Origin of the sequence: Bacillus pumilus (assembly GCF_009937765.1) — a bacterium.
Lineage (GTDB): Bacteria > Bacillota > Bacilli > Bacillales > Bacillaceae > Bacillus > Bacillus pumilus_O.
Window position 1 is genome coordinate 287,663 of sequence record NZ_CP047089.1, and the last position, 57,671, is coordinate 345,333.

The 57,671-nt window shown below is 42.4% G+C and carries 62 protein-coding genes (2 of these 62 running past the window's edge); 45 read left to right on the top strand and 17 right to left on the bottom strand.

Going from position 1 to position 57,671, the window contains the following annotated elements; genetic code table 11:
• Nucleotides 1-284, bottom strand: partial view of a YIP1 family protein gene (locus GPS65_RS01360; RefSeq protein WP_012011645.1) — the 5' portion only. 391 nt of this gene lie to the left of the window's left edge; the window shows 284 of its 675 coding nt (coding positions 1-284); it begins with the start codon at nt 282-284; its stop codon lies beyond the left edge, outside the window.
• Nucleotides 285-459: 175 nt separating this feature from the next.
• Between GPS65_RS01360 and GPS65_RS01365 the strand changes: the two genes are divergently transcribed.
• From GPS65_RS01365 to GPS65_RS01420, 12 genes are all read left to right on the top strand, one after another.
• Nucleotides 460-1,230, top strand: a complete 771-nt coding sequence (locus GPS65_RS01365; RefSeq protein ID WP_162900863.1) for a glycosyltransferase family 2 protein — start codon at nt 460-462, stop codon at nt 1,228-1,230.
• A 6-nt stretch (nt 1,231-1,236) separates the two neighbouring features.
• Nucleotides 1,237-2,649: a capsular polysaccharide export protein, LipB/KpsS family gene (locus GPS65_RS01370; RefSeq protein ID WP_119125536.1), complete on the top strand. Its 1,413-nt coding sequence runs from the start codon at nt 1,237-1,239 to the stop codon at nt 2,647-2,649.
• Nucleotides 2,650-2,670: 21 nt separating this feature from the next.
• Nucleotides 2,671-3,849 (top strand): DegT/DnrJ/EryC1/StrS family aminotransferase, encoded by a 1,179-nt coding sequence (locus GPS65_RS01375; RefSeq protein WP_119125535.1) that lies wholly within the window; start codon nt 2,671-2,673, stop codon nt 3,847-3,849.
• Nucleotides 3,846-4,721, top strand: coding sequence for a GNAT family N-acetyltransferase (locus tag GPS65_RS01380; protein ID WP_012011641.1), 876 nt, complete (start codon nt 3,846-3,848; stop codon nt 4,719-4,721). The genes GPS65_RS01375 and GPS65_RS01380 overlap by 4 nt, the downstream gene beginning before the upstream one ends.
• Before the next feature lies 1 nt (nt 4,722).
• Complete coding sequence (locus GPS65_RS01385) at nt 4,723-5,847, top strand: N-acetylneuraminate synthase family protein (RefSeq protein WP_119125534.1); 1,125 nt, start codon at nt 4,723-4,725, stop codon at nt 5,845-5,847.
• Complete coding sequence (locus tag GPS65_RS01390; protein ID WP_144458875.1) at nt 5,837-6,577, top strand: cytidylyltransferase domain-containing protein; 741 nt, start codon at nt 5,837-5,839, stop codon at nt 6,575-6,577. Before GPS65_RS01385 ends, GPS65_RS01390 begins: the two co-directional genes overlap by 11 nt.
• Nucleotides 6,574-7,602, top strand: a complete 1,029-nt coding sequence (locus GPS65_RS01395) for a PseG/SpsG family protein (RefSeq protein ID WP_161985300.1) — start codon at nt 6,574-6,576, stop codon at nt 7,600-7,602. Before GPS65_RS01390 ends, GPS65_RS01395 begins: the two co-directional genes overlap by 4 nt.
• A 2-nt stretch (nt 7,603-7,604) precedes the next feature.
• Entirely contained in the window at nt 7,605-8,345 is a 741-nt protein-coding gene (locus GPS65_RS01400; protein WP_161985301.1) for a sugar phosphate nucleotidyltransferase, read from the top strand.
• A complete protein-coding gene (gene rfbB / locus GPS65_RS01405) occupies nt 8,342-9,307 on the top strand; it encodes a dTDP-glucose 4,6-dehydratase (protein WP_119125530.1) in 966 nt (321 codons plus the stop codon). Before GPS65_RS01400 ends, rfbB begins: the two co-directional genes overlap by 4 nt.
• Before the next feature lie 3 nt (nt 9,308-9,310).
• The gene (gene rfbD, locus GPS65_RS01410) at nt 9,311-10,165 is read left to right on the top strand and encodes a dTDP-4-dehydrorhamnose reductase (RefSeq protein WP_119125529.1); all 855 of its coding nucleotides are present in this window, start codon (nt 9,311-9,313) and stop codon (nt 10,163-10,165) included.
• Entirely contained in the window at nt 10,158-10,613 is a 456-nt protein-coding gene (locus GPS65_RS01415) for a dTDP-4-dehydrorhamnose 3,5-epimerase family protein (RefSeq protein ID WP_088002438.1), read from the top strand. The genes rfbD and GPS65_RS01415 overlap by 8 nt, the downstream gene beginning before the upstream one ends.
• Before the next feature lie 96 nt (nt 10,614-10,709).
• Nucleotides 10,710-11,507, top strand: a complete 798-nt coding sequence (locus GPS65_RS01420; protein ID WP_119125728.1) for an SDR family oxidoreductase — start codon at nt 10,710-10,712, stop codon at nt 11,505-11,507.
• Between the two features lie 14 nt (nt 11,508-11,521).
• Here GPS65_RS01420 and GPS65_RS01425 read toward each other — a convergent pair whose 3' ends face one another.
• The 6 genes from GPS65_RS01425 to GPS65_RS01450 form a co-directional block, all read right to left on the bottom strand.
• Nucleotides 11,522-12,715 carry a pyridoxal phosphate-dependent aminotransferase gene (locus GPS65_RS01425; RefSeq protein WP_041816384.1) on the bottom strand — a complete coding sequence of 398 codons (1,194 nt, stop codon included), beginning with the start codon at nt 12,713-12,715 and terminating at the stop codon, nt 11,522-11,524.
• An 18-nt stretch (nt 12,716-12,733) separates the two neighbouring features.
• The gene (locus tag GPS65_RS01430; RefSeq protein WP_119125528.1) at nt 12,734-14,155 is read right to left on the bottom strand and encodes an alanine--anticapsin ligase; all 1,422 of its coding nucleotides are present in this window, start codon (nt 14,153-14,155) and stop codon (nt 12,734-12,736) included.
• 15 nt (nt 14,156-14,170) lie between these two features.
• A complete protein-coding gene (locus tag GPS65_RS01435; protein WP_119125527.1) occupies nt 14,171-14,932 on the bottom strand; it encodes an SDR family NAD(P)-dependent oxidoreductase in 762 nt (253 codons plus the stop codon).
• Nucleotides 14,929-15,636, bottom strand: coding sequence for a 3-((4R)-4-hydroxycyclohexa-1,5-dien-1-yl)-2-oxopropanoate isomerase (bacB, locus tag GPS65_RS01440; protein WP_012011629.1), 708 nt, complete (start codon nt 15,634-15,636; stop codon nt 14,929-14,931). The genes GPS65_RS01435 and bacB overlap by 4 nt, the downstream gene beginning before the upstream one ends.
• A 1-nt stretch (nt 15,637) precedes the next feature.
• Nucleotides 15,638-16,240: a bacilysin biosynthesis protein BacA gene (locus GPS65_RS01445; protein WP_012011628.1), complete on the bottom strand. Its 603-nt coding sequence runs from the start codon at nt 16,238-16,240 to the stop codon at nt 15,638-15,640.
• A gap of 149 nt (nt 16,241-16,389) precedes the next feature.
• On the bottom strand, nt 16,390-17,622 hold the full coding sequence (locus tag GPS65_RS01450; RefSeq protein WP_012011627.1) for an MFS transporter: 1,233 nt from the start codon (nt 17,620-17,622) through the stop codon (nt 16,390-16,392).
• Between the two features lie 145 nt (nt 17,623-17,767).
• Here GPS65_RS01450 and GPS65_RS01455 point away from each other — a divergent pair, with 145 nt between their 5' ends.
• A complete protein-coding gene (locus tag GPS65_RS01455) occupies nt 17,768-18,247 on the top strand; it encodes an Lrp/AsnC family transcriptional regulator (RefSeq protein ID WP_119125526.1) in 480 nt (159 codons plus the stop codon).
• Nucleotides 18,248-18,260: 13 nt separating this feature from the next.
• Here the strand turns inward: GPS65_RS01455 and GPS65_RS01460 are convergent, their stop codons facing one another.
• Nucleotides 18,261-19,421 carry an MFS transporter gene (locus tag GPS65_RS01460; RefSeq protein ID WP_012011625.1) on the bottom strand — a complete coding sequence of 387 codons (1,161 nt, stop codon included), beginning with the start codon at nt 19,419-19,421 and terminating at the stop codon, nt 18,261-18,263.
• 67 nt (nt 19,422-19,488) lie between these two features.
• Nucleotides 19,489-20,259 carry a hydrogen peroxide-dependent heme synthase gene (gene hemQ, locus GPS65_RS01465; RefSeq protein ID WP_012011624.1) on the bottom strand — a complete coding sequence of 257 codons (771 nt, stop codon included), beginning with the start codon at nt 20,257-20,259 and terminating at the stop codon, nt 19,489-19,491.
• 240 nt (nt 20,260-20,499) lie between these two features.
• Between hemQ and pta the strand changes: the two genes are divergently transcribed.
• The 16 genes from pta to GPS65_RS01545 all read left to right on the top strand — a co-directional run bounded on the left by pta (nt 20,500) and on the right by GPS65_RS01545 (nt 33,792).
• Nucleotides 20,500-21,471: a phosphate acetyltransferase gene (gene pta / locus GPS65_RS01470; protein WP_012011623.1), complete on the top strand. Its 972-nt coding sequence runs from the start codon at nt 20,500-20,502 to the stop codon at nt 21,469-21,471.
• A gap of 115 nt (nt 21,472-21,586) precedes the next feature.
• Nucleotides 21,587-22,438, top strand: coding sequence for a MurR/RpiR family transcriptional regulator (locus GPS65_RS01475; RefSeq protein ID WP_119125525.1), 852 nt, complete (start codon nt 21,587-21,589; stop codon nt 22,436-22,438).
• A 143-nt stretch (nt 22,439-22,581) separates the two neighbouring features.
• On the top strand, nt 22,582-23,253 hold the full coding sequence (locus GPS65_RS01480) for an RraA family protein (RefSeq protein WP_088002996.1): 672 nt from the start codon (nt 22,582-22,584) through the stop codon (nt 23,251-23,253).
• Between the two features lie 12 nt (nt 23,254-23,265).
• Nucleotides 23,266-24,141: a prephenate dehydrogenase/arogenate dehydrogenase family protein gene (locus GPS65_RS01485; RefSeq protein WP_119125524.1), complete on the top strand. Its 876-nt coding sequence runs from the start codon at nt 23,266-23,268 to the stop codon at nt 24,139-24,141.
• 45 nt (nt 24,142-24,186) lie between these two features.
• On the top strand, nt 24,187-25,521 hold the full coding sequence (locus GPS65_RS01490; protein WP_119125523.1) for a TRAP transporter large permease subunit: 1,335 nt from the start codon (nt 24,187-24,189) through the stop codon (nt 25,519-25,521).
• A gap of 13 nt (nt 25,522-25,534) precedes the next feature.
• Nucleotides 25,535-25,801, top strand: a complete 267-nt coding sequence (locus tag GPS65_RS01495) for a hypothetical protein (RefSeq protein ID WP_161985302.1) — start codon at nt 25,535-25,537, stop codon at nt 25,799-25,801.
• Between the two features lie 174 nt (nt 25,802-25,975).
• The gene (locus GPS65_RS01500; RefSeq protein WP_144481787.1) at nt 25,976-26,374 is read left to right on the top strand and encodes a YwqH-like family protein; all 399 of its coding nucleotides are present in this window, start codon (nt 25,976-25,978) and stop codon (nt 26,372-26,374) included.
• Between the two features lie 4 nt (nt 26,375-26,378).
• Entirely contained in the window at nt 26,379-26,657 is a 279-nt protein-coding gene (locus GPS65_RS01505; protein WP_012011617.1) for a YwqI/YxiC family protein, read from the top strand.
• Nucleotides 26,658-26,668: 11 nt separating this feature from the next.
• The gene (locus GPS65_RS01510; RefSeq protein WP_144481786.1) at nt 26,669-28,204 is read left to right on the top strand and encodes a T7SS effector LXG polymorphic toxin; all 1,536 of its coding nucleotides are present in this window, start codon (nt 26,669-26,671) and stop codon (nt 28,202-28,204) included.
• Between the two features lie 11 nt (nt 28,205-28,215).
• Complete coding sequence (locus tag GPS65_RS01515) at nt 28,216-28,611, top strand: CDI toxin immunity protein (protein WP_144481785.1); 396 nt, start codon at nt 28,216-28,218, stop codon at nt 28,609-28,611.
• Nucleotides 28,612-28,855: 244 nt separating this feature from the next.
• A complete protein-coding gene (locus GPS65_RS01520) occupies nt 28,856-29,218 on the top strand; it encodes a hypothetical protein (protein ID WP_119125518.1) in 363 nt (120 codons plus the stop codon).
• Between the two features lie 40 nt (nt 29,219-29,258).
• Complete coding sequence (locus GPS65_RS01525; RefSeq protein ID WP_119125517.1) at nt 29,259-29,651, top strand: SMI1/KNR4 family protein; 393 nt, start codon at nt 29,259-29,261, stop codon at nt 29,649-29,651.
• Nucleotides 29,652-29,807: 156 nt separating this feature from the next.
• Nucleotides 29,808-30,653 (top strand): octanoyl-[GcvH]:protein N-octanoyltransferase, encoded by an 846-nt coding sequence (gene lipL, locus GPS65_RS01530; protein ID WP_144455316.1) that lies wholly within the window; start codon nt 29,808-29,810, stop codon nt 30,651-30,653.
• 28 nt (nt 30,654-30,681) lie between these two features.
• Nucleotides 30,682-31,167, top strand: a complete 486-nt coding sequence (locus tag GPS65_RS01535; RefSeq protein WP_144455318.1) for a tetratricopeptide repeat protein — start codon at nt 30,682-30,684, stop codon at nt 31,165-31,167.
• A 118-nt stretch (nt 31,168-31,285) separates the two neighbouring features.
• Nucleotides 31,286-33,562, top strand: a complete 2,277-nt coding sequence (locus GPS65_RS01540) for a glycosyltransferase (RefSeq protein ID WP_144455320.1) — start codon at nt 31,286-31,288, stop codon at nt 33,560-33,562.
• Nucleotides 33,559-33,792 (top strand): DUF5970 family protein, encoded by a 234-nt coding sequence (locus GPS65_RS01545; RefSeq protein ID WP_119125513.1) that lies wholly within the window; start codon nt 33,559-33,561, stop codon nt 33,790-33,792. The genes GPS65_RS01540 and GPS65_RS01545 overlap by 4 nt, the downstream gene beginning before the upstream one ends.
• Nucleotides 33,793-33,826: 34 nt before the next feature.
• On the opposite strand, the gene GPS65_RS01550 is transcribed toward GPS65_RS01545, so the two are convergent.
• Complete coding sequence (locus GPS65_RS01550) at nt 33,827-34,627, bottom strand: RsfA family transcriptional regulator (RefSeq protein ID WP_088003038.1); 801 nt, start codon at nt 34,625-34,627, stop codon at nt 33,827-33,829.
• A 238-nt stretch (nt 34,628-34,865) separates the two neighbouring features.
• Here GPS65_RS01550 and GPS65_RS01555 point away from each other — a divergent pair, with 238 nt between their 5' ends.
• The 4 genes from GPS65_RS01555 to GPS65_RS01570 all read left to right on the top strand — a co-directional run bounded on the left by GPS65_RS01555 (nt 34,866) and on the right by GPS65_RS01570 (nt 38,128).
• On the top strand, nt 34,866-35,087 hold the full coding sequence (locus GPS65_RS01555; protein WP_119125512.1) for a YuzB family protein: 222 nt from the start codon (nt 34,866-34,868) through the stop codon (nt 35,085-35,087).
• 170 nt (nt 35,088-35,257) lie between these two features.
• Nucleotides 35,258-36,559 (top strand): HD domain-containing protein, encoded by a 1,302-nt coding sequence (locus tag GPS65_RS01560; protein WP_007497716.1) that lies wholly within the window; start codon nt 35,258-35,260, stop codon nt 36,557-36,559.
• A gap of 30 nt (nt 36,560-36,589) precedes the next feature.
• Complete coding sequence (locus GPS65_RS01565; RefSeq protein ID WP_119125510.1) at nt 36,590-37,090, top strand: YwgA family protein; 501 nt, start codon at nt 36,590-36,592, stop codon at nt 37,088-37,090.
• 225 nt (nt 37,091-37,315) lie between these two features.
• Nucleotides 37,316-38,128: a zinc-dependent metalloprotease gene (locus GPS65_RS01570; RefSeq protein ID WP_161985303.1), complete on the top strand. Its 813-nt coding sequence runs from the start codon at nt 37,316-37,318 to the stop codon at nt 38,126-38,128.
• Nucleotides 38,129-38,177: 49 nt separating this feature from the next.
• Here the strand turns inward: GPS65_RS01570 and GPS65_RS01575 are convergent, their stop codons facing one another.
• A complete protein-coding gene (locus GPS65_RS01575; protein ID WP_012011601.1) occupies nt 38,178-38,363 on the bottom strand; it encodes a 2-hydroxymuconate tautomerase in 186 nt (61 codons plus the stop codon).
• Between the two features lie 107 nt (nt 38,364-38,470).
• Between GPS65_RS01575 and GPS65_RS01580 the strand changes: the two genes are divergently transcribed.
• Nucleotides 38,471-39,133, top strand: coding sequence for a site-2 protease family protein (locus tag GPS65_RS01580; protein WP_012011600.1), 663 nt, complete (start codon nt 38,471-38,473; stop codon nt 39,131-39,133).
• Between the two features lie 12 nt (nt 39,134-39,145).
• On the top strand, nt 39,146-39,664 hold the full coding sequence (locus GPS65_RS01585; RefSeq protein WP_012011599.1) for a YwhD family protein: 519 nt from the start codon (nt 39,146-39,148) through the stop codon (nt 39,662-39,664).
• A gap of 133 nt (nt 39,665-39,797) precedes the next feature.
• On the opposite strand, the gene GPS65_RS01590 is transcribed toward GPS65_RS01585, so the two are convergent.
• A complete protein-coding gene (locus tag GPS65_RS01590; protein ID WP_144455335.1) occupies nt 39,798-41,867 on the bottom strand; it encodes a transglycosylase domain-containing protein in 2,070 nt (689 codons plus the stop codon).
• A 224-nt stretch (nt 41,868-42,091) separates the two neighbouring features.
• Here GPS65_RS01590 and speE point away from each other — a divergent pair, with 224 nt between their 5' ends.
• The 5 genes from speE to argS all read left to right on the top strand — a co-directional run bounded on the left by speE (nt 42,092) and on the right by argS (nt 46,507).
• Entirely contained in the window at nt 42,092-42,922 is an 831-nt protein-coding gene (gene speE, locus GPS65_RS01595) for a spermidine synthase (RefSeq protein WP_012011597.1), read from the top strand.
• A 69-nt stretch (nt 42,923-42,991) separates the two neighbouring features.
• Complete coding sequence (gene speB, locus GPS65_RS01600; RefSeq protein WP_088003052.1) at nt 42,992-43,864, top strand: agmatinase; 873 nt, start codon at nt 42,992-42,994, stop codon at nt 43,862-43,864.
• A gap of 78 nt (nt 43,865-43,942) precedes the next feature.
• Nucleotides 43,943-44,290 carry a hypothetical protein gene (locus GPS65_RS01605; RefSeq protein ID WP_144455338.1) on the top strand — a complete coding sequence of 116 codons (348 nt, stop codon included), beginning with the start codon at nt 43,943-43,945 and terminating at the stop codon, nt 44,288-44,290.
• Nucleotides 44,291-44,414: 124 nt separating this feature from the next.
• Nucleotides 44,415-44,837 carry a YwiB family protein gene (locus GPS65_RS01610; protein ID WP_012011594.1) on the top strand — a complete coding sequence of 141 codons (423 nt, stop codon included), beginning with the start codon at nt 44,415-44,417 and terminating at the stop codon, nt 44,835-44,837.
• On the top strand, nt 44,834-46,507 hold the full coding sequence (gene argS / locus GPS65_RS01615) for an arginine--tRNA ligase (RefSeq protein WP_144455340.1): 1,674 nt from the start codon (nt 44,834-44,836) through the stop codon (nt 46,505-46,507). Before GPS65_RS01610 ends, argS begins: the two co-directional genes overlap by 4 nt.
• A 50-nt stretch (nt 46,508-46,557) precedes the next feature.
• Here argS and GPS65_RS01620 read toward each other — a convergent pair whose 3' ends face one another.
• Together GPS65_RS01620 and GPS65_RS01625 are read right to left on the bottom strand one after the other, a co-directional pair.
• Complete coding sequence (locus GPS65_RS01620; RefSeq protein ID WP_012011592.1) at nt 46,558-46,836, bottom strand: YolC/YozM family protein; 279 nt, start codon at nt 46,834-46,836, stop codon at nt 46,558-46,560.
• Between the two features lie 390 nt (nt 46,837-47,226).
• Nucleotides 47,227-48,198, bottom strand: a complete 972-nt coding sequence (locus tag GPS65_RS01625; RefSeq protein ID WP_012011591.1) for a S66 family peptidase — start codon at nt 48,196-48,198, stop codon at nt 47,227-47,229.
• A 156-nt stretch (nt 48,199-48,354) separates the two neighbouring features.
• Between GPS65_RS01625 and cls (GPS65_RS01630) the strand changes: the two genes are divergently transcribed.
• The 3 genes from cls (GPS65_RS01630) (at nt 48,355) to GPS65_RS01640 (ending at nt 52,749) form a co-directional block, all read left to right on the top strand.
• On the top strand, nt 48,355-49,857 hold the full coding sequence (cls, locus tag GPS65_RS01630; RefSeq protein WP_238389130.1) for a cardiolipin synthase: 1,503 nt from the start codon (nt 48,355-48,357) through the stop codon (nt 49,855-49,857).
• A 105-nt stretch (nt 49,858-49,962) separates the two neighbouring features.
• A complete protein-coding gene (locus GPS65_RS01635) occupies nt 49,963-51,678 on the top strand; it encodes an ABC transporter ATP-binding protein (protein ID WP_144473434.1) in 1,716 nt (571 codons plus the stop codon).
• Nucleotides 51,679-51,750: 72 nt separating this feature from the next.
• The gene (locus GPS65_RS01640) at nt 51,751-52,749 is read left to right on the top strand and encodes a S66 family peptidase (protein WP_144473432.1); all 999 of its coding nucleotides are present in this window, start codon (nt 51,751-51,753) and stop codon (nt 52,747-52,749) included.
• A 26-nt stretch (nt 52,750-52,775) separates the two neighbouring features.
• Here GPS65_RS01640 and GPS65_RS01645 read toward each other — a convergent pair whose 3' ends face one another.
• The 3 genes from GPS65_RS01645 to cls (GPS65_RS01655) form a co-directional block, all read right to left on the bottom strand.
• Nucleotides 52,776-53,030, bottom strand: coding sequence for a general stress protein (locus GPS65_RS01645; RefSeq protein ID WP_088003321.1), 255 nt, complete (start codon nt 53,028-53,030; stop codon nt 52,776-52,778).
• 73 nt (nt 53,031-53,103) lie between these two features.
• Nucleotides 53,104-54,066: a UV DNA damage repair endonuclease UvsE gene (uvsE, locus tag GPS65_RS01650; protein WP_144473431.1), complete on the bottom strand. Its 963-nt coding sequence runs from the start codon at nt 54,064-54,066 to the stop codon at nt 53,104-53,106.
• A 12-nt stretch (nt 54,067-54,078) separates the two neighbouring features.
• Entirely contained in the window at nt 54,079-55,275 is a 1,197-nt protein-coding gene (gene cls / locus GPS65_RS01655; RefSeq protein WP_144455344.1) for a cardiolipin synthase, read from the bottom strand.
• A gap of 143 nt (nt 55,276-55,418) precedes the next feature.
• Here cls (GPS65_RS01655) and GPS65_RS01660 point away from each other — a divergent pair, with 143 nt between their 5' ends.
• Nucleotides 55,419-57,530 carry a (Fe-S)-binding protein gene (locus GPS65_RS01660; protein WP_144473429.1) on the top strand — a complete coding sequence of 704 codons (2,112 nt, stop codon included), beginning with the start codon at nt 55,419-55,421 and terminating at the stop codon, nt 57,528-57,530.
• 102 nt (nt 57,531-57,632) lie between these two features.
• Nucleotides 57,633-57,671 carry the start of an acetyl-CoA C-acetyltransferase gene (locus GPS65_RS01665; RefSeq protein WP_144455348.1) on the top strand. Its footprint extends 1,137 nt past the window's final position, so 39 of the gene's 1,176 nt are visible here — the first part of the coding sequence; it begins with the start codon at nt 57,633-57,635; its stop codon lies beyond the right edge, outside the window.

The window sequence follows — 57,671 nt, forward strand, 5'->3', positions numbered from 1 at the left end:
AGTACACCGAAAAAAAGACCGAGATTGCCTGCTAGAATACCATATCCCGCACCTTGTAACAGAATAAAAGGGAATGGAATATGATTGCCCATATAATCGCTAAAATACCCTTCGTAGACCCAGCCTGTACCAGCGATACTTGCAAGGAGCATCATCAGCCAAATGGGAATAGAGGAATGTTGATATGAGCGAATAATCGTTTTTGTTGCGACGAAAATTTTGAAAAATCGAAAAAAACCTTTTGCTTCCTCTTCTTGGGAGTGATCATTCTTCATAGATTCCAATGTTCTTTACTCCTTTAATACACACAAATGATTACTTATATTACCAAAAAGTTCGCGTTTTTCAAAGGTAGATCAATAAAAAAATACAATTTTATAAAAAATAGGTCACTCTACAGTCTCTTTAAGAGGAGACACATATGATAACCATAGTTTGAAAGAGACCGAGGTGAAAACTTTGACAAAAGTAACTGTCATTATGACGAGCTACAACAAGGCGGCTTACGTCGGCAGATCGATTGAAGCGATTTTGCAGCAGACGCTGTCAGACTTTGAACTATTTATCATGGACGATGGTTCAAACGAAAAAACCCTTGCTGTAATTGAGCCCTTTCGCAAAGATCCCCGTGTTCATTTTATCCAAAGCGGTGTCAAATCGCTGGAGGAGAGAACAGCGAAAACCCGATACGCTGTCCTCATTAATCAAGCTTTAGAACTAGCAAAGGGGGAGTATATTTCCTATGCCACAGATGACAATGTCTATGCCCCGGACCGTTTAGAGAAACTCACACATTATTTAGATGCTCATCCAGGTGAAGATATTGTCTATTCTGCTTCAAAAGTAATCTATTTAAATAGCAAAAAAGAGCCAGTTAAGGAAACGATTCGACCTGCGCAAGCGGTGCAATGGAATGCACCTTGTGCCATAGATCATTGCTCAGTCGTTCATCGTGCTTCTATTTTAACAAAAATCCATGCTGAATTTGGGTCTTACTGGGACGAGAGTCCGCATTTTTATCGAATAGGGGATGCTCGGTTCTTTTTTCGATTAAATCATTTTTATCCGTTCTATCCCTATGATGAAGTGTTAGATACAAATTACATCACAGAGCAGTCGATTCACTATCAGTTGGCGGAAGAAGAGAAAAGTGCTTTTATTCAAGCACTTCCTGAGCAGTCTACCTGCTGGGAACTCCGCCACATATTAAAACAAAAACATGGGAGGTGACCTTAAGTGTCGCACTATATTCATCATTATTGGCAGGTGTACTTTGAGTTTGTAAATCTCATGAAGGATTTGTCCTATCGACAAATTCCCCTTGGATTGATCAGCAATTTCTATCAATATATCAGTCCTGAGGTAAGGGAACGTATGGAGGATGAAGCATTCGGTCAAGAATTGACAACCGATTGTCCGTTGCCGGGAGAGATTCAACCATTTTTTGATCAACATAAGCAGCAGATCAAGCGTATTGCGTATCATCCGGCGAATGGAAAGGTCTTGCTTCATTTTGAACATCTGCGTTTTACTGAACAAAATTACACTCGGTTCCATCCAAATCAAACCGTGGTGCTTGCTCGCTGGAAGAAGGCAGACTATTTCGGTTTACCTGTCATCAGCAAGCCGGAATTAGCGGGAGAGGTTAATAAAGAAGCCCATGCTGAATATATTGAGAAAGCAAATGCTCTCCTTAAACCTTACGCAAAGCACCCCGTCTTTGGCGATGTCTTTTTTAGAGAAAAGCTTCGGAAGGACATTGTGCAATTTATTGATGTCATTGACCAGACAGAAGTGCTATTTCAGATGGAGCCAATTGCAGCCATTATTGTGGGGACAACGGAGGATGCATACAGCCGCGTACTTGCATTGCAAACTGTGAAACGCCAGCTCACGAGTATCTGTCTTCAGCACGGCGCGCTTATGGGAGACGAAGCCTTTTTACCGATTTTTACGACGTGCCACGGGGTGTTTGGAAAGTATGAAAAAGACTGGTATGTAGACAAAGGCTGTCAACCGGAACAGGTGGAGGTCACAGGTCATCCAAGGTTTGATTTGGTGAAGGATCGAACGCCGCTTCAGCAGGAACTCATCTTTCGTAAATTAAACTTCAATCCTGCCAAAAAGACCGTACTTGTGGCGACGCAGCCGTTTTCAGAAGCCTTCTATGGTGATGTGCTTAAAACAATTGCAAAACGGAAAGACATTCAGTTGATCATGAAGCCGCATCCGTGGGAAATTGCCCGAAACCGATTAAATGAGTATGTGTCCATTGAACGCGCAGGAAATCATGTGAGACTGATTAAAAAAGAAATCGACTTGTATGACCTGCTGCCATATATGGATATGGTCATTACGCTTACATCAACCGTCGGTCTTGAAGCAATGCTTTTTGAAAAGAGTGTGCTGATCGGGAAAATGACAGAAGGCAGAAGATACCCTTATTACGAGTCGCTTGGCAGCTATCATATGGAAAACCCTGTTGAACTGGCTGAGAAAGCCATTCGTATTTTATCGGATGATCAAGAGATGAAGCTGGCAAAGCAGCAAGGAGCTAAGTTCATTAAACAGCATTATCCGCATGCGCGATCGACCGATGTGCTGCTTTCTCTGCTTAAAACAAAAACAGGTGTAGATTTTCAGAGATGAAGATAGGGGTGTTCAAGCGATATGGAAAAAAAGAGAGAACAATTTCTTCCTTATGCCCTGCCGTTGATTGAGCAGGAAGAAATTGAGGAAGTCATTGGAACATTAAAATCAGGCTGGCTGTCAACCGGACCAAAAGTCAGACAGTTTGAAGAAGAGTTTCGGAAGCTGACTGGTGCAAAACATGCGATTGCTGTCAATTCATGTACAGCTGCTTTATTTTTAGCCTTAAAAGCTAGAGGGATTGGGAATGGGGATGAGGTGATTACAACGCCTCTGACATTTTGTGCAACAGCCAATACGATCATTCATACAGGGGCAGCTCCTGTATTTGTCGATATTGACCCAGCGACACTCAACCTCGATGCAGAGAAACTAGAAGAGGCGATTACACCATATACAAAAGCCATTGTCCCTGTTCATTTTGCTGGCCAATCGTGCGATATGGACCGGATTCTAGCCATTGCTAAAAAGTACGATCTATTTGTGCTCGAGGACGCCGCTCACGCCCTGCATACGACGTATCACGGGCAGCCGATTGGAGCGATTGGAGATGCGACTGCCTTTAGTTTTTATGCAACGAAAAACATAGCGACCGGGGAAGGCGGCATGCTGACGACAAATGATGATGCACTAGCCGATCGAATTAGAAAACTAGCACTCCATGGGATGAGCAAGGGAGCATGGAATCGTTATGGAGAAAAAGGAACGTGGTACTACGAGGTCGAGGAACCTGGCTATAAGATGAATATGTTTGATGTGCAGGCATCGTTAGGACTTGTCCAGCTAAACCGTCTAGATGATATGCAAGCACGGAGAGAACTAATTGCGAAAGCATACAATCAGGCATTTCAAAAAGAAACAGGGCTGATCCTACCGCCTGTCCATCAAAAGGGCAGACATGCATGGCATTTATATGTACTGCAAGTGGACCCGAAAGAAGCATTCATCACACGTGATGAGCTGATTGATCGGTTGCAAAAAGACTATAAGATCGGCACGAGTGTTCACTTTATCCCTGTTCATTTGCATCCATACTATCAACAAACCTATCATTATTCACCAGAGGATTTCCCTGAGTCACTCGCATACTACAAGCGGACCCTCTCACTGCCTCTTTACCCAAGTATGACAGATGAAGATGTGCAGGATGTCATCGCTGCGGTGCTGTCTATTTTAAAAGAACAGAAGGCATCTTTATGAAGGTCGTTCATGCAATAGACGATCAGGTGTTATCCGTTTGGCTTGAGAAATACGGTCAACAAATTGAACAAATGAAAGGCTTCAAACAGTTTGGCCTTGTTAGTGGCGCCCAGCTCAAAGCGGTGCTGTTATACGACTGGTCAAAATGGGAAAGCGGCATATTTGATCAGCATATTTTTCATGTGAAGTTTGCGGCAGCTGAGTCAGCATCTGCTTTTCAGGAATTGATGGAACGCTTCATCAATTGGATGAGATCAGAAAAATGCGATTTTTTCTTTTTACGTCTTGAAGCGGCAGATGTTGAAAAAAACCGCATCGCCCAAAGGCTGTCACATGTGTACTATGTGGGCGGTCTCACTCGTCTTGAAGCACCGCCTGTTCACATGGAAATGCCATCAACAAGTGAAGATGTGGTCATCAGTCTGCCGGATGAAAAGGAATACGATGAGGCGGTGTCACTCGCTTATCAGGCTTTTGTGAAAAGCCGGTATGCACTTGATCCTTTTTTAGACCAGAATGCGGTCCAGCATTTCTTTCAAGAATGGATGAAAAATAATTTGCTCGGACGTGCAGATATCAATCTCGCAGCAAAGGTGAATGATGAAATCGTTGGTTTGATCCAAGGGTTGATAAAGGACGATGAATTGGTGCTTGATTTACTTGCCATTAGACCAGATGCACAAGGAAAAGGACTCGGAAAGAAGCTGGTGATGGCAATGGTGAAAGCCTCTTATGAGAGAGGGCACCGATTTATGTCGGCCGGAACTCAGATGCATAACACAACCGCCATTCAGCTGTACGAAAAGCTGGGCTTTAGAACAAAAAATTCTTTTTTGTATTACCATGTATGGCCGAAAAAAGGAGAGAGGTAAGATGGCGCATTTCTACATTGGAGATCGCAAAGTGGGGGATGGTGCGCCTGTCTTTATCATTGCAGAGGCAGGCATTAACCATGATGGGAAGCTGGATCAGGCGCTTGCTTTAATTGATGTGGCAAAAGAAGCAGGTGCCGATGCAGTGAAGTTTCAAATGTTTCAAGCTGATCGGATGTATCAAAAGGAACCGGGTTTATACGAAACAGCCAAGGGAGAAGAGGTGTCCATTTTTTCCTTAGTCGAACAAATGGAGCTGCCGCCAGAATGGTTACCGGTGTTATTGTCACGCTGCGCGGAAAAAGGGCTGCTCTTTTTAAGCACAGTGTGTGACGAGGAATCTGCGGATTTATTAAATCAAACCGATCCGCCAGCTTTTAAACTGGCATCCTATGAGATCAATCATTTGCCTCTTTTACGTCACACAGCTTCTTTTCAAAAGCCCATCATTTTCTCAACTGCCGGCGCCACTATTGCAGATGTTCATGAAGCATATGAGGCGATTACAAGCGAGCAAAACGATCAGGTCGCCATCATGCATTGCGTGGCAAAGTATCCAGCACCTAGAGCTTTCACGAATCTTCGTGTGCTCCAAACCTTAGCCTCCGCTTTTCCTGAGGCGGTCATCGGCTTTTCTGATCATAGTGAACATCCTACTGAAGCTCCTGTTGCTGCTGTGAAACTTGGGGCAGCCATGATTGAAAAGCATTTTACAATAGATAAGACACTTCCTGGCGCCGATCATTCCTTTGCGCTCGATCCAGAAGAATTAAAGGAAATGGTTCAGCATATTCGAACGGCGGAAAAGAAGCGGAACCAATCAGAAACTGATGCTCATTCTGTGTCAGAGGATCTCCTTGGCAGTTCTTTTAAAACGACAACAGCCATTGAAGGGCAGATTCGTGAATTTGCGTATCGAGGGATTTTTACGACAAGAGGGATTGCAAGGGGCGAGACGTTGACCGAAGAAAATCTAGCCGTATTACGTCCAGGACAAAAAAGCCAAGGTCTTCATCCGCGATACATGGAGATTTTACTTGGGGCCAAAGCTGTCAGAGACATTCCAGCCCATACAGGGATTTCGTGGAAAGATGTGCTCATGCAGGAGTCTGCAAATGATCAATGATGTGCTCTTTGTCATACAGGCTAGAATGGGCTCAACAAGACTGCCAAAAAAGGTGATGAAGCCGATCGGTGGTATGGCATTGATCGATTTTATCGTTGAACGGGTAAAGCAATCAGATCATTACAATCACAAAACGCAAAACCTCATGATCGCCACAACAGTCGAAGCAGAAGATGATCTATTGGCTCATTATTGTTTATCAAAGGGCTATAAGGTATTTCGTGGCAGTGAGATGGATGTATTGCAGCGATTCGCAAAGATAGCTCAACATTTTGAACCACAAATCATTGTACGTTTAACGGGAGATAATCCATTTATAGATCCAGCGCTTTTGTCGAAAATGCTTGAAGAACATAGACAGAAGAAGGCGGACTACACGTATACGACCGGAACACCACTCGGTATTTCCGGGGAAATGATCAACGCCACCATTTTGTGTAAAATCGACAATTTTCCCCTTACGCAGCCAGAGCGTGAGCATGTCACGCTGTATATCCGAAAGCACCCTGAGCAATTTCAACTGCAATTATTCACACCGCCCAAAGAACTCGCATATCCTGCTTATCGATTCACGATTGATACAGAAGAAGATTACGTATTTGCCACCCGTTTACTTGAAAAAGCCGGTGGGTCTAATGCGGTGCCTACAGCTGAACTCATCACCATTTGTGAACAGGATCCTGATATGGTTCGGTTGAATCAATTTGTGAAGCAGAAGGATGCTGAATGAACAAAAAAATCATGATTGTTGTGTACGGTGGTTTTTTAAGAGGAATGGGGCATGTCGTTAGAATGAAACGGCTGGCAAAGGAACTGATTCAAGAAGGAAACGACTTGTATTTCTATACAAATGAACAGGTTTGTGTAGAAATGCTCTCGCATTCAGCGTGGCATGTTCATTTGGTGAAGGAATCAAATGTAATCCTTCAGATAGAGCAGGACATAAAAAAGATAAATCCTGATCTTCTGTTGATCGATGTCCTTGATTGTGAGCTTCAGTTCCTTCGATCGATCAAAGCATCCTCCAGCAATGCAAAATTGGTCTTATTTGAAGAGGAAAGAACAGAAGCTTGCCAGCTTGCTGATGCTGTTGTAAACGGCATTTATGGTGGACTGGATGAAAAGCACCTGCAAGTAAATGGCACGGACTACTTTTATGGAACACCTTATTTATTGTTAGATTACGAGATCAGCAAATTAAAAGACACATATGAGGTTCGCAAAGAATGTAAGAAGGTGGTGATCAGCCTTGGAGGCAGTGATCCAGAAGGGTTATTAACAAAGGCTGTATCAGCACTTCGCGAAGCCGGCCATTTACACATTCTAGCGGTTACAGGAAAAGCCTCTCGCATCGAAGAAAAAATCAAGGCTACACATATTCAATTCATTCGCCATACGGATCAATTATCTGCCCATCTTGCCGAAGCCGATCTAGCGATTGTTGCTGGTGGGATGACGTTATATGAGGCCGTTTGTATCGGGGTGCCTAGCATTGTCCTTTCACAAGTAGATCACCAAGCAGTAACAGCCGCTCGTTTTGCACAAAAGGGAGCCTGCTATCATCTTGGGTTAGGCCGCCTTGTGGATGAAAAGGATATATGGCGTGCTGTTCGAAGGCTGTCCGGTAGCTATTTTCTCCGTAGGAGTATTCACCTCAATGGACGGTCACTCATTGATGGAAAAGGAACCGAACGAGTGAAAAACATTCTTATATACCTCATGAATCATCACCAAAAAGAACATAAGGATGTGTAGATGTGAAGGGAGTTATTTTAGCAGGAGGAAAGGGATCACGACTGGCACCCTTAACAAAGATTTTCAATAAACATTTATTGCCGGTTGGCCCATATCCGATGATTTATTGGTCATTGTTCAAATTGAAAGAAGCAGGAATTTTAGATGTCATGGTCATATCACAAGCAGAACAAATCCCGTTGTTTCAAAAACTGCTTGAAGGCGATCAGGAACTTGGGATGAACATCGTGTATCAAGTACAGCCTGAAGCTTCTGGAATTTCAGACGGTTTATCCTATGCAAAGCCATTTGTAGAAGGTGAAAAGTTTGTACTCATGCTTGGTGATAATGTCTTTGAAGATTCGCTGAACCCTTTCGTTGACGCCTTTCAGCGGCAAGAAAACGGTGCGAAAGTTCTGTTGAAAGAAGTGACAGATCCAAAGCGATTTGGTATTGCAGAAATTGATGCCGTTCACCAACGAATAGTATCAATTGAGGAAAAACCGGAGCATCCGCGTTCACCCTACTGCGTCACGGGTATCTATTTTTATGATCAAGAAGTCTTTCAATATATTGAGAAAATCTCGCCATCAGATCGAGGCGAATTAGAGATTACAGATGTAAACAATCTCTATATCTCAAATAGTCAGCTGACCTATGATATGTTAAAAGGGTGGTGGATTGATGCAGGAACACATGAATCTCTCCACCAAGCATCAACGAAAATGTTTGAAACGATGAAGAAAAAAGAGGGATACGAATGACGAAGTCTTATTTAATTACAGGCGGAGCGGGATTTATTGGACTGAATTTTGTGAAGCTGCTGCTTCAGGAAACAGATGTCCGGCTCACTGTTTTTGACAAGTTAACATATGCCAGTCATCCAGAGGAGATGGATGAATTATTAAAGCTGTCTCATTTTCGTTTTATTCAAGGGGATATCACCCTTCAGCATGAGCTGGATCAAGCGTTTGATGAAGTCTATGATGCTATCATTCATTTTGCAGCGGAATCCCATGTTGATCGCAGTATTGAATCGGCAGAGCCGTTTATTCAAACAAATGTGCTCGGCACTTATCGTATGCTGGAGGCAGTCTTAAAAGGAAAGGCGAAAAAGCTTATTCATATTTCAACAGACGAAGTATATGGAGATTTGGAGCTAGATGACCCAGCTTTTACAGAACAAACACCACTTTCACCGAATAATCCTTATTCTGCAAGCAAGGCAAGTTCAGACCTGCTTGTGAAATCTTATATCCACACTCACCAATTACCCGCAATGATCACAAGATGCAGCAACAACTACGGACCATATCAGCATGAAGAAAAATTAATACCGACGATTATTAGAAAAGCAATCAATGGAGAAAAGATCCCGATTTATGGGGACGGCCAGCAGATTCGCGATTGGCTGTATGTAGAGGATCATGCGAAAGCTGTAAAGCAGGTCCTTGAAAACGGAACAGCTGGGCAAGTGTACAATATCGGCGGTGGCAACGAGAAAACGAATCTTGATTTGACCAAGACCATTCTGACGCAGCTCGGGATCAGTCATGACCGTATTGCGTTTGTTGAAGACCGAAAAGGACATGACAGACGGTATGCGATTGACGCCAGTAAGCTAAAACGGGAGCTTGGCTGGACGCAGGAGACGTCATTTGAAGCAGGTATTGAAAAAACGATCAATTGGTATCGTACCAAATATGATCAGAGCGAAGAAGGGTGACGGATGAAAGTTTTAATCACCGGTGCAGGCGGGCAACTAGGGAAAGAATTGAGCAGACAGCTCAAGGAGAAAGACATCACCGTCATTGCCTTAACGAGGAGCATGCTCAATATCGCAGACCAGCAAGCAGTCAGACACGCAATGAGACATTTTCGACCTCATATTGTTGTCAGTGCAGCAGCATATACCTCTGTAGATCAGTGTGAAACAGAAACGGAAAAGGCGTATCTTGTTAATGGCATTGGCGCCTACTATACAGCGCTGGAGGCTAAGAACATAGGGGCTGATGTGTTACATGTCAGTACAGATTATGTGTTTGACGGGCAAGCAAACACGCCTTACAAAGTCGATGCACAAGCAGATCCTCAAACCATTTATGGAAAAAGTAAAAAGCTTGGTGAGGAATTGATTCATCTAGTATCAGACGAAGTAAAAATCATCCGTACAGCGTGGCTATACGGACATGAGGGACATAATTTTGTGAATACCATCCTTCGGCTCGCAGAAACAAAGGATCAATTGCGCATCGTGAACGACCAAATAGGCTCACCTACTTATACAAAGGATGTCGCAGAGGCCATCATTCATTTGTTTGATCAACAGGCAGGAATTTATCATGTCAGTAACAGAGAGAGCTGTTCCTGGTTTGACTTTGCGTCAGAAATTGTGGCAAAAAGCGGCCTGTCTACGACCATTGAGCCAATTTCCACGGAAGAGTATGGATTCCAAACGCCTCGCCCAGCCTATTCTGTATTAGACCTTCAAGCGATTGAAGCTACAGGTTGGCAGCCGAGACATTGGAAGGATGCGCTTCATGAATATTTGCAGAAAGAAGGGAGATGGCATCAGCATGATTGATGGTGTACAAACGAAAAAACTCATGAAACATTGTGATGATCGCGGCTTTTTTGCAGAGCTCATTCGAGATGATGAGCCATTGCTGAAACGTTTTGGGCAGGCATCGTGGTCGAAAAGCTTTCCAGGAGTGATCAAAGCCTTTCATTATCATGAAAAGCAAGATGACGTTTGGTTTTTCCCAGTGGGTCATGCTCAGGTCGTTTTATACGATTTACGTGAGGACTCTCCTACAAGGGGTCAAACCGATGTGTATTATATGGGGGAAGATAATCCAATGCTGCTCCTCATTCCAAAGGGTGTCGCGCATGGCTACCGGGTACTAGGGGAGACGCCGCTACAAATTGTCTATTTCACGACAGAATCCTATGACCCGAAAAACCCAGATGAAAAGAGAATCGCTTGGAATGACGAAACAATCGGATTTGATTGGGAAACGACATTTAAATAAAGAACAGAGGCCTTTCGCAGGAGAAAGGTCTTTTTTTGTTGAAATACATTCTATAAGTGTCATTTTATGTATTTTTATAAGTTAAGCAGAAAAGGGATGTGGATAAGTTTGTCTAAAAGAATTGCATTTGTAACAGGGGCAAGTACAGGGATTGGAAAGGCAATCGCCATAAAGCTTGCCGCCCAGGACCATATAAAGGTCATCATCAATTCTAGAAATCAATCCTCACTAGAAGATGCGCGGCAGCACATTGAACGTATGGCAGAAACAAAGGAGCCGGTGTCTCTTTTCTGTGGCGATATGTCACATGAAGGAATGCGAGCTGAAGCCTTTGCGGCAATAGATAAAGAGTTTGGTAGACTGGATGTGTTGATTAATAACATTCCAGGAGGGAAGCCAGATACTTTTGATTCATGTGAAAGCGAGCAGATGCTGGCAGCATTTTCTCAGAAAGCTCTTGCGTACATTGATATGATGAAACGCGCGGCAGTGATGATGAAAAGACATGAATATGGACGGATCATTCAAATTGTCGGGAACCTTTGGAAGGAACCTGGTCATCAAATGTTTACGAACAGTATGATGAATGCAGCCATCATCAATGCTAGTAAAAATGCAGCCTCGCAGCTTGCACCTTCAGGGATCACAGTGAATTGTTTAAACCCGGGATTTATTGCTACAGATCGGTATGAACAATTTATCGAAAACATGATGCGTGCGCAGTCATTATCACGCGAAGAAGCTGTACAGGCTGTTGCGTCAGGAATCCCCATGCAAAGAGTAGGTTCAGCGAGTGAAATGGCTTCATTGGCGGCATTTATTGCATCAGAGGAAGCCTCTTATGTCACTGGACAACAAATATCTGTCGATGGTGGTTCGATGAAAAGTATATAAATATGAAAAACCCGCTATATGCGGGTTTTTTGATGAAAGCGAATCGGCAGGATATGCAGCCGATCGATAAAGAGAGCAAGCTGTTCAATTGGCGCCACCATTGAGATGCGGACATGACGTCTTCCGTGTGTGCCAAAAACACCCCCAGGCGTCACGACGACATCTGCATGCTCGAGTAAATAGTCGGCAAATGTATGGGAATCCTCGAATTCATCAGGAATCGGTGCCCACAAATAAAAGGCGCCGGCTGGACGTGCAATGGTCCAGCCAAGTTGCTTCTCAGCTTGACGGATGAAGAAAGTCATTCGTTCAAGGTAGACTTCTTTCAAAGATTGAATATGAGAGTCATCACTTTGTAAAGCGACGGTGGCGGCATGCTGAAATCCGCCATACATACTGACAAATATATGATCTTGGAAAGCGTTAATGGCATGAATGATGTCCTCATTGCCTACAGCAAAAGCGACTCTCCATCCTGCCATATTGAATGTTTTGGATAAAGAATATAGTTCCACGCCTACGTTTTTTCCAAGAGGAGCTTTTAGAAAGCTTATAGGTTTTTGCTCGTAATGAAAGGAGCCATAAGCAAAATCATGAATCACATGAAGACCGTGAGTAGAGGCAAATGCCGCAGCCTCTTCAAAAAAAGCCTCATTTGCCACCGCACCTGTTGGGTTATTCGGATAATTTAAGAAAAGGACCTTTGCCTTTTTTAACACGCCTGGATCAATTGATGAGAAATTCGGCAAATAGCCATTTTCCTCTTCTAGCCGGATGCAGTATGGCTTTGCATCTGCCATTAAGATACCTGAATGATATTCTGGGTATCCAGGATCGGGGACAAAGGCAATGTCCCCTGGATCAAGCAGACACTGACTCATTACATAAAGGCCTGTTTTTCCTCCAGTGAAAAGGGCAATTTCCTTCTTCGGGTCAACCTCGATACTAAATTCCTTTCTGTAGAAATCCGCAATGGCTTGCTTGAAAAAGTCAAAGCCTCTAAAAGGTGCATATTGCTGAAATGGCAAAGAGCCTGCTGCTTCTTGAAGAGCACACACAATATGTGCAGGGGTAGGAAGATCGGGATTTCCCTGACCAAGGTTAATGATGTTCGCTCCCTGTTGTGTTTTATGCGCTATTTTCTCAAACACGGTTCCAAATTTTTGTTCTGGCAGCCGTTCAATCATGTTAGATGGTAAGATCTTCACCACGATATCCTCTCTTTCTTATCCCTTCACTAATTCATCCATTAACTGAATGGATGCCTGCTTTTGAATGTTGCGGATGGAGGCGGCAACATCCTGAGAAGACGACCCTTTTAATTCAAGAGACACGATGCCATTAAAGGCTTCAAATAAAGACAAATCGACAAAGGTTCCTTTAGGTGGAGCGGATTCACTGATGATGACAGTATCTCCAACTAAAGTGTCCTGCGGAATATACACATGATCAATGGTGATGTGTGTGACCTCAGGCGGAATGTGTCCGCTCTCTTTGAAATGCTGAGGGTATAAATGACAATCTGCTATATAATGCGTATGACCAGAAAGTAGTTCTTTTGGCAAATCAGCTTTTTTTCCATCGACTAATACATCAATGAGCAGCTTGGCCATATCGACCCCAAAGACTTTTTTGATATTCGGAATCATATTCCAGCCAGCAAATCTAGCTGCTGATTCAATTAATCCAGTTTCCCGATGTTTCATAAGCTTGATCTCTGTATGAGTGGCGCAGTTTTCAAGTCCTAACCCCTCATTTGCTTTTTTTGCTGCCTCAATGATGAGGTGCTGCGCTTCATTGTCTAGGATCGACGGAGTGATATGAGCTGTTTCTGTGAATCCGACTTGAGGGGTCTTATCATGAATGACAAATGGGATATATTCTCCCTCAACAACTAATCCTTCTACACTGACATAATCAGAATAGCCGTCGTCTTGATACCAATCCTCGTAAGAACCCTCTAAGTACGTTTCAGCGACAAACGGTGCATCATACGTCACAGCGTTTGGAACGGGGATGGTTTGCAAATAGGATTGTACGCGTAAAAAGAGACCATCACTGCCGGCACGATCATGAAAAAGGGTCACGCCAATGGAGCTTGCTAAATATGTAGGCTTTAAAATAAGCGGTGTCCCGATATACTCAATAGCTTGCTGAAAATCAGCTAAAGTTGTGACAGGCTTAGTTTTCACTGCTTTGACCCCAGCCTCGTTGAATGCAGCCCTCATTTGGCTTTTATCACGCGCTAATTCAGCTGCCTTTACCCCGGCGCCGCGCAGCCCAAGTCGCTCTGCAGCTTTTGCCATTGGTGCAATGAATAATTCATTATTGGTGGTAATCGCATCTGCTTTGAAAAAGGAAGCGACACGAACGAGGTCATCGACCACCTCTTCCTCTGATTTCAGATAATCATCATGTGCCCAATAAATCGAATCAGGGTGTTCAAAAGAAGGATTTGTATCAAAATAATCCCGATCTTTGATGACCGCAATAGAGTATTTTTCGATTAGCTCTGCGTGTCCCTTTGTAATAGCAAAGGGTCTCGGGATATAAGAAACGATATGATACGATGCAGCCACGCTTTCATAAAACATATGGGGCGGGCATCCTCCCAGATCAGCAATGACAAGTACGGTTTTTTTACTCAATGAAAGCACTCCTTTTTATCTAGCGGTGTAACCGCCATCTGCTGTGACAACACTTCCAGTCATATAGCTGGATAGATCAGAGGCGAGAAACAGCATGACGCCCGCAATTTCTTCTGGTTTTCCGAGACGACGTAATGGATTCACCTTTGCTTTTTCCTTCTTAACAACCTCAAGACTTTCTGAATGATTATCTACAAAGGATTTTTCATTTAATGGCGTATCAATAATACCTGGAGCGATACAGTTCACCCTGATTTGATGGGCGGCATAGTCGACCGCCATCGATTTGGTCAATTGGATGACACCGCCCTTTGTTGCGTTATAGGCAGGGATGTCAGGCCAGCCGACAAGACCTCCGACAGATCCAGTATTGATGATACTTCCGCTTTTCTTTTCAAGCATATGTGGCAAAGTATGCTTACTCATGAGAAAGACACCCGTCAGGTTGACCTGCACAATGTGATTCCAATCCTCTAGCGTCATCTCGTGAACAGGCGAGACGATTTCAATGCCTGCATTGTTAATCAGTACATCGATTGTTCCAAACTGGTTCAGCACAGACTGAACGGTTTTTTGACAGTCAGATTCATTCGTAATATCTGTTTTGAAAAACGCAAGATGCTCGTGCATAAATGATTCAACGAGTTGTTTGCCGCTTTTTTCATTGATGTCGGCCACTGCGACTATTGCTCCGTGCTCAAGGAAAAGCTTGACTGCGGCAAGCCCAATCCCCGATGCACCTCCTGTAATCAAGACGACTTTTCCGGCAAGGTTCATTTCTTCACCTTCGACTCTTTTGGTTTCAACCGATTATAGCGGGGAGGAAAGAAGAGATTAATAGACTTTGAGGCTTCCGGCTTTGGATTTATTGCCCCGTGATCTTCCTTAGGGTCACAGAAATAGGTAGTACCAAATGCCATTTTCTCTGTAAAGCCTTCAATGGTCATATCATAACCTCCGCTGATGCAAATGCCGATTTGTTCATTGCGGTGTTTGTGAAAAGGCATTTCTCCGCCATTTCCAGGAATGTTGGCAATCATGAGCTCCATCCAATCCTCAACAAAGAAGGTCACTTCCATGCCAGGGAGTAAATCCCGTGTTTTGAAAATGTCTAAGAAATAAGTAGGAGGCGCTGTGTATTCCTCGCCATCTTTTAATCTTTTAATATCAATAGCAATCACTTCTTCATCTGTTAGGTTAGAAGCGCCGTGAGGGACAAAAGGTGGTGCGATATAGGCTGATTCTAAAGGGGTGAGTAATTGGATCGATGGGCCGACCGTCATTTGAAGCTCGCCTTTTAATACGATGCCGATTTGTGCTTCGGGATGCTCGTGAGGTTCAATGATCGTGTGAGGAGGGACGTATGAGATTAATACTTCCGTATCACCTCTGACTGTGGAATATTGTGTGACACCATTCTCCCATTCTATTTTCTTGGCTTGTGGAAAATATCGTTCTTGCGTCTTTTGTTCAGTTTGCATATTATATCTCTCCTTTTCCGAATATGGACCAGCTCATAGGGATGCTTTTAAACGTTCGAACGAAGGTGAGGCCATATGTGACTCTGGCTACCTCATTGGTTAAAGCGAAATCAAATTCGCCGTCTCTTACTTTTTGTGCGGCAGTACTTGTTGAATTGACTAGCTCAAATTCAGCATTTTGGTGAATGAAATATTGAATCAAATTGACAGGTGCAGGGTGAGAGACAATTTTTAAATGGTGGAGCATTTGTTCATGAAATGGAAAATCTGGTCTGACAGCCAAACCGTACATGGGTGTGTCACATCTGAAAATTTGTAAAAGCTGTAGGTCAGGTCTCATGTAGAAGTGTTTGATTCCTTCGTATGCGTGTGGAACGAGAGTGTATTGGAGTGCGTGAGAGAGAGTATGTTCAATGCAAGTTTCGAACGAGTCGTAAAGGGATAGTTTCGTTTGAGTGCCGAGTGTAGTGGTGGAATGAGAGATGAAATGTTTTGCTGCGTATTCACTGCTTGTCCCCTTAGGGCCTAGTGTATTGACTGTAAACATCTTAGGTGAAACGATGGGCTCTTCTTTGAAATGAAAAACATCATTCTTTAAGATCATGTTTACCATCCAATCTTTTTCAAATTTTTACTAGATTATAAAAAATAAAATTGGCAATTGTCAACAAAATTTATAAAAAATGTATTTTATGATGATATTAAAAATTGATCTAAAAAACTGCACATACCTTTATGTGCAGTGGGTGGAGCTTACGTTTCAATTGTGTTTTTATGTTTCTGCTGTAAGGTTCGTTCACGTTTATAGCTGACGAAGCTAATAAGAAAACCAACGAGCGTAATGAGAGCACATAGAAGCCCTACCGTATGATAGCCGAAATGGACATAGACTGGTCCCATCAGAGCGGAACCAAGCATAACGGCAAGATTTGACGCAAGGCTGTAAAATGCCATCACTTTGCCTCGGTGGGTTTGGGAGCAGTCACTTAAAACAGTGCTCAAAAGCGTGACAGATAAACTTTGCATGGCACCCCAAATAAATAGGGCAAAAATCAGCAATGTCCATGAGAAAGGAGCATAAGGAAGTAAGGCGAGAACGAGTGTAATGCCGCCCAGCACAAAAAATAGAGAACGAGTTTTGCCAAACCAGTCTGCTAATTTCCCTGTAAATACACTCATAGAAAAGCCGACGCCATAAGCCATGATCAGAAGGCCAGCGGTTGATTGTCCTCCAGAAAATAAACTTTGCAAATACGCTCCTAAAAATGAGTACATGCCATAAAATCCAAGCATATTACAAAATGTCACAGTCAAATAGGCGGGGACACGATCAATTTTTAAAGCTCCCCATAAAGAGCCAGCTTTCTCCTTAGCTTGAGGTGTTCTTGTATTCGCTGTGGCGGTTTGTTTACGAGATTCAAGGATGACGAGTAGCAGGACAAAGAGACTCATGAAGGCGAAAATCCAAAAGGTCCATCGCCAGTTTAAACTCTGCCCGATGAAGGCGCCAATTGGTACACCAAGGACAAGAGAAAGAGACCAACTCGACACAATGAGTCCCATCACTTTGCCTCGATATTCATAAGGCACCCGGTCGCCGACAAGCGCATAGGCGGTTGGCACAAATACACCGGTTGCAAGCCCAGATATAGCACGGCCGGCAAAAAACACGCCCAAATTCGGGGCAGCCGCACACATCACGGTCCCGATCAAAAAGAAAGAAAGACCGATGATCAGACATAGCTCCCTTGAATACCGGTCCCCTAAAGGAACAAGCAGTGGGGCTCCAACCAGCACAGCTAACCCATAAATGCTGATGGAAAGAGCGAGAATATCAAGAGAGTGCTGAAAGGAGTTTGATAAATCAGGTAGCAGTGGTGAAATCACCAGTTCTTCCGATCCCGCCGCAAAGACGCCAAGTGTCAGCGCAATGGCAAGTGTGATGGGAAATGTTTGAGAAGCCTGGCTGTCTAAAGATTCTTTCATCAGGTGATCCCTCCATACTTGCTTTTTCATTCAATTCCGTTAAAATAAATTCTACCATTATTTAGTTTTATTTTACATTTCGCATCATAAGTATTATCATAAAATACTTTTCAAATGGAACGATTTTTGGATAGGAGAGGTACGAATGAAAATCACCGATGTTGATGTGCATATTTTAAATGAATTGAAAGAAGATGCCCGCTTATCTATGAGGGAATTGTCCAAACGAGTCAATTTATCCGCCCCTGCGGTAGCAGAAAGAGTGCGTAAATTAGAGGATGCAGGGATTATCGAAGGGTATTCGGTTCAGGTGAACTATAAAAAATTAGGGCTTAAGATTGACTGCCTGCTGGAAGTCACAGTGCTAAACGGGGAGTATCAACGTTTTGTGGCTTTTATGAATCAGCACCCACGCGCTTTTTTTGCGTATCGAGTGGCAGGGCAGTCATGCTTTTTCATTAAGCTGTCAGTCGCGTCCCTTGAAGAAATTGAAGCCTTTATTCAGGCAGTGTCTGGGTTTACAAAAACCGTATCTCATATTGTCTTATCCGAGCACTCCTTTTCCCACCCAGTTCAGGAACGTGTGAAACAAATAGAAGAGCCAGAAATGACCGTGATGAAATAAAAAAGGACCTGCCTCAGGTCCTTTTTGTACGTCTGTCTGACTGATCGCTCATGATTGTAATGATGAGTCCAATGAAGGTTACAGCTGCAGCAAATAACGGTACAAGCTGTAAATGTGTAAGCTCGATAGCAAGACCGCCAAGCGCTGCACCGCCGGCATTCCCGATATTAAAGGCAGAATGACTAAGCGTTGATGCGAGTGTCGGTGCTTCATGTGCCATGTTCATTGTGCGATATTGCAATGTAGGAACAAGAATAAATGAAATGATTCCCCACACAAAAATGGTCAGCACAGCAGGCACTTTGAATTCGGAAGTGATTGTAAACAATAATAGGACAGCTATCAGCAGAATCAGTGACACGATAATACTTGGCATCAGCTTCCAGTCGGCAAGCTTTCCACCAACTAAATTCCCGATGGTGACCCCAAGTCCGAAAAGAACAAGGATGAGCGTCACCCCATTTTCCTGAAAACCAGTCACTTGCAGCAGGATCGGGCTAATATACGTAAAAGCTGTAAATACACCTGCAAAACCAAAGATCGTCATTGCAAAGGAGACGAGCACTTGTGGCTTTTTCAAAACAGACACTTCATTTCGAATATCCAGTACTTCTTCCTTCGATTGATTGGGTACTAAGCTGATGATACCGATTAAGGAAATGAGTCCAATGACGGCAATGACGAGAAACGACATACGCCAGCCGAATTGATTTCCAATGAAGGTACCGAACGGCACACCTAGTACATTGGCGACCGTCAGTCCTGTAAACATGAAGCTGATCGCACTTGCACTTTTCTCCTTAGGTACAAGCCGTGCTGCCATGATCGCTCCGACACCAAAGAAAGTCCCGTGAGCAAATGATGTTAAAATACGTGCCGCCATTAATAGACCATAAGAGGTTGATACAGCAGCGACAGCATTTCCCGCCACAAACAGGATCATTAATAAAATGAGAAGACGTTTCCTCGACATTTTCCCAGTCGATAACGTTAAAATAGGTCCGCCAACTGCCACACCAAGTGCATATCCAGTAATCAGCTGCCCTGAAGCAGAGATAGATACATGAAGGTCGTTAGCAACGTTTGGCAAAAGTCCCATAATAACAAATTCAGTCATGCCAATCGAAAACGCACCGAGCGTTAAAGCAAAAATAGCGATGGGAAAGTTTTTCATGATGTGATCACCCTTCTAAAAAAATACATAAAAAGGCTTCGGAAAGATCCGAAGCCTTAAGAGTTTATCATACATGAAAATAAGACGCCAGCTGCTCGTTTGCTAATCGGTTTCCGACAAAGAAGGAACCGAATTCGCCGTAGCGTGCACTGACTTCATCAAAGCGCATTTCATAAACCAATTTTTTGAATTGAAGCACATCGTCAGAGAATAGAGTGACGCCCCACTCATAATCATCAAAACCGACGGAGCCTGTAATGATCTGCTTTACTTTTCCAGCATAGCTTCGGCCAATTAAGCCGTGGCTTCTCATAAGAGATTTACGCTCATCCATGGAGAGCATGTACCAGTTGTCATTGCCGGAACGTCTTTTATCCATTGGATAGAAGCACACGTATTGAGAAGAAGGGAGCTCTGGGTATAGACGCGCACGTACATGCGGGTTCTCGTAAGGATCTCCGCCATCTCCGCCTCCTGCTAAGTAGTTGCTAAGTTCAACAACTGAAACGTACGAATAAGCTGGGATCGTAAACTCTGCTAGTCGTGTCTTGTTAAATTCAAGTTCAATTTCGCCCAGTTCTTCCATGGTTGGACGCAAAATCATGAGCATAATATCTGCTTTTTGGCCGACAATACTATAGATTGTTTGGCTTCCAGTCTTATCGTGCTCAGCTATTTTCCATTTTTCTAATAGACCTGTGAACTCATGAAGAATCGCTTGACGCTCATCACTTGTCAGCAGCTTCCAAGCTGTCCAGTCAAAGGTTCTAAAATCATGCAGTGCATACCAGCCGTCTAGTGTTTGAGCTGCTTCATTGGTTGTATGTTGTTCGCTCATTTATTTCACTCCTATTAACAGTTTTCCATCTGTTCCAACTATAACATAGTTTGTCCAAATGAAGATGTGATCAAAACTTGAACGGCGAAGTGAGTTATTATGGAAATTGATTTAATTAGTTTGAAAAATAAGAATTTAATTTGTAAGCGCTATAATGTAAGTTGGTAGTTTGAATTTATGTAGAAGAAGAGTATGCTTAAAAGAGAACGCTTTTTTTGTAAAATCAAGGAGGGTATATAAGTGGCAGATATTTTTTCAACAGTTCAGGAAAAGGTTGCAGGTAAAGGAGTAAAGATCGTTTTTCCTGAGGGAATGGACGAACGCATTCTAACAGCCGTTCAAAAACTAGCAGATGGCAAAGTCTTGCAGCCAATTGTTGTAGGTAAAACTCAAGAAGTTGAAGCAAAAGCAAAAGAATTAGGTCTTACACTTGATGGTGTTGACGTGTATGATCCTCATACATATGAAGGTTTTGAAGAGCTTGTACAAGCTTTCGTCGAAAGACGTAAAGGCAAAGCAACAGAAGAGCAAGCAAGAAAAGCATTACTAGATGAAAACTACTTTGGTACGATGCTTGTGTACAAAGGTCTTGCACACGGACTTGTGAGCGGTGCAGCACATTCAACTGCTGACACAGTACGCCCAGCACTTCAAATCATTAAAACAAAAGAAGGCGTAAAGAAAACTTCTGGCGTCTTCATCATGGCTCGTGGCGAAGAGCAATATGTGTTTGCTGATTGTGCAATCAACATTGCACCAGACAGCCAAGATCTAGCTGAAATTGCCATCGAAAGTGCAAATACAGCCAAAATGTTCGACATCGAACCACGTGTAGCAATGCTTAGCTTCTCTACAAAAGGCTCAGCAAAATCAGACGAAACAGAAAAAGTATCTGAAGCAGTTCAGATTGCAAAAGAAAAGGCACCTGAGCTTGTACTTGATGGAGAATTCCAATTCGATGCAGCTTTCGTTCCTTCAGTAGCAGCGAAAAAAGCACCAGATTCCGTTATTAAAGGCGATGCTAGCGTATTTGTTTTCCCTAGCCTAGAAGCTGGAAACATTGGCTACAAAATTGCACAGCGCTTAGGTAACTTTGAAGCTGTAGGTCCAATCTTGCAAGGCTTAAACCAGCCAGTAAACGACCTTTCAAGAGGCTGTAATGCCGAAGACGTTTACAACCTTGCGCTTATCACAGCAGCTCAAGCACTATAAAATAGCATCATCGTTAAAGCAGTCAGCGCGATAGATTCGTGTTGGCTGTTTTTTTATATTGGTCAAATGTGTACAATAAAGAGAGATAAAGTCGATAGGATGGGCAGGTGCTAAAATGGAGGATTTAATACATAAGCTTCAGCATAAGGTCGTAGAATTAACCGATGCACAGAGGAGAATTGCAGATTATATCGTACAACATCCAATGGAGGTCGCTTTTTTAACTGTTGATAAACTTGCGTCAAAAGTCGGGACGAGTACAGCAACCATCATGCGATTCTCTACTGCTGTGGGGTATTCCGGTTTTTCTGAGTTTCAAAAAGAGCTCCAATCAGCTATGAAGCATAAAGCCGACCCTCAAACGAGACTTGAAGCGAACCTTAAGCATTCAAATAAGAGTCAGCTCCTGCATAATCATGTAGAACTGCAATTTCAAAATATCCAGTACGCCTTGGACAATATCACGGAAGAAACCTTTCAGCAAATTGTTGGGAAAATAGCTAGCGCACGCCATGTTTTGTGTACAAGTGTCCGAAGTGGAAGACCTGTTGGCGAATACATGTCGTTCGGAATCAATCGGCTATTAGGCAATTGCCAGTATATTGATGCAGATCAAAGTGACTGGGTGGATGATTTGGTTCATTTCAACTCAGGTGATTTCATTATAGCTGTCAGCTATCCGCGCTATGCAAAGCGTATGAAGGATTTGATGGAAGCAGCGAAGTCTTATGGGGTGGAAGTGCTTTTAATCACAGACAGCTACAGCTCACCACTAACTAAATATGCACAATATGTATTACCATGTTCCTCAGCAAGTGTAGGCTCTCATAACTCTGTCGTATCTGCTATCTTTATCGTTGATTTCATTTTAAGTGCATTAGCGATGAATGATCCAGAAAGAACCAAACCACGTTTAGATCAAATCAATCATATGTTAACGAAAATGAGTTATCACACAACACATTAGTCGTGTGATAACTCATTTTTTATTTTTTTGAAAGCGCTTTACTATTTGAAAATGAGGTGGTATGATCATATCACAAAAGTAATATATATTACTTTAAATAAATTAAATGTAATGAATATAACTCAAAGGGGATGATGGAAACAATGAGTACTGTTCATTTCGTGTCAAATGATCTTATAGCTAGGGCAAGAAAGCTTAACTCGACCTTGCTGTCAGATGTGATGGGATGCACCGGCGCGATGGATCATCAAATCAAACCAGTGGCGAGAGGCATGAATATCGTCGGCACAGCTTTTACCGTGAGCTTACGGCCAGGGGATAATTTGTTTCTTCACCAAGCGATTTATTCTGCGCAAGTAGGCGATATACTCATCGTTGATGGGAAAGATCATAAGGGTCATGCATATTTAGGGGAATTGATGGCAGGTGCTGCAAAGGCTGTAGGGATAGAAGGAATCGTGATCGACGGTCTTGTCCGCGATAAAGTCGCTTTAGAGGAATTAGCTTTTCCAATCTATAGTAAGGGATTCATGCCGAATGGACCCTTTAAAGATGGGCCTGGTGAATTGAATGAAATCATCTCGTGTGGAGGGGTCAAAGTATCACCAGGTGACTTGGTCGTTGCAGATGATGATGGAGTAGTGATTGTCCCGAAGGAGAAAGCAGAAGAGATGCTGTCTCTGGCTGAAGAGAAACAAGCATATGAACATCAAAGATTAAAAACCATTCAACATTATATAAGCGAAGAAAAGCAGGATATCAGTCTCCTAGCACCTGCATGGCTAGAGGGCAAAATGAAAAAATTCCAAGGATAGGGGGGATCTGTGATGAAGATAGGCTTTATCGGTTATGGAGAAGCGGCATATGAGCTGTCAACGGGATTGAAAACAGAAGGATTAAATCATTTTTATGCGTATGATGTACTATTACAGAATGAGAAACTAGCTGGAACAATCCAAGAAAAAGCAGCTCGTACAGGCGTAGAATTAACAAATAATGTGAATGAAGTCATTGAGAAATCTGACATTATCATTGCGGCTGTGCCAGCGAATAAAACCTTAGAAGTGGCTCAATCGGTATTAGGAAGTTTGAAAAAAAATCAAGTATATGTGGACGTATCGGCATCAACTCCAGACATCAAAAAACAAGTGGCAGACGAAATGAAAAAGCAAGAAGCTCTATTTGTAGATGCCGCCATGCTAGGGCCTCTCCCAGTTAACAAACATAAGGTTCCGATCACGGCAAGCGGTAGTGGAACAGATCGATTCATCGAATTAACGAAAGAATACGGTATGAATATTACAAAAATCAGTGATCAGCCAGGAGATGCTTCAGCCTTAAAGCTAATACGAAGCATTTATATGAAAGGGATTGTCGCTTTACTCATTGAATTTTTGGAAATTTCTAAAAAATATAATGTCGAAGATCAAGCAATTTCTTCACTAAGCGAAACGCTGGACAGCAAAAGTTTTGAAGAGACGATGAATCGTCTTGTAACAGGAAGTGCCTTACATGCAAAAAGAAGGGCGATCGAATTACTTGGCTCTATTGAAATGCTGGATTCAGCTCATATTGATGCGAGCATGTCACGGGCAGCACAACAGAAGCTAGAGAAATTAGCAGACTTTCAATTCGTTGAACGGTTTAATGGGAAAAAACCCGCCAGCTGGGAAGAAGTCATTGATGTGATACAGCAAGGGTGATCTTTGTAAGCGTTTTATTATATGAAGAGGAGGCGAAGAAACGACATGGGTTTTATTGCATTGATTGTATTCATAGCCGTCATCATTATATGGAATGTCATCGTGAAACGAAATATGGGAGAAGCCATGCTGTTGGGCTTTAGTGCAACCACTTTGTTTGGTGGAATGGATGCGCTTAGACTGTTCTGGGATGGTTTACTATTTGCATCCACTTATGAGGTGCTTTATGCAGCCGTTGCGTTTGTATTCATGGCTTATTTAATCGAGAAGCTGGAATTAATTCACGCACTCTTGCGCATCCTGAATTCGGTCATCGGTAGACTTCCAGGTGGCGCAGCTTATATGAGTACGTTAGGTTCAGCAGTGTTAGGTGCTCTTTCAGGTTCAAATTCTGCAAATACAGCTGCCACTGGCTCTATTACGGCTTCTTGGATGATTAAATCAGGATGGAGCCGAACCCATACGGCCACGATTCTAGCCGGGAATGGCGGACTTGGAGCCGCGCTGCCTCCAAACTCTTCTATGTTTATCATGCTCGGCTTTGCACCAGTTGCAGCCCTTGTCTCTGAAGGAGATTTATATATTGCTCTTTTAATAGGAGGACTGTATCAAGTCATATACCGGTTTATTTTGGTGTATATTCTGGTGAAAAAGAATAAAATCCAAGCGATGCCGCCAGATGATATTGTTCCCTTTAGAGAAGCTGTGAAACAGGGATGGAAATCGATTTTTATTTTTTTTGGTGCCTTGATCCCGATCATCATCACAATTGGTCCGCTGGCAAACTACTTAAAAAGTAATCCAAATATTGGACCAGAGGCCATGGATCAAATTTCTTTAATTACGTGGATTCCAATCCTCATGATGCTGATTAGTTTAACAATTGGAAGAAAAAAGGCGTCTGCACTAGATTGGTCTCAGTTTTTCAAGTCGGCCATTCCTAAGTTTACAACGATTGGGGCCTTGATGCTGTTTGCTGTTGCTGCTAGTCAGGTGCTTGCTGAATTAGGACTCGCAGAAGATTTGACGCAAATCACATCAGTACTTGCCATTCCGAAGTGGCTTATGGTGCTCATTGTTGGTGTTCTTGTCACGCTGGTGGCTGGACCATTATCTTCAACTGCCACATTAACCGCTGTTGGGCTTGTCTCATTCTCAGCTTTAATCTCAGTCGGAGTAGATCCGGTTGTCGCGGTTGTCGCCATTCTAGCCTTTTCATCAACAGAAGGCGCTTCCCCGCCTGCATCAGGATCCATTTTCATCGCTTCTGGTCTTGCAGGAGCCCATCCGGAGAAAACATTTATTCCGCTCATTCTTTACTATATGCTGCCGATTGTAGGAATTGGCTGGCTCATCGGAATGGAAATACTTCCAGTATAGAAAGGAGTCACACATGACAGCATTGATGGAATGTTTATTTAAAGTGCTGCTTGTCCTTTTCTTAACGTCAGGTACCATGTTGGTATTCGGTCAAATACTTGGGATTCTCTTGCAAAATGGAGATTTGATCATAGCAAGTACGAACCTATTCAAAAATCCAACACTGGTGTTAAGCGCTTTTTTTAGTCTTGTCGGTTTCTCTCTTCATTATATTCCTGAAAAGAAAGATACATCATTTAGCGATCAACCATCAGCATCAGCTGGTGATTCGGTCAAATAAGCGTCAAAAGCTGGATTCAGTTGGTGAATTCAGCTTTTTTGTGCGTGTGGAATAGGTATAAAAACCCAATACCGACGATTCATTTTTCGTTGAATTCGTTTTCAATCATATGCCTCTTGTGCTAGGAAATGGTAACATGACGGAGGACTATTTGAGGAATAGAGGTGTTTGACGATGTCTGGAGCTATCATCGGTTATACAACAGCCTTGTATTCGTTAAAGGCAGACATATCCATAAAAAAAGAACAAATCATAGAACTGACCATGTGTCGAAAAGAAATAAAAGAAGCAAAGTCTGCTCTGGCAGATGCTAACAAGAAAATGACTCATCCAGATCTGACATCACAGACATGGTTTGGTTATCTTGCAGATACGTTTGATGACATTCGAGACGAGATGGCATCCGCCAGTCAAGAGATAAAAAGTGTACAGATCACCAATCTAGTGAACCGAATTGATGAAAGAATCAGCGACTTAAAATCAGAGATCCATTCATTAGAACATGAAATTCATTCGGTTGAAAGAAAAATAGAGAAAGAAAAGCAGAAACAACTGGAAGAAAAAAGAGGGTAGTCACATGAGCAGAGAAATTAAAATAGATGCCAGTCAGGTCAAACGAGTATTACAGCATGCAAAACAATCAGGCGCTCAAATGAATGCAACACATCCAACAACCATCAAAGGGAGAAATCAGCTCCTGACGGCAGACACATTAGAAAAAATCAATCAGCAGCTAAACGAATTAAGTACATCCTACATAGGCATTCTTCAGAAACAACTTGTACAAACAGAACAAGCGGTGAACACCATGATCGAAACGGACAAGGCGCTTGCTTCCAGCAGTAAAAGAAAATAAAGGAGAACGCAATGAAAACCCTTGACGCTTTTGCGCTAATAAACGGAATTGACCAAACGCTGAATACATTAAAGCAGCAATCACAACAGATTAGCTCTATAGAAAAACAAATCCAACAGATCATTTCACTTGATGGCGCACTAAAGGGAGAGGCGGGACAAGCCATCCGGTCCTTTTATACAGAATGTCATATTCCCTTCCTACAATTCTTTCAGGTCGTCATTGAGGAATACAGCACTGCGCTGAAAAACACAAAGCAGGCGCTTCATGCACTTGAATCAAATCAAAACGGCTTTATATCACAAGCATTTATTGAACACGAACTTGATCAAGGATTAAAAAAAGCTGAACGAACGATTTCTGAAATCGTATCAGAGGTGAACCACGCCATCGGCAGAATTGGTCATATTGTTCATTTGCCGAATGTAGACGAATCAACTTTTCAGCAAAACTATCAAAAAGCGTGGCTCGAGACCTCAAGAACCATTGGTCTGCTTCATGCATTTGACAGAGAGCAGACAAGCGCTTTGCAAGAAACAAAAAGTTCCCTTCAAACAATGAAGCAATACATCAATACGTTAAGTGCCATGTTCACCGGCCCAAAAATCGACATCACGAGCTATCAAAAAGGGTCTATTTTCAAAAATGGAAAAGAAGAAAAAATAAGCAGCACCATCAGTGGGTTGAATGACAAAATAGACAACCCGAAAGACAACCCGATGATGATCATGCTGAAGAAGTTGAGAGAGAAAGAACGGACGAATGTGGAGACGGTTGTTCGGGAAACACCGTCTAGTAAAATCAATCAGACCACCTTGACCTTAAATGGAAAAGTATACAACATAAATGAGTATAAAAAGATCAACTTTGAACATGCCAAAACGGTTGACGTCATGCGAGACGGAATGCTGTATCGGTTACGAATATCAGAAAAAAACAAAGTAACGATTGAGAGCGTTAAACCGATTTCTGAAGTGAAAACAGGCGATCAACCCCCAAATATCTTAAATACAGCGGTTGAATTTACCGGAATAAACGACGCAATTCGGGTTATTACAGGAAGAGATCCAATAACAGGTGATAAAGTCGCGAATATGGATCGTTTGGTATCAGGGGTGTACATGGTTCCAAGCACCAACATTGTTAAAGTAGGAAAATATGTTTTTAAAATTATTAAAGGGGAGAAAGTAGCTAAGAGGGTTGAGAAGACAGCAAAGGGTATTGGAAAAGGAGAACAATTATTAGATAAAGTTAAAACATATGAACAAGCTAGAAATAAAACAGTAGACATAGTTGGAGACCTAGGACCCAATTCACAACCATATACAGGTACGCTTAAGTCGAGTGCTGGATATGGTAAAGTTGTTGGTAGACAGTCCGCTGACGGAAAAGTAAGATGGAGATTAGATTATGACCCTAAAAAGGGACCACATATAAATATTGAAGATTTTCGTAATGGTAAAGGGGCGAATGCCCGAAAGATTGCTATTCCATTTGAGGGTAATGAAAACACTTTTAAATCTTTATTAAAACATTTGAATAGATAAGGAGATTTTAGATGAGTTTATTAGATGAGTGTATTGAGGTACTAGGTGAGGATGTACATATTTTATATAAAGGTAATAGAGAGCAAATATTAAATGATTTTGAAAATTCCTTTCCATTTGCTGATTGGGGGCAAATTGAATGGAAGAAAGTATCTTCTTATGAGCAAGTGGATACATTCGATGAAATACGATCCTTTTTAAATCAAAAACTGAATGAGTACAGTGATATTGTTTATGTAATTTGGGATGAAGGGACATTGCCAATTATTCAAACTGCTTTAGATAAAGTATTTGAAGCTATAGATGATGTTACAGCTGTCAGTTTTGATACGTGGATTTTTTCCCCATCTTCTGGATATGCGATTGAAGTTTTTCATGATGGTGAAGTAAAAGTAGGATTAAAATAGAATAGATGCACCCTCAAAGAATTAATTTGAGTCTCTTTGAGGGTTTTGAAATGTTTCTATGAATGGTCATTCTAAGTTTGAACAATATATCTGGTTTTACTTTTTTCTTTGCTAATCAATCCGGCCCACAGACAATCATCACTATTTGACTTACTACAAGCATTTTAACTTACCCTGTGCTGAAGAACTTTCTGAAAAGTACCAAGTTAGGGGTGAAAACAAAGAAGTAAAAAGGGTGATCATATTGAAAATAAAAAAAATAAACTGGATTTCACAAGAAGCCTCAGAAGCTGAAGTGATTGTAACAGATGGCGATCTGGAAATAATGTGTTTTGCTCAACCATTAAATTACCATGAAGAAAATGAACTATTAGAGCCTATTTATTGTTTAGATGTCTCAAACTTAGTGAAAGCTGAATTGTCAGAGTTTAGAATTGAAAAATTAGATGATCATTTTAGTTATAGTTTCTTAGGACAATTAATTGATAAGCGTGATGAAAAAGTGAGAGTAGGCGGACTTTTATTAGAACTGGATTACAATATACCAGGAGATATAAATGAAGGCGATTTTATAAGTTTTAATTGCCAACGATTAGATGTTTATTAGTAGAAGGTGAAGTCTTAAGAGTATCGGAGGCTCTCAAATTATGATCAATTTCCTTCAAAACCCAAACAATCACCTGAACGAATCAGCAAGTGACAAACAAATCAAAAAGGCAGAATCCCAACTAAACATGGTGCTGCCTCATGCTCATAAGACCTTACTTAAACAGACAAATGGATGTTCCGTTGGAGGCGATGTCCTACTATATGGCACTGAGGACCTTGCGGAACGCAATGCAACGTGGGAAGTTCATCATTATGCCAACGGCTATGTAGCCATTGGCGACGATGGTGGCGGACAAGTATTTCTCATGCGTCAGACCGAAGAAGAAAAACGCGTATGGATTGTGGACGCTGGTGTGATGGACCCTCAGCATGCAGAGTTGGTGACGGAAAACTTGCTGGAGTGGGTGAGTGGAGGATGTATCGTTGAATGAACACGGCTTTCAAATGTATGAATCACTGAAAAGTAAAACTGAATCATCCAACTGAACGCTCTGTGACGTCAAATGTCATGGAGCTTTTTTAATGATCTCTTCGATTCTCCCCGTGTTATAATAAACACAGTTTATGAACGAGAGGATATGCAGGACATGAAAAATGAACCTATTGAGTTACTGACACAGCCGAAATGGCGAATCATAGATCAATCGAGCCTCGGTCTTTATGTGGACCCGAAGCAATCCTTTGCGATGGATGATACGCTTTGTGCATCGGTCGGGAAGGGACTCTCACCAGCGACAGCGCGTTCTTGGGTGCATCACAATACAATTGTGCTTGGGATTCAGGATACAAGACTGCCTTTTCTTCAAGATGGTGTAAAGCTCCTCGAAGAAGAGGGCTATCGCGTCATTGTACGCAACTCAGGCGGCCTTGCTGTGGTGCTGGATGAAGGTGTATTGAATGTGTCGTTAATCTTTGCGGAACAAAAAAAGGGCATTGATATTGACCGCGGGTATGATGCGATGGTGGAATTGGTCTGCCGGATGCTGTCTAAGTATGAGGTGGACATTGAAGCTTATGAAATTGTCGGCTCTTATTGTCCGGGCAGTTATGACCTAAGCATCAATGGAAAGAAATTTGCAGGCATTTCTCAGCGTAGATTACGTGGTGGAGTTGCTGTGCAAATTTATTTGTGTGCAGATGGAAGCGGGCGGGAACGTGCTGACTTGATCCGCCGTTTTTATGACGCCGCCTTAAAGGACAAACGAGAAGAAGTGAAGGCCGTATTTCCTGATATACAACCTGATACGATGGCGTCTTTATCAGAATTAACTGGAGAACCAATTGATTATGCGCTTCTTATGCGTCTTTTACTAGAAGAGCTTCAAACGTTAAGTGATCAGCTGACAGCGTCAGGACTGAACGCAGATGAACAGCTAGAATTTGAAAAAAACATGACGCGGATGATTGAGCGGAATGAAAAGGTGTTCTCTTAAAAATCTTGGAAAGCATAGAGGTGAAGTGATGGAAACCAAGCTCGAGAAAGCCATTGAACTTCGAAAAAGTGGACACCTTCAAGAATCAAATGAAATGCTCTCTCATCTTGTAGAGAAGTATCCAGACGATGCCTCTATTCATTATCAATGTGCCTGGAGTTATGACTTGCTAGGAGAGGAAAGGCAAGCTGTCTTTTTTTATGAAAGAGCCATTGAGTTAGGATTGTCTTCAGAAGAACTAGAAGACGCTCTACTAGGGTTAGGAAGTACATACAGAACCTTAGGAGAATATGAAAAGTCCAAGCACATGTTCCTAAGAGGGATAGAAACTTATCCAGATAACAAAGCCATACAAACGTTTTATGCCATGACTTTGTATAATTTGAAAGAACATAGCAAAGCAATGGAAATGTTACTGAACTGTTTAACTGAAACGACAACAGATCCTACTATTTTGAGTTATCGAAAAGCGATTGATTTTTATTCGAATCAGTTAGATAAATTGTGGAAATAAACCATTTAATAGAATAGTCAAGTAGAAACGGAGGGGCACTTTAATGGAAGAATCCCCTCCTTCGTTATGTTGTTTTTATGCGATAGTCATTTATGACATAAGAAAGAAGGAAAATGTATTGTCATTATTCACCACGTATTACCCGCTGTTTATGCTTTGCGTTTTGTCTGTGTTGTATGTAATGTATCGTATTCAACCGATGGCCTCTACGGTTAAAAAAATCATCATTGTGCTCTGTGTGTTCACAAATGCCGCTTATATTTGCTGGCGTCTTTTCTTTACACTGCCTCATGAAGGTACTTTTAATATTGTGATGGGTATTTTGCTTGTTGCTTGTGAATGCATTGGATTTTTACAGCTGCTTGTGTTTTATACACTTGTTTGGAAACCTTCCAATCGGAAGCAAGTCATGATCAGTGATCTTGACAGGCTACCAACAGTTGATATTTTCATAGCTACATATAATGAACCAATTGAAGTGCTGAAACGCACTGTTGCAGGTTGTGTGAATCTCTCTTATCCAAAGGACAAAGTCCACATTTATTTATGTGATGATGGAAAACGGGCGTCTGTAGAGCAGCTTGCTTCTGAGTTTGGTGTTCATTATCTGACGAGAACCGATAACAAGTTTGCGAAGGCGGGTAATTTAAACCATGCGATGTCTCAAACGAATGGGGAGCTGATTCTCACACTTGATGCCGATATGGTTCCCCTTCCTGCCTTTTTAGAAAAAACAGTGCCTTATTTTCATGATGGAGCGACGGCGTTTGTTCAAGTTCCACAGGCGTTTTATAACGAAGATCCTTTCCAATATAATATGTTCTCGAAGGATCGAATTCCGAATGAGCAGGACTTCTTCATGCAAACCCTTCAAGCTGGGAAGGATCGGTTTAATGCTGTGATGTATGTCGGTAGTAATACTGTCTTTAGAAGAATGGCCTTAGATGAAATTGGTGGATTTGCTACTGGGGTGATTACAGAAGACATGGCGACAGGAATGCTGCTCCAAGGCAAGTTCAAATCTGTGTCTGTCGGAGAAGTATTAGCCGTCGGTCTGGCACCTGAAAGCTGGCTAGATCTGTTAAAGCAGAGAGATCGGTGGTCAAGAGGGAACATTCAGTGTGCCCGTAAGTTTAATCCTTTGAAGGTTCGCGGCTTAACGCTGATGCAGCGAGTTCTTTATTTAGATGGTATTGTGTATTGGTTTAACGGTTTGTTTAAAATGATTTACATTCTCACACCGATTTTGTTTTTATTGTTTGGTATTCAAAGTTTCTGGGCAGATTTCCAGTCCATTTTCATGTTCTGGCTACCGGCGTTCTTTAGTTCCTATTTAGCATTTAAACTGGTGTCGAATCAAAAAAGAAGCATGTTTTGGAGTCATATTTATGAAAGCTCGATGGCATTTCACCTAGCTGGTGTGGCTTTAAGTGAGCTGTTTTTCAAAAAGAGAGTCGAATTTCTTGTCACACCAAAGGGAATTCAAACAGACAAAAGACACTTTCATTTGAAAACGATGATTCCCCATTTGATCTTTTTGCTGCTCTCATTGCTTGTCCTAGTGAAAATAGGATACGATGTGAAGGTAAACGGAACGATGAATGCTGATCTCACGTTGATTAATATATTTTGGGTGTTGTATAACGGTGCAGGTCTATTCATGGCACTGCTTGTGGCGTTTGATCGTCCGCGTTATCGAAAATCAGAGCGGTTTATCATTGAAAAAGAGGGACAGCTTCGTTCTGATCATCAAGATCAGTCGATTGCATGTTTCCTGCTAGATATGAGTGATTCAGGAGCGCGACTCTCCATTCCATTGGATCAAGCTTCTTCTCTTTATCAAGGACAACAGCAATTATTCTTTACAGAGGATGAAAGCGTGACGTGTGACGTCGTCTGGAGCTATCCAGAGGAAGACAAGCTGATGGTAGGTGTTGCTTTTACTGACACACAAAAATCAGAGTATCTATCACTGATCCGCTTCCTATTCACACGAGAGCATGTAGCCATTACGGATCGTGAGAAAAAATCCTATGCTGTTCGGACGTTTCTCCGCTTTATAAGAGAAACAGAGAAAGTGCCAAAGGCTATACGGCGAAAATGGATGAGAAAACCTTTAAAAGGTGTGACAGGCACGTTATCATCTGAGGACAAATTAGAAGAGAAGGTGCCGCTTGTCATACACGATATTAGTGTATCTGGGTGTAAAATCGAGTCTGAAGCTGTCATTGAATTACATGAGAAAGTGCGGATCACCATTGATGCAGAATCTCTGACAGATCAGCCGGCGATTGCCGTTTGGACTTCAAAAAAACGCGGCCGCACAATGGTCGGACTCAAATTTGTTCAACCTGACATCAAGCAAATAGAAGAAAGAGAGGGAGTGGTTTCTTGAAATCAAAAAACGGCGGTTACCTCTATTTACTATGGCTTCCTATTATCATAGGAGCCGGCTACGGCATTTCGCTTTTGGTGCCGTTTCTTCAGCCTGTACTGACACTTGGCATCGCAGGTCTGTACATTTTTATATTTGGTGATTTTCAGGTGAGACAAGTCAGGTATATTTTTATGTTTGTCTTTTTGATTAATGTCCTATTTAGTGTGATGCTATTTTTAGGCATTTAAAAAAGTGCTTCCCGCAGATGGGGAGCACTTTTTGTTATTCTGCCATTTTTTCGAGGTTGCCGTTTCGGTCCATTTTAAAGGTTGGAGCGGCAGTGTCGTCCTCTTCAAACAAAACTAGTTTTCTTGCACGGTTCATGATTTTGACGAGTGTTTCATAATCTTCTTGAATGGTGAGCTGATCCTTTTCAAGCTTTTTCACTTCTGCTTCTAGCTGCGTGACTTTATGTGAAAGTTCGTTATTTTCTCGTTTTAACCGGCTGTTTTCCATGCGTAAGGCAGAGGATTGCTGTCCATCGCCTTCATAGCGTCGCAAGAAATCAATGACATCTTCGATGGTTAACTCCTGTTGCTGCCTAAAAGGATTGGCTTCTGGCTTTTTCTCCACGACATGAGAAGCCTGTGACAATAAGTGTGATAAACTAGCTAACTCTTCATTGTAGCTTTGGTCTACAAACTGAAGTTGCTCTGCTGTTTCAGATGCTGGTGCAAACGTTTCTTCCTTCGCTGGTTCCAGCTCCTGCGAGAATTCCTCTTGCGTGACCGTTTCTTCTACTTGCGGCTGATAGAGTAATCGTTTCTTTGCAGGCTGGCCATTGCCGAGCGCACGCATGCGTTGTTTCCGCTGTTTTTTAGCAAGGGCTAGAGCTTTTTCATATTGATGCCTCACAACAGCATTCCATCTAAAACCGCATGCCGCTGAGGTACGATTTAGCTTGTCTCCTACTTCTTCAAACGCATTCAGCTGTGTGCTGCCCTCTCTTACGTGACGTAAGACGGTTTCCGCCAAAAGGAGATCATCTTCCTCTGACCAAGCATCTTGTCTTTGTTTTGACATGTTTAAACCCCCATATGATTTGATGGTATTAGATTAGCCAAGTTCAAGACGGTTTATACAAGTTTGCTAAAAGGATAGTGGAAAATACTAGCTTTTATATGAGCACGTCTCAGCAATTATCATGCGTCTTGCAAGTCCAGCCGCTTCGATGTACAATGTTGGGTGGTATATTATGACTCTTGGTTGTCCAACTGTTTCATATAAAATGAAGTTCATCATTGAAAGGAAGCGTAAGACCATGGCTAATGAGTTTCGCGTATGTGACGATTGCGATGCGACGAACCTAAAGACGTTGTTGCCTCGACTCAAATCGGTTGACCCTGATGCAAAAATTGAAATTGGCTGTCAATCCTATTGTGGTCCAGGACGAAAAAAGGCTTTTGCGTTTGTAAACAATCGCCCATTATCCGCACCAACAGAAGATGAGTTACTCGAAAAGGTTCAAAAAAAAGTCAACTAAATGTCACTGAATGTGTTCAGTCGACCTAAAAAGAGGTCCGTCCCTGTCAGGTCGGGCTTTTTACGTCCGTGCAATCGTTGAGAACACATTCACGAGCAAATTCAAGGATGTTTTCGGGAAAAGTTACCCGATATAATAGAAACACGTCTTAAAAAAAGAGGGACGAAACGATGGCGTATCCAAAAGGGAAATTATCTGAGGAAAAGGTATTTAAAGATCCTGTGCACCGTTATGTTCACGTACGGGACGCATTAATATGGGATTTAATAGGAACAAGAGAATTTCAGCGCCTGCGCCGAATTAAACAGCTAGGAACCACTTATTTGACGTTTCATGGTGCAGAACACAGCCGTTTCAATCATTCGCTCGGTGTATACGAGATTGTGAGACGGATTGTGGATGATGTATTCAAAGGACGGCCGGAATGGGATGAGGGAGAACGCGAGCTTGTCCTGAGTGCGGCCTTGCTTCATGACCTCGGACATGGACCATTTTCTCATTCCTTTGAAAAGGTTTTCCACTTAGATCATGAATCGTTTACAAGAGATATTATTTTAGGGCAAACCGAAGTCAATGAAGTGCTTCGCCGGGTGAGTGATGATTTCCCGAAGCATGTGGCAGAAGTTATTGCGAAAACGTATCAAAACAAACAGGTGGTCAGTTTGATCTCAAGTCAAATCGATGCCGACCGTATGGACTACTTGCAGCGTGATGCCTACTATACAGGCGTCAGCTACGGCCATTTTGATATGGAGCGTATTTTGCGCGTAATGCGTCCGAGAGAAGATCAGATTGTGATGAAGCAGAGCGGGATGCATGCGGTCGAGGATTATATTATGAGCCGCTATCAAATGTATTGGCAAGTCTATTTCCACCCCGTGACACGCAGTGCGGAAGTCATTTTAACGAAAATTCTCCATCGTGCAAAAGAGCTGCATGAAACGGGTTATATTTTTACACATGCCCCAGTTCATTTTTATTCGATCTTTGAGGGGAATGTCACCACAGAGGACTATATTAAGCTGGATGAATCCATTGTCTTATTTTATTTTCAGGCGTGGGAAGATGAAGAAGATCACGTGCTGGCTGATTTGTGCCGCCGTTTTATGAACCGCCGATTGTTCCAATATACAGAGTTTAATCCGAATGAAGAAATGACGAAATATTTCAAGCTGACCGCCTTGTTCAAGGAGGCAGGCATTGATCCTGACTATTATTTAGTCGTCGACTCTTCCTCTGACTTGCCATACGACTTCTACAGACCAGGTGAGGAAGAAGAGAGACTGCCGATTCACCTTTTGACGCAAAGTGGTCACATTAAAGAGCTGTCGAGACAGTCAGATATTGTTGATGCCATTTCCGGTAAACGAAGAACCGATCATAAACTTTATTTCCCGATGGACTTAATTGTAGATATGTCGGAAAAAGCTGAAGAAAAGAAGGCGATCATGAAGCTGCTTGGATTGGGATAAGGAAGTACTGAAAAAGGAGATGTCGGGAATTTGTTGAAAGAGCATGCAAAGTTGATGAAGGTATTCTCTGAATCTGGGGAAATCGTTGGACGGAAGAAGCTGCAAAAGATGATTTACATAGCAAAAAAGCTAGATTTGCCTTTTTACGAGAAATACGATTTTCACTTTTATGGCCCCTATTCAGAGGAGTTGACGCTCAGAATTGAAGAGTTGTGCAACCTTGGATTCTTGGACGAAATGAAGGAAAAAAAAGGCGGATACTATCAGTATCGTTATTCGCTGACGGACAATGGGAAAGAGTTTCTCGATCAGTGCGAAGTGGACATGCCTGACCTCAAAGTGCTGACGCAGCAGATGAACGAGCAGTCGTCTCGTTTCCTAGAGCTCGTCTCTACGATTTTATACTTTGATGATCTGCCAAAAGATGAGGTAAAGGAAAAGGTCTTCACCATTAAAAGCAAGCAGCGCTATACGGACGAAGAATTTGAGGATGCTCTTGCTTATATTGATCAATTGAAGGAATTGAACTAGCTTCACAAAAGCCCCGCATTTAGGGCTTTTTTTGTTTTTGTAAGACCTAGACCAAAAGCGCTAATTTTCGATGAAATGTGTACTGAACGATTCAGAAAATTAGTGAATATGACGTATTTCGACTTTCTTCCTGTGTATCTAATTCCCTGTTTTTGACTGAATAGAAGGAAAATGGTGAATTTTCAGTGAATATATAACTTTGTGAAAATCAAAGGAGGGATAGGAATGAAAAAGCGTTCAGTCTTTTTGTCATTTTTATTGGTAGGTAGTTTGTTACCGGGAGTAAGCTCAGCTTCAGCACCAGTTGCGAGTGCTGGTCATGGGCATGATCATGGTCATACGCCATTCGAAACACATATTAGTGAGGGGTTGCCAAAGGCAAACGATTTTAAAGATTTGACGAAAGCACCTCCAATTGAACGAGATGTGACAACAAAGGTATTAGATGAGTCTGGTAAGCAAGTAGGCTCTAGAACCTTTAAGGCGAATACAGGGGATTCTATTTCAACAAAGGCAAGCACAGGCAGTCAAAAAGTAACGGTTTATGCTGTAGCAGATGCGCAGTATCGTGCGAAATATAGTGACTGGCAGACGCGCATTGTCAGCATCATCGAGCAAGCGGACGTCACCTTTAACCGTGATCATGATGTCGACTTTGTCGTACAAGCAGTAGGATCTTGGACATCTTCTGGATCAAATGCAGAGCAAATTTTATCTAACCTGTCGCGCAGCTTTGATGGCAGAGGATACGATTTTGTCACTGGCTTTACAGCTAATCCAAACTTTGATGCGGGCGGAATCGCGTATGTATACAATAGTGCACCGCGCGGAAGTGCATTCGCCGTTAACCTTGATCAAGGAACAGCGAATACTGCAAAAGCGGCTACGCATGAATACGGTCATAACTTTGGCTTACCACATGACCCTCAAGGCAGCGGAATTGTCTGCTTAATGAATTATGATTATTCCTACACAGTCGATTTCTTTGATGCGGCTCATAAAAATCAAGTGAACCGTAACAAAGCGTGGTACAGATAAAATAAGAGACAAAAGGACAAACACCCATGTGCCTGTCCTTTTTTTATGCTTACAGGTCGCTGATGCGTTTTCCTGCTACGGCATAGTGTTCTTTTTTCATTTCTTCAATAATAACAGAGACTTTTTCTGCACCTGCGCCTGTTGTTTCAACAACAGCGTCAGTGACTTTCTCTACAAGCGCTCTTTTCTGCTCGTCTGTTCTTCCTTCAAGCATTTGTACGGTGACAATCGGCAATGCGAAAACCTCCTTTTTCCTTTAATGCTACGCTTCCCTTTAGTTTAAGGGACTTCTTATAGTATACTGAATGAAGTAAATCATTGTATAGAAAGAAAGAGGGATTCATGCCTTTGAACCAATTTCTTGTGTATCCATTAGAACTGATTCCATATGTCGCCATTACACTTGTTGTTGCATTTACGATGCACGAGTTGGCGCATGCATATGTTGCGTATCGTTTCGGAGACCCAACAGCTAAGAACCAAGGGAGACTCACATTAAATCCGTTGAAGCATCTTGATGTATTTGGGACGATTTTGATCTTTGTCGCTGGGTTTGGCTGGGCGAGACCTGTGCCGGTGAATCGTTACCATTTTAAAAACCCGCGCTTAGCAGGAATCTGCGTCTCGATTGCTGGCCCTTTAAGTAACTTGGTGTTGGCGTTTCTAGGCTGTTTCGTGTACGTGCTTCTTCAGAAATTTGGCGGGGAGTCGCTCATGCGCTTTGAGCCTGGAGTGGATTATTTCTTCCGAATCTTTATAAACTTGAACGTCATTTTGTTCCTATTTAACTTATTGCCAATTCCGCCGCTGGATGGGTATCGTATTATTGAGGACGTCGTTAGTCCCCATATCCGTGCGAAAATGACGCAATTTGAACAATATGGGATCATTATCTTTCTCATATTCGTGATTACGCCGCTAGGACAGTTTGTTTTTGGTCCATTGATCGGAATGCGGGATCAAATCATATACTGGTTTAATCTTATTTTGAAGCCGCTGCTTTAGGAGGTTTAATGAATGGAAGGTAAAAAGAAGAAACCAATTGGTTTTAATATCATTAAAAAAACAGATGCAACAGACGGACACGGAGGCTTTGGAGCGGGTGCGCTCAGCCTAGATAACATTTCGCCGGTGATCATTGATGTAGAGGAAAAGGAAGCTGTCATTGATATTGGTGCTATGCATGCAAGAAGTGCCGTTGAAAAAGGAATTAAATTTCTGAAAACAAAAGAAGAAGTGCCGAACGGAAAACCGTATTGGCTCGTATGGGTGACCATTGACCGCAGAGAAGAAGGTCCTTACTATGCGGGTGTCACGGCTTGCGAAATGACCGTTGATCGTTCAATCCGCCGAGGGTATAAGTCGCTTCCAGAGCATGTGAATTTAATGGATAAATCAATGAAGCGAAAAATCGTTGTTAGTCATATGGATGATGTATCGAAAAAGGTACTGGCTGATTTCTTGAAGAGTCATAATGAAGCACTTTGGGAAGCATCCACAGATGAATTAAAAGAAGGATTGGCTGTCCCTGAATAATTGTGAAATTTTTGTGAAGAATGGCGAATTGCTACCAATTCCAGCTGATTTTTGAGTAAACTGGTGTTAAAGCTAGGACATGGAGAATCCCGAGATGCAAATCTCGGGGTTTTTCATGTCTTTTTTTCTTTTTTTAACGTTTCAGCCACTTTTCCCACCATTTCTTTGGCTTTTGATCTTGAACTGGATGATCCTCAGAAGATTTATTCTCAGCGCCGTAGCACACACCTGTCGGCTCCGTTCCTTCTATAAAATAGGTAAATACCTTTGATTCACATCCTGGGCCTGCCAGATCGCCGGTTTTTGGATTGATATACACACCTTTTACGCCGTCTGGTGGCATGAAGGAGGACGCTGGCTGTTTAGAGAGGGCTGATTCCATAAAAGATGCCCATATCTTTTTTGCATAGGCTGTTTCTTCGACCGAGTCAATGGTTCGCCCTTTATCATAGCCTGTCCACACACCTGTCACGAGCTGGGGAGAGAAGCCGATCATCCAGCTGTCGGCTCCTGTCGTCCCTGATTTTCCTCCGTATGTTCGCGTGAGATCCTTCATAATGGTGCGACCAGTGACACTCGTATAGCCGTTTAACTGATCATTGAACATTCCTGACATCATGTCGGTGGTGACAAAGGCTGCTTTTTCATCTAAGACTTGCTCTCGTTTTTGTTTTTCTTCAAAAAGTACGTTGCCTTTTGCATCCGTTACTTTTGTAATAAAGGTGGGTTTGACTCGTTTTCCGCCATTGACAAGCATGGCATAAGCATTTGTCATTTCAATTGGTTTGACAGGGGACGTGCCTAAGGCTAGTGATGGCACTTGATCTAGTTTTTCGTTGATGCCAAATGTTTTCCCGGCACGTACAAGCTGCTCCATTCCTAAAAATAGATGGGTTTTCACAGCGTAAATATTATCAGACAGCGCCAAGGCTTGAAGCATCGTAATGCCGTCATTGGCGTAATAGCCATGATAATTGCTTGGCGAATAAGCAGCACCGCTTCCTTGATCATCGAGCTCAAAAACTGTTTCTTCACTACGCATGACGGTTGCTGGTGTAAACCCATTTTGTAAGGCCATGTAATAGAGAAGTGGCTTCATTGTTGAACCGGGCTGTCTTTTCGCTTGTGTGACCCGGTTGAATGGACTTTTTTCGTAATCTCTTCCTCCGATGAGGGCGAGTACATGACCTGTTTGGGGATGGATAGCAGTAAAGCCGACTTGGATGTCTGATTTCGAATCGATTGTGCTTTTTAACGTCTTCTCAGCAATTTTCTGTAATTCCGGATGTAAAGTCGTTTGGATATGAAGGCCATAGGTTTCGATCTGTTCCTCAGTTAGCCCCAAGGTTTGCTTCAACTCACGAACCACATCATCATAAAAATACGGTGCTTGCTTTGCTTGTAGCTGCTTCTTTTGCAAAGGACGATAGGACAGTTTTTCTTTCGCGGCTTCAGCGGCTGCCTTTTTCGTAATCATGCCGTCCTCTTGCATGTGCCTCAAAATCATATTCTTTCTTGCACCGGCTTTCTCTTCATTCACATAAGGGGAGTAGAGAGAAGGGCCCTTTGGGATACCGGCAAGTAAGGCAGATTCAGCGAGGGTCAAATTCTTCGCTTTTTTTCCGAAATACAGACGGGATGCCGCTTCCACGCCATAAGCTCCATGACCATAATATATGGTGTTCAAGTATCCTTCTAAAATCTCATCTTTTGTATAGTTTTGTTCTAAGCGAATCGTGTAAAAGGCTTCATTCCATTTCCGCTTCCACGTTTTATCATGATCTAAATACAGATTTCGTGCATATTGCTGGGTGATCGTGCTGGCTCCTTGTACTTTAGCCATGGCGCGAATATCAGCCACTGCAGCTCCTGCCATTCGTTTCACATCAAAGCCATGATGCTCATAAAAGGTTTTGTCTTCAACAGCCACAGCTGCCTGCCTGATATGAGGAGACATGTCCTTTAACGGCACCCAATATCTCTTTTCTCCAAAGCTAGATTCTCCAAGCTTTGAACCATCGGCTGCATAAATCGTCGTAGATTGGGGAACTTGAACAGAAGGGGCGCCTTGCCATTTGGCGATTAAAAGAATCGTCAAAAAAACAGTGCCTGCAAATAGAAAAGCGAGCAAGCCTATAAAAAAACAGGCTCGAATCGTTTTCACGGTCATGCGGATTTTTTTATTACTCATGATTGTGTCCATGCCAAGCCCCCATTTTGACGGTTTTTTATCAGTATGGAACAAAGAAAACCGTTTTAAACAAATGATTGAAAGAGCGTGCATGAAAATTGAAGAGAACTCATGCGGTTCTTTACAATTTGATATGAATCCACTATACTTTTTTCTTGGACAATCGATATAGTCATAGCCGATAAAGGCGCTAACAATAGATGTTTGTTTATTATTGGATGAGAGGAAGATGGACAATGAGCGAACTTTGGTATACAGAGAAGCAAACGAAGAATTTTGGTATTACATTGAAGGTGAACAAGACCCTTCACACAGAACAAACAGATTTTCAGCATTTAGAAATGGTGGAAACAGAAGAGTTTGGCAATATGCTGTTTTTAGACGGTATGGTGATGACATCTGAGAAAGATGAGTTTGTATACCACGAAATGGTGGCACATGTTCCTCTTTTCACTCATCCAAACCCGGAAAATGTTCTTGTTGTAGGCGGAGGAGACGGCGGTGTCATTCGTGAAATTCTCAAGCACCCAAGTGTGAAAAAAGCGACACTTGTTGATATTGATGGAAAAGTCATCGAATACTCGAAGAAATTCCTTCCTTCAATTGCTGGGAAGCTAGACGATCCTCGTGTAGATGTCAAAGTCGGAGACGGCTTTATGCACATTGCTGAAGCTGACAATGAGTACGATGTCATCATGGTGGACTCAACTGAACCAGTTGGACCAGCTGTGAACCTGTTCTCTAAAGGATTTTACGCAGGAATCTCAAAAGCACTCAAAGAAGACGGTATTTTCGTGGCACAAACGGACAACCCTTGGTTCACACCTGAGCTGATTACAAATGTACAACGTGATGTGAAAGAAATTTTCCCAATCACGAAGCTTTATACAGCGAATATTCCAACGTATCCAAGTGGACTTTGGACATTTACCATTGGTTCAAAAAAGTATGACCCACTTGCTGTAGAAGACAGCCGTTTCTTTGATATTGAGACGAAATATTACACAAAAGAATTGCACAAAGCGGCATTCGTTCTGCCGAAATTTGTGAGCGACTTAATCAAATAAATCAAGCGAAGTGGAAATGCGCAAATGACCGTTTGCGCATTTTTTGAAGCGTAAAAGGAGGAATCTTGCATGAGATTCGACGAGGCTTATTCAGGAAAAGTGTTTATTGGAAGTCATCCGACATGGGAAGATGCAAAGGTCATTTTATACGGGATGCCGATGGATTGGACCGTCAGTTATAGACCAGGCTCACGTTTTGGCCCAAACCGTATTCGTGAAGTATCGATCGGTTTAGAGGAATACAGTCCTTATTTAGATCGTGAGCTACACGAGGTACCATTCTTTGATGCCGGTGACATTCCACTTCCTTTTGGAAATGCACAGAAAAGCTTAGACTTAATTGAAGAGTATGTCGACAGCATTTTAGAAAAAGGGAAGTTTCCATTAGGAATGGGCGGCGAGCATCTTGTGTCTTGGCCGGTTTTCCGCGCGATGCATAAGAAATATCCTGATTTGGCTATTATCCATATGGACGCACATACGGATCTTCGTGAGGAATACGAGGGTGAGCCGCTGTCTCATTCAACCCCGATTCGTAAAGTAGCAGGACTCATTGGACCTGAGAATGTGTTCTCTTTCGGCATTCGTTCTGGGATGAAGGAAGAATTTGAATGGGCAAAAGAAGCGGGCATGCACATCTCTAAATTTGAAGTGCTGGAGCCATTGAAGCAAGTATTGCCAAAGCTGAAGGGACGCCCAGTGTATGTGACGATCGACATTGATGTACTCGACCCAGCTCATGCACCTGGTACAGGCACGGTAGATGCTGGCGGTATTACATCAAAAGAGCTGCTTGCATCTATTCATGCGATTGCAGGATCTGATGTGCAAGTAGTCGGTGCAGACCTTGTTGAGGTAGCACCTGTATACGATCATTCTGACCAAACAGCGAATACAGCGAGCAAGCTTTTACGCGAAATGCTGCTTGGGTTTGTGAAATAACACCTTGATAGAGGAGCTTGTCATCTCATATGGACAAGCTCTTTTTTTACATCGATCAAAAAATAAAGGAGGCAGTTCATGTTTTCTTCTATATTGATGGTGCTTCTCGCTTTTTGTGTGTTAGCGGCGGGTTTTCTCACGCTGAAACGAGAGCTCGCAGCTGAGCCGCCTGTTTTTGCTTCGAAAAAGGAAGCGAAGGAAGAGATGTTGGGGCTGTTTCAGGATCGAGGCTTTTTCTATCTGACGGCCATTGCGCTATGCATGCAGGTGGTATGTAAGCAGGCGCAGATCGTGCCATTTGATTTTTTTCAGGCATTTTTGGCAAGTTCAGGCGTACAAGCTCTTTTTTATTTCATCAAAAGAAAAGACTTGGGCATAAAGGCTGGATTGGTGGTATTAGTGAGTTTCGTGTTCCTTTTTTTCTAAAGGGATGGTGTAAGATCAAAAACGAAGTTTAATCGCAGTGAATAAGAGAAATGATGGGATGATAGGCAATCATGAATATGGTATACTATTTTAGTTAAACGGGTCTTAGCAAAGGAAGTGCAAAATGACACAAAACCAAATTTCAATTCATGTAAAGTCAGTGATGAAACCAGAGACGGAGCCGGCTGAAACGATCGAATTCCGCACGACTGGAACGTATCAAGAAAAGAATGAAAAAACGTATCTCACTTACCATGAAGAACATGAAATGGGTCAAGTAAAAACCGTTGTGAAAATGAGTGAAAAAGAAATTTTTGTCATGAGATCAGGGGCCATTCAAATGAAGCAGCGCTTTCTCATCGGAGAAACGACCGTCACACATTATACGATGCCATTCGGTACACTACAGCTTGATGTGCACACACATGGCATTGATCTGGATGTGGACAAGGGACTGCTGCACATTACGTACGATATGCTGACAGGGGAAGACCAAAAGCATTTACATACATTATCGATTTCATATAAGGAGGATTTACGTTCATGAATATCGCAGAACAGGTCAAAGATGCGTTAAAAGAAGAAATTATTGCGGCAGTCGTCAAAGCAGGACTTGCTGATGAAAGCCAGGTACCAGATGTCCTTTTAGAAGTGCCGAAAGACAAAACCCACGGTGATTACTCCACCAATATGGCGATGCAGCTTGCCCGCATTGCAAAAAAAGCACCTCGTCAAATCGCAGAGGACATTGTCAAAGCGTTTGATAAAGGGAAAGCTTCTATTGAAAAAATGGATATCGCAGGTCCAGGGTTCATTAACTTTTATATGAACAATCAGTATTTAACAAAGCTCATCCCTGCTGTCCTTGAAGCAAAGGAAGCATATGGTGAAACGAATACAGGCGGCGGCCAAAAAGTGCAAGTTGAATTCGTCTCAGCCAACCCAACAGGTGACCTTCACCTTGGACATGCCCGCGGAGCAGCTGTAGGTGATTCTCTTTGCAACATCCTTGATAAAGCAGGGTTCGACGTGAGCCGTGAATACTATATCAACGATGCAGGGAATCAGATCAATAACCTCGCTTTATCTGTAGAGGTACGTTACTTTGAGGCGCTCGGTCTTGAAAAAGAGATGCCTGAAGACGGGTACAGAGGAGAAGACATCAAAGGCATCGGGCAAAAGCTGGCAGATGAATTTGGTGACCGTTTCGTGCACGAGTCAGAAGAAGAGCGTATGAAGTTCTTCCGTGAATACGGCTTGAAATACGAATTGGAGAAATTACGTGTAGATCTTGAGAATTTCCGTGTCCCATTTGATGTATGGTATTCAGAAACCTCTTTATATGAAAACGGAAAAATCGAACCAGCGCTGGAAACGCTTCGCGAAAAAGGCTATGTCTTTGAAGAAGATGGTGCAACGTGGCTGCGTTCAACTGATTTTGGCGATGACAAGGATCGCGTGCTCATTAAAAAAGACGGCAGCTTCACTTACTTGCTTCCAGATATCGCATATCATAAAGACAAATTGGACAGAGGCTTTGACCAGCTCATTAACATTTGGGGCGCGGACCATCACGGCTATATCCCTCGAATGAAAGCGGCGATTCAAGCACTTGGATATCCGGCTGGCAAGCTTGAAGTAGAAATCATTCAGCTCGTTCATCTATACAAAAACGGTGAAAAGATGAAGATGAGTAAGCGTACAGGAAAAGCCGTCACCATGCGTGATCTGATTGAAGAAGTAGGCCTAGATGCCACTCGTTATTTCTTCGCGATGAGAAGTGCGGCGACACATATGGACTTTGACCTAGACTTAGCGATTTCTACGTCTAACGAAAACCCTGTGTACTACGCACAATATGCCCATGCGAGAATTTGCAGCATGCTGCGTCAAGGTGAAGAAAAAGGCTACGAGCCAAATCTTGAAAAAGCAGATTTCTCTCACATTCATTCAGAAAAAGAATACGATCTTCTGAAAATCATTGGCAGCTTCCCAGAAGTGGTAGCAGAAGCAGCTGAAAAGCGTATTCCGCACCGTGTGACGAACTATATTTATGACCTTGCATCAGCCCTTCACAGCTTCTACAATGCCGAAAAGGTCATTGATGTAGAAAATGAAACAAAAACAACAGCACGTCTTTCACTCATGAAAGCAACACAAATTACGCTTGCGAATGCATTAAAACTAATTGGTGTATCGGCTCCGGAAAAGATGTAATTATACGAAAAACCCACTCTAAACAAGAGTGGGTTTTTCGTTTGTATTTTTCATCGTTCAGCTGTTAGATCACTTTTATGTCTCTGGAAAATCTCAATTTCGTAAACCTCTAATGCTTGTTTAGGAAGTTGCTTTTCTAATGCAGAATGCAAACCTGCCATATCTTTTGAAGTATCGATGCCAATGGATATTGTGGGCTCTGTCTTGATAATCTGATAGTTAAACAATTTATACTCTTCCCATAATGAGTCCAATACGTGGATGACCTTATCATCTAATTCCTCTTCAGAAAGGGTGAGAGTTTTTGAAGTGAAACTTAATCCAATCATACAAAGAGATTCAGAATCTGTTAAATAAAAAACATCCGCTATCTACTAGAGACAGCGGATGTTGAACATTACCCAAGCGTATTAATAATATTAGAAATAGAATCAAATAATTGGCTAAGTACATCAGAAAACATAGTTTGTATCCTCCTTTCGGCAAGCATGTAGTATGTGTGCGTTAATGGGATTAACCAAGTGTGTTAATAATGTTAGAGATAGAATCGAATAATTGGCTAAGGACATCAGAGAACATGTTTTTGCCTCCTCTCTTTTCTTTTTACATTTACTTAACGAAGGGGATGAAGGGTTGGATCACTTTTTCTAAAAAATTTTTAAAAAAGAGGGTGGCATAGAAAAAAGCACCACAATTCGAGTGCTTTTTTCTTTTATTAGTTATGAATGAATGCGCAGCTTCACGTCTCCATTTTCACACGCTAGCTGAACGTTTCCGCCAATCGGTAAGGTGAAAACCGGCTGCGTATGTCCGATATCGACATCGTAGATCACGGGAATGTGTTTAAGCATCGGGTGTTTATCTAAAATGAACTTCAAATGTTCTTCTGTCATCTTGGATTTCTTCTGAAAGCGTCCGATGATCAACCCTTTAATGGACTCTGCATGCTGCAAGAGGGAAGTGAGGTCTCTGGCGAACATTTCAGGGAAGGCCAACTCATCATCCTCCACAAATAAGATGGCGTCCTTGATTTGAGGCATAAACGATGTCCCTTGCAGTAAGTTCAGTGTACAAAGGTTCCCTCCATACAAGGTGCCTTCGGCTGTTCCTTCCTGATAGATTCCCCATCTCGTCGGATGAAACTGTCTGTTCGCTTGATCAAGATACCACGCATCATCACTCCACTTGGTCGAAGGGGTCACATCAAAAGACTCACCGTCATTCATCAAGCAGGCTTGAAACATAGCCGTCTGCTCCTCTTGCCCCTGCTTCATTTGAAAGCTGGAGAAATGGGGTCCAGAGTATGTCACCATCTCACATTTGGCTGTAATAGCGCTTGCGAGTGCGGTAATATCACTGTATCCGCAAAGAACTTTAGGATGCTGACGGATCAAGTCGTAATCGATGTAAGGCAAAAGTTCATTGCAATTGAAGCCACCAATGGCGGTCAAAATACCGTCGACCTCATCATCTGTGAATGCCTTATGCAAATCAGACAAGCGGTGTTCAATAGATGATGAGGAATGAAGATCACATTCAAACACGTGCTGTCCAAAAGAGACAGTGAAACCTAAAGCCTCTAAACGTTTTTTTGCTTGAGCGATTCCTTCTTCTGATAAAATGCTGGCACTTCGGCTTGGGGCAATGACACGAAGATGACTGCCTTTTCTTAAAGGAGAGGGTGTATACATAAACAAATCTTCCTTTCCATCACATATTTATCCATTATATCGGATCAAATGACCCAAGTCTGTAAAAGCTAGAAGAAAGGCATAGGTCGTGCGTTTCATACAAGCTGTGCGAAGGGTATGGAAGAGAAAAGACAGAAACGAATGAGGGCGGAGAATGTGAAAAAAAGACGACTGGAATTTTTATTTTTATATTTTATGATATTCGGGGCATATGTGGTGTATTGGTGGCCGGTTCCAGCGTGGAGTGTTCAGTTGTACGTAGCGATTTATATCGCCATTATTTTATTTAGTATCATCTCACTCATGCTAGAGAACCGTACATCACAGCACACACTCTTATGGATGTATGTGCTCATCTTTTTCCCGATCATTGGCTATATGTTTTATTTGTTCTCGGGACAGCTCTATGTGAAAGGTCATTTATTCAAATCAAAAAGAATGTACAACCGTGAAAAACTACGCAGAATATCTGAGCTTGAGAGCAAGCCTGATGAATCAAGTTTAACCGAAAATCAGCGGACTTTTTTTCATTACACAGAAAAGGCAACAGGCATGCATGTGAACACAAATAGTGATATGGACATTTTAAAAAATGGGGAGGAGACGTTTCCCCGTATTTTTGAAGAGTTAAAAAAGGCAAAATCGTTCATCCATATAGAATACTACATGTTCAAATCAGATTTCCTTGGACACCGGATGATGGAGATTTTGATAGAAAAAGTAAAAGAAGGGGTAGAGGTTCGCTTCATCTATGATGCGGCTGGCAGCATTCGCTTCTCTCGAAAAGATATTAAACGCTTGAAGCAGGCGGGAGTCAAGGTTGCTCCTTTTCTGCCTTTAAAATATGGTTTCTTTAATCAAAAATTCAATTTCCGTAATCACCGAAAAATTGTGATCATTGATGGGAAAACAGGATTTGTCGGCGGGTTAAATGTCGGAAAAGAATATGTCGGACGTGATGAAAACATCGGTTTTTGGCGTGATACGCATACGATGTTAAAGGGCGAGGCTGTCCAAACCCTTCACTCTGTTTTTATGCTCGACTGGGAGTATGTATCAGATGAAGTATTAATTGACGATCCGAAGTATCATACGCCTCATCCTGTGACGGGAGAGGATGTCATTCAGGTTGTACCAACTGGACCTGATATGAAAGAAAGTATGAGTGATTTATATGATGCACTCATCTCAAATGCGAAACAATTTGTCTGGATTGCGACACCTTATTTTGTCCCGAATGAATCCATACGTACGGCATTGAAAATTGCTGCAACAAGAGGGGTGGATGTTCGCGTGATGGTTCCGGAGATCAATGACGGCTTTCTCACTCAATACGCCACAAGGTCCTATTTTTCTGAGCTCCTAAAAGAGGGTATCAAGGTGTATCACTATCAAAAAGGCTTCATGCATCAAAAAGTGATGATCGCAGATGGAGAACTTGCCTCTGTCGGCACCGCAAATGTGGATATGAGAAGCTTTCAGCTCAATTTTGAGGTCAATGTCTTTACGGCCGCGAAAAAGCCCATTGAGCAGCTGATGGCCCATTATGAAGAAGATATGAAAGAATGTGAGCAAATGGGACCTGTTCATTTTTATAAAAGAGGCTTAAAAGAGCGATTAAAGGAATCATTTGCTCGGTTGTTTTCTGGTGTTTTATAAGGCTTTCCAGTCGAAGAAATCATTTCCTCATCTAGTATTTTGATGAGGATTCCTCTATAATTGAAAATGATTATCAATTATAGAGGAAATGAGGTTCTTTTACATATGCTAAAACGCTTTTTCGCCTATTACAGGCCCTATCGAGGTCTGTTCTTTTTAGATTTCTTTTGCGCTGTTGCCGTTGGATTGATGGAACTAGGTTTCCCGCTTATCGTGAACTACTTCATTGATACATTGTTACCAACAGGGAACTGGACAATTATTGTCTGGACGGCATTTGCCCTGTTTGTCATTTATGCCCTTAGCTCGGTTATGCAATTTATTGTGTCGTATTGGGGGCATATGCTTGGCATCAATATTGAAACAGATATGAGGAAAAAGCTGTTTGATCACTTTCAGCGCCTATCTTTTAAATTCTTTGACAACAACAAAACGGGTAAGCTCATGTCACGGATGACAAACGACCTCATGTACATTGGAGAGGTGGCGCATCATGGTCCTGAAGATTTGTTTATAGCCATTATGACGATTCTTGGTGCCTTTGCAGTCATGCTGATGATTAATTGGCAGTTGGCCATTTTAACGTTCCTCATCATGCCAGTCATCATCTGGCTCGCCCTTCATTTTAATAAAAAGATGACAAAGGCGATTACACAGCTCAACAATGACATTGGAGACTTTCATGCAAGGGTTGAAAACAATATCGGAGGCATTCGACTTGTTCAAGCCTTTGCTAACGAACATTTCGAGAAAAAGCGTTTTGCTGAAAACAACAACCGTTTTCGGAAAGCGAAGCTTCTTTCCTATAAAATTATGTCGGTCAACGGATCAATCAGCTATATTCTGACACGTCTTGTGACGCTGTTTGTCCTTCTCGCAGGTACATGGTTTGTCCTGCAAGGTCAATTAACGGCAGGTGGATTTATCGCATTTGTTCTGATTACGAATGTTTTATTTAGACCGATTGATAAAATCAACACGGTCATTGAAATGTATCCAAAAGGCATTGCGGGCTTTAAAAGCTATGTTGATTTGCTAGAAACAGAACCAGATGTGAAGGATACAGAGGGAGCACGTGATGTATACGGATTGAAAGGTGAAATTGAATATCGAAACGTAACATTTGGCTACGATGAACACAGTCATGTGTTAAAGAATATCGATTTGAAGATCAAACAAGGAGAAACGGTTGCGTTTGTCGGGCCTTCAGGAGCAGGAAAATCAACGATTTGCAGCCTGCTGCCTCGTTTTTATGATGTGGATGAAGGGGAGATCACAATAGACGGTATAAGTACAAAATCGATGACGTTGTCTTCTTTAAGGCAGCAGATTGGTATTGTGCAGCAGGATGTCTTTTTATTCTCAGGCACCATTCGTGAAAACATTGCGTACGGCAATCTAGAAGCCAGCGATGCAGAGGTGTGGGAGGCTGTACGTCGTGCGCATTTAGAGGAACTTGTCCAGCGTTTCCCAGAAGGGTTGAATACGGTGATAGGTGAGCGCGGCGTCAAGCTATCAGGCGGCCAAAAGCAGCGCTTGTCCATTGCACGGATGTTTCTGAAAAACCCTTCTATACTCATCCTAGATGAAGCCACATCAGCACTGGATACAGAAACAGAAAAAGCCATCCAGGACGCGCTGAGTGAACTAGCCGTCGGCAGGACAACACTCGTCATCGCCCACCGCCTAGCAACAATTAAACACGCCGACCGTATCATCGTCGTGACAGAGGAAGGCATTGAAGAGCAAGGCCGCCACCAAGATTTAATTCAAATGGGTGGCGTATACAGCAGACTGCACGAAGCGCAGTTTGGTCATTAAAGAAAAAGTCCTTTTGATAAAGGGCTTTTTTTGTTAGGATAGAAAAAACTTGTGAAGGAAGGATCTGATGGAATGAAGGGGCTTCGGCGATTACAAAAAGGCGACAAGATCGGTATTTTTTCACCTTCAAGTCCTGCATCAGCGACCTCGCCTCTTAGGTATGAGCGGGCGAAGAAGTGGCTTGAGCAAAAAGGATTCATTGTGGTACCAGGATCATTAACAGGGAAAGAAGATCACTACCGTTCAGGTACAATTCAAGAACGAGCCAATGAGCTGAATGAGCTGATGGCTAGAGACGATTTGGCGTGCATCATGTCAATGATTGGCGGGACAAATTCAAACAGTTTGCTGCCTTATCTAGATTTTGAGCTGCTAAAGCAACATCCGAAAATCATGATCGGTTATTCAGATGCGACAGCGATTCTTTTGGCTGCCTATGAAAAAACGGGGTTGCCTGTTTTCTACGGACCGGCGCTTGTCCCATCTTTTGGGGAATTTGAACCGTTTGTCACATATACATATCAGTCGTTCGAAGAGATCCTGATGCATCCACAACCCATTCCTTATCAGATCAAAAAACCACCTTTTTGGACGGATGAACGAATCAATTGGGAAGAAAAAACGCGTGATAAAAAGCATCGCCCGAACGATTGGCTGTGTGTCATAGAAGGACAGGCAGAAGGTAGGTTGATCGGTGGAAACCTCAATGCAATGTATGGCATATGGGGCAGTGAGTTCATGCCAGCAATCCAAACAGGAGACATTCTCCTCATTGAAGATTGCATGAAAACCGCTTCAGTTGTAGAAAAAAACTTCTCTTTATTGAAGGTAAATGGAGTATTTGAGCGGGTATCAGGGATTCTTTTGGGGAAACATGAGCTGTTTGATGATGAGGGAACAGGCAAAGAACCTTACGAAATGTTACTTGAGGTGCTAGGAGAGACAAAAAAACCGATCATCGCAGATTTTGACTGTGCCCATACACACCCGATGCTTACGATGCCAATTGGGGCACAAGTGAAAATGGATGCAGTTTCCAAAAAAGTGTGGTTGACGAAAGAGTGGATCTAAAAAGAGCAGCCAGAAGCTGCTCTTTTTTATGAAACCTTCTCTTTTTCAAATGGCTGCAAGAGGTCTTGTGCTTTTTTTCCCTCTACGACAATTAAGTAGTCAGATTCTAAATGAGTGAGCCTGAATGTTTCAAGCTCTACGATATTTTTGATGTTACACATTGTTTTCTTAGAATATACATATAGACGATGTTGAGCCTCGTGGCATTTTTCATAAAGAGAAATAAGCTTATGTAAATTCAATGCTTTCGCAGCGATTTGGATTGAATAGATCTGAGACATCTTCATATCCTCCTGTTGATTACTTTCTCACAATAGCTTTGTTACCCCTGTTTATACAGAGATAAACCTTTCTCTATGGTTTCCACTCAATGGTTCCTCCGCCCACTCGCTTGTTGCCTCTTATCGAAGACAACTCTTCGACCAGTCGGAGCAGGGCTTGATCCTTTAACTTCGCCTCAATCATAAAATCTACATCACGCCCATACGGTTTTAATGCATGAAAAAGCGGTAAGACAAAGGACATATCTACACCATCTGCATGACTACGTATAGCTTTCTCTGATTTCGGTGAGGATAAATGAATTTTAGGCGGAATGCCAGTGCTCGTCCGAGTGTCGAACATTCTTGGCAGGATGTCTTCAAGCGCGGCATTGTCATCTTTATTGGCCACGTGATGATGGTAATCAAAAACAAAGGGAATACCATGCTTTTCACATACACCAAGCGTTTCTAACGACGTATACGTTTTGTCATCATTCTCAAGCGTCATCCTCGCCTTGATATGCGCCGGAAGCTGTTTGATATTTTCATCAAATCGTTGAAGCGCCGAGTCTTTATCACCGTACGCGCCGCCAACATGAATGTTCATATAGCCTTCCTTTTCGAGCTTCATCGCCTCAAGCATTTGATAATGGTACGTCATGTCGATCACGGCATTTTCTGTGATTGAAGGTTTAGGGCTAGTAAACAAGGTGAATTGATTGGGGTGAAAGCTCACCCGAAGCCCATGCCGTTTCACCAAATCACCAATTTCAAGAAACTCCTTTTGAAAAGGTGTCACAAAGTCCCAGCGTACCTCAGGATGGGTCGCAAGCGGAACGATCGAACTCGAAAAACGGTAAAGCGGGATATCATGAGCAATGGCGAAATACAGCGTTCTTAATGTATTCACGAGATTGGCCTTTGTTGTACGTAATAACGCCTCTTTTCCTTCTTCCTTTGAGAGCTTGCTGTATCTTGCAAAGGTCAGCGACTTGGCAGGAGAAGCCTCCCACAAGGTGACGGCATTGGATACATAACCAAATCGATAACGCATAGGTCATCTCCTTTATAAAAAATAAGAAAACATGGCGGCAGCCCATTCAAGCATACGTGACAAAAGCGGACGCTGTGCCAATTTCTCTTCTGTCATAAGCTCAGACACTTCTATGTGCTCGCGAATTTTCCCCTCTACGTGTGAAGTAAAGTCGACATCATCAATAGCGACGTCAACTTCCTCGTTTAAAAACAAGCTGCGTTTATCAAAATTTGCCGTACTGATGATACTGCGTCTCTGATCAATCAGAATGGCTTTCGCATGATAAAATCCTTTATAAAAACGATAAACAAGGCAGCCAGAGGCAATGAGATCCTTTAAATAATGAAATCCAGCCTCTTTAACAAGTGGATGATCTGCTTTCATTGGGATGATGATTTCAACCGTGACGCCTCGTTTTCGTGCATCAAGCAGTGCATTCAGTAGAGGAGCAGATGGAATAAAGTAAGGCGTACAAATGATGATCTGTTTCCTCGCCTGCTGAATATCTTTGAGAAATAAAGCCTCTAAAGAGAAACCAGCAGTCGCGCGTGTTGTGCATTGTAGTGTTCCCTGTTCCAAAGCAGGAAAAACATCATATTGCAGCTGGTGAATGCCAGATGTCCGGTATAAATCATTCAAAAACACATGCTGGAGATCTGCAACAACTTGCCCCGTCATGCGCAAATGATAATCCTTCCATATGCCAAACCGTCCCTTTTTCCCAACATATTCATCACCAATATTAAATCCGCCAATATAGCCAATCTTTCCATCAATCACCGTGATTTTACGATGATTTCTCATGTTTAACCGATAAATCAAAAAAGGGAAACGAGGTTTATTTAAAAAGTAAAATTGGATGCCACTTTTCTCCAGCATGTCAATGGACTTTTGATCAAACGGATAGGACCCTAATCGATCGGTCAGTAAAAAGACGGAAACTCCTTGTTTCGCTTTTGTTTTCAAGGCTTGTAACACCCTTTGACCAATCTTGTCGTTCTTTACAATAAAGAACATCATATGAATAGAAGAAGAGGCGTGCTGTATATCGGTGAGCAGCTGATTAAAAAGTGGTTCACCATCATGATAAAAGACGGCATCACCGCTTGTTTGGTCAAAAGATCGTTCAAAAGCGCGGGTAGAAAAATATTTCTTTCCCATATAAAGGTCTAACAATATGAGACATACGATGACAATGAGTACGAGTAGGATGATCAATGCGATCATGAAGCTTCCTCCTTTTTTGCATATTTCAATAGTGTACCCAAACGCGCAAAAAATATTGACTGAATACTCATTCATTATTTATGATAGAGGTACAACATGGAAACGGAACAAAGTGGGTTTTGGGGAATGAAAGGGGGAGCAAGATGAATAGCCTTTTAATCATGAACATGATTGCATTTGTGGCGGTGACCGCTTACGCTGTGTATTTGTTTATTTATCTCATTCGAACACGAGCAGCGTACATTCGTCTTGGCAAAAAAGAAGAGTTTCAACAAGACATGAAAAAGCGCTTAGAGCGTGTTTGGGTCAATGTATTTGGGCAAAAGAAGCTGTTAAAGGACAAGAAGAGCGGCATCATTCATGTGCTGTTTTTCTACGGATTTATCCTTGTGCAGTTCGGAGCCCTTGATTTTATTATGAAGGGACTCGTTCCAGATAGCGGACTTCCTTTAGGTCCGCTTTACGGTGTCTTTACTTTTTTCCAAGAGGTGGTCACACTACTCATTTTAGTAGCCGTTGTTTGGGCGTTCCATAGAAGGTATGTAGAAAAGCTTGTCCGTTTAAAGCGTGGCTTTAAATCCGGTCTAGTGCTTTTATTTATTGGCGGCTTGATGCTGACCGTTTTACTTGGCAACGGGATGAATATCATCTGGCATGGACACTCTCTATCACCAACTGAGCCAATCGCATCCAGTATTGCATTCTTGCTGGGCGGTATTTCACCGCTTGCGGCAACGGTTGTTTTTTATGTCGCATGGTGGGTGCATCTTCTGATTTTGCTGACATTCTTAGTGTATGTCCCGCAGTCAAAGCATGCTCACCTCATTGCAGGACCGGTGAACGTATTTGCGAGCAGATTAGACCCGCCAGGCAAGCTGCAAAAAATTGATTTTGAAGACGAGACACAAGAGACTTTCGGTGTGGGGAAAATTGAAGACTTTCGTCAGTCACAGCTGATCGACCTTTACGCTTGTGTGGAATGCGGGCGCTGTACAAATATGTGTCCAGCAACAGGTACAGGGAAAATGCTGTCTCCAATGGATTTGATTTTAAGGTTAAGGGATCATTTAACCAATAAAGGAGCGGCCATTACTTCGAAGACGCCTTGGGTACCGCAACTTGCCTTCAGGCAGACAACAGGAAATCAGCTGGCGCTTCAGGCGAGAGGAGCAGGTGCAGAGGAATCGGCTGCCAGCTCGATGTATCATCCTTCTCTTATTGGTGAGGTCATTACAGAGGAAGAAATTTGGGCATGTACGACGTGCCGAAACTGTGAAGACCAGTGCCCTGTCATGAATGAGCACGTCGACAAAATTATTGATATGCGCAGATATCTTGTGCTGACTGAAGGGAAAATGGACGCAGATGCACAGCGTGCGATGACAAGCATTGAACGCCAAGGGAATCCGTGGGGATTGAACCGAAAAGAAAGAGAAAATTGGCGTGAACTGAGAGAAGATGTACACGTGCCGACAGTAAAAGAGCTGAAAAAAGCAGACCAAACTTTCGATTATTTATTCTGGGTTGGTTCAATGGGGGCATACGACAATCGAAGTCAAAAAATTGCGCTTGCCTTTGCAAAGCTTCTCAACGAAGCAGGCGTCTCCTTTGCCATCCTAGGCAATAAAGAGAAAAACTCTGGCGATACACCAAGAAGGCTTGGAAACGAATTTTTATTCCAAGAGCTTGCGACAAAAAACATTGAAGAATTCCAGAAAAACGGTGTCACAAAGATCGTCACGATTGATCCGCACGCATACAATTTATTTAAAAATGAGTATCCAGACTTCGGTCTTGAGGCAGAAGTGTACCATCATACAGAATTACTAGCAGAGCTAGTGAAAGAAGGGAAATTAACGCCTGTACATGAAGTAAAAGAGGTCATCACCTTCCACGACTCTTGCTACCTAGGCAGATATAACGAAGTGTATGATCCGCCGAGAGACATTTTAAAAGCCATCCCTGGAGTGACGCTGAGAGAAATGGAACGTCATCGTGAAACTGGTATGTGCTGCGGTGCAGGAGGGGGCTTAATGTGGATGGAAGAAGAGACAGGTACCCGGATTAACACTGCCCGAACGGAGCAAGCGTTACAAGTGCAGCCATCCATCATCAGTTCAGGATGTCCTTATTGCTTAACGATGCTGGGAGATGGGACGAAAGCGAAAGAAGTAGAAGAGCAGGTAGGTACATTTGACGTCGCTGAGCTTCTTGAAAAATCAGTGTTTGGCGAGGCTGGAAAGCAGGTTTCGTAAACAAAACAGGCCGATGAATAGAATGTTCATCGGCTTATACATGACGCTGTGCATCAGCTGATTAGATAATATGTAAGCGGTAACAAATGGGAGGGGACATACATGAGCAAGACGGTCATTGTATCTGGAGCAAGAACACCA

Coding starts and splice junctions, on each gene's coding strand:
- GPS65_RS01660 (WP_144473429.1), top strand. CDS start 55,419: ATGAATAGCCTTTTAATCATGAACATGATTGCATTTGTGGCGGTGACC.
- GPS65_RS01495 (WP_161985302.1), top strand. CDS start 25,535: ATGACAGCATTGATGGAATGTTTATTTAAAGTGCTGCTTGTCCTTTTC.
- GPS65_RS01585 (WP_012011599.1), top strand. CDS start 39,146: ATGGAAGGTAAAAAGAAGAAACCAATTGGTTTTAATATCATTAAAAAA.
- GPS65_RS01415 (WP_088002438.1), top strand. CDS start 10,158: ATGATTGATGGTGTACAAACGAAAAAACTCATGAAACATTGTGATGAT.
- GPS65_RS01610 (WP_012011594.1), top strand. CDS start 44,415: ATGACACAAAACCAAATTTCAATTCATGTAAAGTCAGTGATGAAACCA.
- GPS65_RS01375 (WP_119125535.1), top strand. CDS start 2,671: ATGGAAAAAAAGAGAGAACAATTTCTTCCTTATGCCCTGCCGTTGATT.
- GPS65_RS01450 (WP_012011627.1), bottom strand. CDS start 17,622: ATGAAAGAATCTTTAGACAGCCAGGCTTCTCAAACATTTCCCATCACA.
- lipL (WP_144455316.1), top strand. CDS start 29,808: ATGAAAAATGAACCTATTGAGTTACTGACACAGCCGAAATGGCGAATC.
- GPS65_RS01580 (WP_012011600.1), top strand. CDS start 38,471: ATGCCTTTGAACCAATTTCTTGTGTATCCATTAGAACTGATTCCATAT.
- GPS65_RS01535 (WP_144455318.1), top strand. CDS start 30,682: ATGGAAACCAAGCTCGAGAAAGCCATTGAACTTCGAAAAAGTGGACAC.
- GPS65_RS01420 (WP_119125728.1), top strand. CDS start 10,710: ATGTGGATAAGTTTGTCTAAAAGAATTGCATTTGTAACAGGGGCAAGT.
- GPS65_RS01385 (WP_119125534.1), top strand. CDS start 4,723: ATGGCGCATTTCTACATTGGAGATCGCAAAGTGGGGGATGGTGCGCCT.
- GPS65_RS01590 (WP_144455335.1), bottom strand. CDS start 41,867: ATGGACACAATCATGAGTAATAAAAAAATCCGCATGACCGTGAAAACG.
- cls (WP_144455344.1), bottom strand. CDS start 55,275: ATGATCGCATTGATCATCCTACTCGTACTCATTGTCATCGTATGTCTC.
- rfbD (WP_119125529.1), top strand. CDS start 9,311: ATGAAAGTTTTAATCACCGGTGCAGGCGGGCAACTAGGGAAAGAATTG.
- GPS65_RS01485 (WP_119125524.1), top strand. CDS start 23,266: ATGAAGATAGGCTTTATCGGTTATGGAGAAGCGGCATATGAGCTGTCA.
- GPS65_RS01635 (WP_144473434.1), top strand. CDS start 49,963: ATGCTAAAACGCTTTTTCGCCTATTACAGGCCCTATCGAGGTCTGTTC.
- hemQ (WP_012011624.1), bottom strand. CDS start 20,259: ATGAGCGAACAACATACAACCAATGAAGCAGCTCAAACACTAGACGGC.
- GPS65_RS01560 (WP_007497716.1), top strand. CDS start 35,258: ATGGCGTATCCAAAAGGGAAATTATCTGAGGAAAAGGTATTTAAAGAT.
- GPS65_RS01490 (WP_119125523.1), top strand. CDS start 24,187: ATGGGTTTTATTGCATTGATTGTATTCATAGCCGTCATCATTATATGG.
- GPS65_RS01605 (WP_144455338.1), top strand. CDS start 43,943: ATGTTTTCTTCTATATTGATGGTGCTTCTCGCTTTTTGTGTGTTAGCG.
- argS (WP_144455340.1), top strand. CDS start 44,834: ATGAATATCGCAGAACAGGTCAAAGATGCGTTAAAAGAAGAAATTATT.
- GPS65_RS01645 (WP_088003321.1), bottom strand. CDS start 53,030: ATGTCTCAGATCTATTCAATCCAAATCGCTGCGAAAGCATTGAATTTA.
- GPS65_RS01435 (WP_119125527.1), bottom strand. CDS start 14,932: ATGAACCTTGCCGGAAAAGTCGTCTTGATTACAGGAGGTGCATCGGGG.
- bacB (WP_012011629.1), bottom strand. CDS start 15,636: ATGCAAACTGAACAAAAGACGCAAGAACGATATTTTCCACAAGCCAAG.
- GPS65_RS01500 (WP_144481787.1), top strand. CDS start 25,976: ATGTCTGGAGCTATCATCGGTTATACAACAGCCTTGTATTCGTTAAAG.
- GPS65_RS01380 (WP_012011641.1), top strand. CDS start 3,846: ATGAAGGTCGTTCATGCAATAGACGATCAGGTGTTATCCGTTTGGCTT.
- speB (WP_088003052.1), top strand. CDS start 42,992: ATGAGATTCGACGAGGCTTATTCAGGAAAAGTGTTTATTGGAAGTCAT.
- rfbB (WP_119125530.1), top strand. CDS start 8,342: ATGACGAAGTCTTATTTAATTACAGGCGGAGCGGGATTTATTGGACTG.
- GPS65_RS01505 (WP_012011617.1), top strand. CDS start 26,379: ATGAGCAGAGAAATTAAAATAGATGCCAGTCAGGTCAAACGAGTATTA.
- GPS65_RS01550 (WP_088003038.1), bottom strand. CDS start 34,627: ATGTCAAAACAAAGACAAGATGCTTGGTCAGAGGAAGATGATCTCCTT.
- GPS65_RS01620 (WP_012011592.1), bottom strand. CDS start 46,836: ATGATTGGATTAAGTTTCACTTCAAAAACTCTCACCCTTTCTGAAGAG.
- GPS65_RS01510 (WP_144481786.1), top strand. CDS start 26,669: ATGAAAACCCTTGACGCTTTTGCGCTAATAAACGGAATTGACCAAACG.
- GPS65_RS01525 (WP_119125517.1), top strand. CDS start 29,259: ATGATCAATTTCCTTCAAAACCCAAACAATCACCTGAACGAATCAGCA.
- GPS65_RS01570 (WP_161985303.1), top strand. CDS start 37,316: ATGAAAAAGCGTTCAGTCTTTTTGTCATTTTTATTGGTAGGTAGTTTG.
- GPS65_RS01640 (WP_144473432.1), top strand. CDS start 51,751: ATGAAGGGGCTTCGGCGATTACAAAAAGGCGACAAGATCGGTATTTTT.
- GPS65_RS01475 (WP_119125525.1), top strand. CDS start 21,587: ATGGAGGATTTAATACATAAGCTTCAGCATAAGGTCGTAGAATTAACC.
- GPS65_RS01445 (WP_012011628.1), bottom strand. CDS start 16,240: ATGATCTTAAAGAATGATGTTTTTCATTTCAAAGAAGAGCCCATCGTT.
- GPS65_RS01460 (WP_012011625.1), bottom strand. CDS start 19,421: ATGAAAAACTTTCCCATCGCTATTTTTGCTTTAACGCTCGGTGCGTTT.
- speE (WP_012011597.1), top strand. CDS start 42,092: ATGAGCGAACTTTGGTATACAGAGAAGCAAACGAAGAATTTTGGTATT.
- GPS65_RS01395 (WP_161985300.1), top strand. CDS start 6,574: ATGAACAAAAAAATCATGATTGTTGTGTACGGTGGTTTTTTAAGAGGA.
- GPS65_RS01390 (WP_144458875.1), top strand. CDS start 5,837: ATGATCAATGATGTGCTCTTTGTCATACAGGCTAGAATGGGCTCAACA.
- GPS65_RS01480 (WP_088002996.1), top strand. CDS start 22,582: ATGAGTACTGTTCATTTCGTGTCAAATGATCTTATAGCTAGGGCAAGA.
- GPS65_RS01625 (WP_012011591.1), bottom strand. CDS start 48,198: ATGTATACACCCTCTCCTTTAAGAAAAGGCAGTCATCTTCGTGTCATT.
- GPS65_RS01455 (WP_119125526.1), top strand. CDS start 17,768: ATGAAAATCACCGATGTTGATGTGCATATTTTAAATGAATTGAAAGAA.
- GPS65_RS01515 (WP_144481785.1), top strand. CDS start 28,216: ATGAGTTTATTAGATGAGTGTATTGAGGTACTAGGTGAGGATGTACAT.
- GPS65_RS01555 (WP_119125512.1), top strand. CDS start 34,866: ATGGCTAATGAGTTTCGCGTATGTGACGATTGCGATGCGACGAACCTA.
- uvsE (WP_144473431.1), bottom strand. CDS start 54,066: ATGCGTTATCGATTTGGTTATGTATCCAATGCCGTCACCTTGTGGGAG.